The sequence below is a fragment of the Amycolatopsis orientalis DSM 43388 genome (assembly GCF_000411975.1).
Lineage (GTDB): Bacteria > Actinomycetota > Actinomycetes > Mycobacteriales > Pseudonocardiaceae > Amycolatopsis > Amycolatopsis orientalis_D.
Genome location: NZ_ASXG01000148.1, coordinates 113,282 through 154,697 on the forward strand (window position 1 = coordinate 113,282; position 41,416 = coordinate 154,697).

At 71.2% G+C, this 41,416-nt stretch carries 38 protein-coding genes (1 of these 38 only partly in view); 23 read left to right on the forward strand and 15 right to left on the reverse strand.

The window, feature by feature from the left end; translation table 11 throughout:
* Together L942_RS44555 and L942_RS29880 are read left to right on the forward strand one after the other, a co-directional pair.
* Positions 1-91 carry the 3' portion of a hypothetical protein gene (locus L942_RS44555; RefSeq protein WP_037367007.1) on the forward strand. Its footprint begins 380 nt before the window's first position, so the window shows 91 of its 471 coding nt (coding positions 381-471); the start codon falls outside the window, past its left edge; it ends in the stop codon at positions 89-91.
* A gap of 84 nt (positions 92-175) precedes the next feature.
* Entirely contained in the window at positions 176-964 is a 789-nt protein-coding gene (locus L942_RS29880) for an aldo/keto reductase (RefSeq protein WP_037367009.1), read from the forward strand.
* Between the two features lie 274 nt (positions 965-1,238).
* On the opposite strand, the gene L942_RS29885 is transcribed toward L942_RS29880, so the two are convergent.
* The 5 genes from L942_RS29885 to L942_RS29905 all read right to left on the reverse strand — a co-directional run bounded on the left by L942_RS29885 (position 1,239) and on the right by L942_RS29905 (position 6,362).
* Positions 1,239-1,925, reverse strand: coding sequence for a substrate-binding domain-containing protein (locus tag L942_RS29885; protein ID WP_081655288.1), 687 nt, complete (start codon positions 1,923-1,925; stop codon positions 1,239-1,241).
* An 89-nt stretch (positions 1,926-2,014) separates the two neighbouring features.
* Positions 2,015-2,950, reverse strand: coding sequence for a hypothetical protein (locus L942_RS29890; RefSeq protein ID WP_051166343.1), 936 nt, complete (start codon positions 2,948-2,950; stop codon positions 2,015-2,017).
* Between the two features lie 82 nt (positions 2,951-3,032).
* Positions 3,033-4,076: a hemolysin family protein gene (locus L942_RS29895; RefSeq protein ID WP_037367011.1), complete on the reverse strand. Its 1,044-nt coding sequence runs from the start codon at positions 4,074-4,076 to the stop codon at positions 3,033-3,035.
* The gene (locus L942_RS29900) at positions 4,073-5,395 is read right to left on the reverse strand and encodes a hemolysin family protein (RefSeq protein WP_440201346.1); all 1,323 of its coding nucleotides are present in this window, start codon (positions 5,393-5,395) and stop codon (positions 4,073-4,075) included. Before L942_RS29900 ends, L942_RS29895 begins: the two co-directional genes overlap by 4 nt.
* A gap of 379 nt (positions 5,396-5,774) precedes the next feature.
* On the reverse strand, positions 5,775-6,362 hold the full coding sequence (locus L942_RS29905) for a TetR/AcrR family transcriptional regulator (RefSeq protein WP_037367015.1): 588 nt from the start codon (positions 6,360-6,362) through the stop codon (positions 5,775-5,777).
* 169 nt (positions 6,363-6,531) lie between these two features.
* Between L942_RS29905 and L942_RS29910 the strand changes: the two genes are divergently transcribed.
* From L942_RS29910 to pip, 4 genes are read left to right on the forward strand one after another with little or no spacing between them, the layout of a single operon-like run.
* Positions 6,532-6,864: a hypothetical protein gene (locus L942_RS29910; RefSeq protein ID WP_037367018.1), complete on the forward strand. Its 333-nt coding sequence runs from the start codon at positions 6,532-6,534 to the stop codon at positions 6,862-6,864.
* Between the two features lie 33 nt (positions 6,865-6,897).
* On the forward strand, positions 6,898-7,683 hold the full coding sequence (locus tag L942_RS29915) for a PPE domain-containing protein (protein ID WP_051166344.1): 786 nt from the start codon (positions 6,898-6,900) through the stop codon (positions 7,681-7,683).
* Positions 7,684-7,707: 24 nt separating this feature from the next.
* Positions 7,708-8,436: an ESX secretion-associated protein EspG gene (locus L942_RS29920; RefSeq protein ID WP_106965086.1), complete on the forward strand. Its 729-nt coding sequence runs from the start codon at positions 7,708-7,710 to the stop codon at positions 8,434-8,436.
* 9 nt (positions 8,437-8,445) lie between these two features.
* Complete coding sequence (gene pip / locus L942_RS29925; RefSeq protein ID WP_037367022.1) at positions 8,446-9,393, forward strand: prolyl aminopeptidase; 948 nt, start codon at positions 8,446-8,448, stop codon at positions 9,391-9,393.
* 263 nt (positions 9,394-9,656) lie between these two features.
* On the opposite strand, the gene L942_RS29930 is transcribed toward pip, so the two are convergent.
* Positions 9,657-10,850, reverse strand: coding sequence for a Glu/Leu/Phe/Val dehydrogenase dimerization domain-containing protein (locus L942_RS29930; protein ID WP_037367024.1), 1,194 nt, complete (start codon positions 10,848-10,850; stop codon positions 9,657-9,659).
* 120 nt (positions 10,851-10,970) lie between these two features.
* Here L942_RS29930 and L942_RS29935 point away from each other — a divergent pair, with 120 nt between their 5' ends.
* The 10 genes from L942_RS29935 (at position 10,971) to L942_RS29980 (ending at position 23,556) form a co-directional block, all read left to right on the forward strand.
* A complete protein-coding gene (locus tag L942_RS29935) occupies positions 10,971-11,897 on the forward strand; it encodes a LysR family transcriptional regulator (protein ID WP_037367026.1) in 927 nt (308 codons plus the stop codon).
* Positions 11,898-12,429: 532 nt separating this feature from the next.
* A complete protein-coding gene (locus L942_RS29940) occupies positions 12,430-13,692 on the forward strand; it encodes a glutamate-cysteine ligase family protein (protein ID WP_037367028.1) in 1,263 nt (420 codons plus the stop codon).
* 62 nt (positions 13,693-13,754) lie between these two features.
* On the forward strand, positions 13,755-15,104 hold the full coding sequence (gene egtB / locus L942_RS29945) for an ergothioneine biosynthesis protein EgtB (protein ID WP_037367030.1): 1,350 nt from the start codon (positions 13,755-13,757) through the stop codon (positions 15,102-15,104).
* A 4-nt stretch (positions 15,105-15,108) separates the two neighbouring features.
* A complete protein-coding gene (gene egtC / locus L942_RS29950; protein WP_037367032.1) occupies positions 15,109-15,873 on the forward strand; it encodes an ergothioneine biosynthesis protein EgtC in 765 nt (254 codons plus the stop codon).
* Entirely contained in the window at positions 15,870-16,841 is a 972-nt protein-coding gene (gene egtD / locus L942_RS29955) for an L-histidine N(alpha)-methyltransferase (protein WP_037367035.1), read from the forward strand. The genes egtC and egtD overlap by 4 nt, the downstream gene beginning before the upstream one ends.
* A gap of 46 nt (positions 16,842-16,887) precedes the next feature.
* Positions 16,888-17,304: a nitroreductase family deazaflavin-dependent oxidoreductase gene (locus L942_RS29960; RefSeq protein WP_037367036.1), complete on the forward strand. Its 417-nt coding sequence runs from the start codon at positions 16,888-16,890 to the stop codon at positions 17,302-17,304.
* Between the two features lie 587 nt (positions 17,305-17,891).
* Positions 17,892-19,520: an alpha/beta hydrolase gene (locus L942_RS29965; protein WP_037367038.1), complete on the forward strand. Its 1,629-nt coding sequence runs from the start codon at positions 17,892-17,894 to the stop codon at positions 19,518-19,520.
* A 106-nt stretch (positions 19,521-19,626) separates the two neighbouring features.
* Positions 19,627-20,766 carry an EfeM/EfeO family lipoprotein gene (locus L942_RS29970; RefSeq protein ID WP_037367041.1) on the forward strand — a complete coding sequence of 380 codons (1,140 nt, stop codon included), beginning with the start codon at positions 19,627-19,629 and terminating at the stop codon, positions 20,764-20,766.
* Entirely contained in the window at positions 20,763-21,923 is a 1,161-nt protein-coding gene (locus tag L942_RS29975) for a Dyp-type peroxidase (RefSeq protein WP_037367043.1), read from the forward strand. The genes L942_RS29970 and L942_RS29975 overlap by 4 nt, the downstream gene beginning before the upstream one ends.
* A gap of 28 nt (positions 21,924-21,951) precedes the next feature.
* Positions 21,952-23,556, forward strand: coding sequence for a phospholipase C (locus L942_RS29980; protein WP_037367046.1), 1,605 nt, complete (start codon positions 21,952-21,954; stop codon positions 23,554-23,556).
* Between the two features lie 276 nt (positions 23,557-23,832).
* Here the strand turns inward: L942_RS29980 and acnA are convergent, their stop codons facing one another.
* A complete protein-coding gene (gene acnA, locus L942_RS29985) occupies positions 23,833-26,640 on the reverse strand; it encodes an aconitate hydratase AcnA (protein ID WP_037367049.1) in 2,808 nt (935 codons plus the stop codon).
* 360 nt (positions 26,641-27,000) lie between these two features.
* On the opposite strand from acnA, the gene L942_RS29990 reads away from it, so the two are divergent.
* The gene (locus L942_RS29990; RefSeq protein WP_051166345.1) at positions 27,001-28,371 is read left to right on the forward strand and encodes an NlpC/P60 family protein; all 1,371 of its coding nucleotides are present in this window, start codon (positions 27,001-27,003) and stop codon (positions 28,369-28,371) included.
* Here the strand turns inward: L942_RS29990 and L942_RS29995 are convergent.
* Positions 28,361-29,155: a GNAT family N-acetyltransferase gene (locus L942_RS29995; protein WP_037367087.1), complete on the reverse strand. Its 795-nt coding sequence runs from the start codon at positions 29,153-29,155 to the stop codon at positions 28,361-28,363. The genes L942_RS29990 and L942_RS29995 overlap by 11 nt on opposite strands.
* A gap of 94 nt (positions 29,156-29,249) precedes the next feature.
* Between L942_RS29995 and mobA the strand changes: the two genes are divergently transcribed.
* The 4 genes from mobA (at position 29,250) to L942_RS30015 (ending at position 32,972) form a co-directional block, all read left to right on the forward strand.
* Positions 29,250-29,807, forward strand: coding sequence for a molybdenum cofactor guanylyltransferase (gene mobA, locus L942_RS30000; RefSeq protein WP_037367050.1), 558 nt, complete (start codon positions 29,250-29,252; stop codon positions 29,805-29,807).
* 112 nt (positions 29,808-29,919) lie between these two features.
* Positions 29,920-30,984 (forward strand): AAA family ATPase, encoded by a 1,065-nt coding sequence (locus L942_RS30005; RefSeq protein WP_037367051.1) that lies wholly within the window; start codon positions 29,920-29,922, stop codon positions 30,982-30,984.
* Between the two features lie 76 nt (positions 30,985-31,060).
* The gene (locus L942_RS30010) at positions 31,061-31,942 is read left to right on the forward strand and encodes a DUF58 domain-containing protein (RefSeq protein WP_235079494.1); all 882 of its coding nucleotides are present in this window, start codon (positions 31,061-31,063) and stop codon (positions 31,940-31,942) included.
* Positions 31,943-31,991: 49 nt separating this feature from the next.
* Positions 31,992-32,972: a VWA domain-containing protein gene (locus tag L942_RS30015; RefSeq protein ID WP_037367053.1), complete on the forward strand. Its 981-nt coding sequence runs from the start codon at positions 31,992-31,994 to the stop codon at positions 32,970-32,972.
* A 47-nt stretch (positions 32,973-33,019) separates the two neighbouring features.
* Here L942_RS30015 and L942_RS30020 read toward each other — a convergent pair whose 3' ends face one another.
* From L942_RS30020 to L942_RS30045, 6 genes are read right to left on the reverse strand one after another with little or no spacing between them, the layout of a single operon-like run.
* Positions 33,020-33,481 carry a tRNA (cytidine(34)-2'-O)-methyltransferase gene (locus tag L942_RS30020; RefSeq protein WP_037367054.1) on the reverse strand — a complete coding sequence of 154 codons (462 nt, stop codon included), beginning with the start codon at positions 33,479-33,481 and terminating at the stop codon, positions 33,020-33,022.
* Positions 33,482-33,485: 4 nt separating this feature from the next.
* Positions 33,486-33,911, reverse strand: coding sequence for an acyl-CoA thioesterase (locus tag L942_RS30025; protein WP_051166346.1), 426 nt, complete (start codon positions 33,909-33,911; stop codon positions 33,486-33,488).
* 16 nt (positions 33,912-33,927) lie between these two features.
* Complete coding sequence (locus L942_RS30030) at positions 33,928-34,869, reverse strand: TAXI family TRAP transporter solute-binding subunit (RefSeq protein WP_037367055.1); 942 nt, start codon at positions 34,867-34,869, stop codon at positions 33,928-33,930.
* A complete protein-coding gene (locus tag L942_RS30035; protein ID WP_037367056.1) occupies positions 34,866-36,254 on the reverse strand; it encodes a sensor histidine kinase in 1,389 nt (462 codons plus the stop codon). The genes L942_RS30030 and L942_RS30035 overlap by 4 nt, the downstream gene beginning before the upstream one ends.
* 3 nt (positions 36,255-36,257) lie before the next feature.
* Positions 36,258-36,923 (reverse strand): response regulator transcription factor, encoded by a 666-nt coding sequence (locus L942_RS30040; RefSeq protein WP_037367057.1) that lies wholly within the window; start codon positions 36,921-36,923, stop codon positions 36,258-36,260.
* Between the two features lie 14 nt (positions 36,924-36,937).
* Complete coding sequence (locus L942_RS30045) at positions 36,938-38,260, reverse strand: MFS transporter (protein WP_037367058.1); 1,323 nt, start codon at positions 38,258-38,260, stop codon at positions 36,938-36,940.
* A 168-nt stretch (positions 38,261-38,428) separates the two neighbouring features.
* On the opposite strand from L942_RS30045, the gene fabG reads away from it, so the two are divergent.
* Together fabG and fabI are read left to right on the forward strand one after the other, a co-directional pair.
* Positions 38,429-39,133, forward strand: coding sequence for a beta-ketoacyl-ACP reductase (fabG, locus tag L942_RS30050; protein ID WP_037367059.1), 705 nt, complete (start codon positions 38,429-38,431; stop codon positions 39,131-39,133).
* Between the two features lie 38 nt (positions 39,134-39,171).
* Positions 39,172-39,939 (forward strand): enoyl-ACP reductase FabI, encoded by a 768-nt coding sequence (fabI, locus tag L942_RS30055; RefSeq protein WP_037367089.1) that lies wholly within the window; start codon positions 39,172-39,174, stop codon positions 39,937-39,939.
* A 49-nt stretch (positions 39,940-39,988) separates the two neighbouring features.
* Here fabI and L942_RS30060 read toward each other — a convergent pair whose 3' ends face one another.
* Entirely contained in the window at positions 39,989-41,158 is a 1,170-nt protein-coding gene (locus L942_RS30060; RefSeq protein WP_037367060.1) for a Cmx/CmrA family chloramphenicol efflux MFS transporter, read from the reverse strand.
* Positions 41,159-41,416: the final 258 nt, after the last annotated feature.

Below are 41,416 nucleotides of genomic sequence, written 5' to 3' on the forward strand. Positions count from 1 at the left end.
AAACGGATTCGCGGCGGACGCGGACGCGGTCTCCGAACGGGCGGCCCGGGTGACCGCGACGGTCCGTTCGGGCGTGCGCAGCGGGGGGTGAACGCGGCGGCGACCAGGGAGTGGCAAGATCTGCGGTGTTCGCCAGGAGACCCGTCCCCGAGAACACCGCAGTGAGGATCGCCGCATGGCTGTGCCGCCCCTGCTCACGCTGAACAACTCGGTCACCATCCCGCAGCTCGGACTCGGCCTGTACCAGGTCCGGCCCGACCAGGTCGCGAAGGTCGTCGCGACCGCGTTCGAGGCGGGGTACCGCAGCCTCGACACCGCCGCCATGTACGGCAACGAGGCCGAGGTCGGCGCGGCGGTGCGGGAGTCCGGACTGCCGCGCGAGGACGTCTTCGTCACCACGAAGGTGTGGAACACCGACCACGGCTACGACAACACCCTGCGCGCGTTCGACCGCAGCGCCGAAGCGCTCGGCCTCGGCCCGGTCGACCTGTACCTGATCCATTGGCCGAAACCGGAGCTGGACCGCTACGTGGAGACCTGGCGGGCGCTCGAACGGCTGCTGAACGAGGGCCGCGTGCGGGCGATCGGCGTGTCCAACTTCGGCATCGACCACCTGCGCCGCCTGCTCGACGAGACCGACATCGTCCCGGTGGTCAACCAGGTGGAACTGCATCCGTGGCAGCAGCAGGCCCCGCTGCGCGCGTTCCACGCCGAGCACGGCATCGCGACCGAGGCGTGGAGCCCGCTGGCCCGCGGCAGGCACCTCAACGACCGGGTCGTCACGTCGCTGGCCGCGAAGTACGGGAAAACGCCCGCTCAGCTGGTCCTGCGCTGGCACCTGCAGCTGGGGATCATCGCGATCCCGAAATCGGCCACGCCGTCGCGGATCCGGGAGAACGCGGACGTGTTCGACTTCGAACTCGCCGAGGACGACCTGCTGGCGCTGGCCGAACTCGACTCGTGAGTGTTGGCGCCGGTTCTAACCGGAATCGCCGCTCACGACACCCCAGCCGCTCCGGCCCGCGCTGACAGCGGCGCTGCGGCGGAGCTGTCAGCTCGTGAGTGTTAGTGCCGGTTAGAACCGGCGCCGCCGCTCACGAGGCGGTCCGCTCGGCCGAGGCGTGGTCAGGCAGCCTGCCCGGCCCGGCTAGCGCGGTCGCGGGCAGCCGCACTGCCTCGGATACGCGACACCGCCCCAGCCCGGGTGCGGGGCGGAGGCGGTGCCGGCGGGCCGGGGGTCAGGAAGCGCGGATGCCCGCCGCCGCGAAGTCGGCCAGCTGGGCCGGTTCCTTGAGGAACGCCCGGAAGCTCTGCGTGCCGCGCTGCTGGACCTCGTCGATCGACGTGCCGGACAGGCCGACGAACGGGTAGTCCGCGGGCGGCCCGGAGCCGATCGGCATCGCGGGGGAGCCGATGACGTCCGGCTTGGCCTTCGACAGCTGCGTGATCCAGTACGACGATTCGGGGATCCAGCCGTCGGGCAGTCCGCCGATCGTGCTGAGGGCGGACTTGCCGGTGAGCGCGTTCAGCACGTCGGACGCGGGCTTGCTCTGCACGGCCACGTGCACGCAGCTGCCGTGCACTTGCGTCAGGTCCTGGTTCCACCGCGCCGCCGCGGCCTCGACCGGCTTGGCGATCTGCGGGGTCACCACGATCCGGACGTCGGTGCGGCCGCCGTTGCAGCTCGCGGCCTGCGCCTCGGCGCGGTTGTTGAGCACGCTGTCGGCCCAGTTCCAGCCGACCACGCCGAGCGTGGCCAGCACCACGAGCCCGAGGGCCACGAGAGGCCACTTCGCGATCCGCCGGCGAGGCGCCTTCTTGGCGACGATCCGGTGCGACCCGGTCGTCTCGCTGCGGCCGGCGGGCCGCTTCGGCGGGTCGAGAGGGTGCGGCACCGGCTCCTCGGGCAGGCTGTGACGCCCCATCGTTGTCCTTTCGTGACCTGCACAACACGCTCTGTCATGCAATCGAATCGTTATCACTCTATCAGGCCAGCGACCTGCAGTGAATACCGTTACGCAGAGTTGTCGGCTCCCGGGCTCGCCGGCTCCGGCCCGGGCTCCGGCGGGGTGGCCGGATCGGCGAGCAGGTCGCGGCAGAGGCCGATCAGCCGGGCCCGCAGCGGCGCGGCCCGCTCGGCGAATCCGGCCTGGGCTCGGGCGTAGGCGGCCCGCCCTTCGGCGGTCTCGATCGGCACCGGCCGGTAGCCGTAGCCCGACAGATCGTACGGGCTGGCCCGCATGTCCAGTTCGCGGACGTCCGCGGCGAGCTCGAAACAGTCGCCGACCAGCTCGGCGGGCACGAACGGATCGAGCTTGTACGCCCATTTGAAAAGGTCCATGTTCGCGTGCAGGCAGCCCGGCTGCTCCAGGTCGACCTGCGCCTCCCGGGTCGGCGCGAGCGTGTTCCGCGGCCGCGCCGGGCCGGTGAAGAACCGGAACGCGTCGTAGTGCCCGCACCGGATGTCCAGGGATTCCACGACCCGGTCCGTCCCGGCCGAACCGAGCCGCAGCGGGACTTGCGCGTGCCGCACCGAATCCGCGGGCTCGCGGTAGACCATCGCCCATTCGTGGAGCCCGAAGCAGCTCAGCCGCGGCGACCGGGACGCCGTCGCCGACAGCAGCTTCAGCACGAACTCCGCGGTCCGCGCCCGGCGGCCGGAGAACGCCGCCGGGTCGAGCATCACCCCGGCGTCCGTCTCGACGTAGGCCGGGCGGTCCAGGAACCGCCGCGCGGACGCGCCCGCGAGCACCACGCCCGGACCGGGCTGCCAGCGTTCGAGATGTCCCGGCCGGTGCGAGTAGTAAGTGAACAGGAAGTCGAGCACCGGATGTTTCTCGCCGCGCGCCCGGCGCTCCTGGTGCGGCCCGGTCCACGCGCGCATCCGCTCGACGTGCGCTCGCTGGCGGGCCTCCCAGTCCGCCTCGGCGAGCACGACCGGCGCGCTCATGCCGCCGCCTCCTTGACGCGTTTCACGCTGGTCATCGGGGAGGCGACGGCAGGAGTGCCGATGATTCGCTTGCCAGCCGCGCTCATGCCGCCACGTGGGTGCCGTCGCGCACGGTCCCCACGTATTCCTCGACGAGGTCTTCCAGCGCCACCACGCCGACCGCCGCACCGGACGCGTCGAGCGCCCGCGCGAGGTGGCTGCCTTCCTTGCGCATGGCCGAAAGCGCGACGTCGAGCCGTGCGTCCGACCGCAGTTCGGTGAGCGCCCGCGTCTTGTCGTCCGGGATCACCGTCTCCGGATCCTGTCCGACGAGGTCCAGAACGTCCTTCACGTGGATGTAGCCGGTGAGCGAACCGTCCTCGGTGCACACCGGGAAGCGCGAGAACCCGGTGGTGGACACCGCGCGCTCGACGTCGCCGAGCGTCGGCCCGCAGGGGAGCGTCGTGAGTTCCGAGGTGGGCACCAGCACGTCCGCGACGGTCTTGGCGACCGACGACAGGGTCTGCGAAAGCCGCCGGTGCTCGGACTGGTCCAGCAGCCCCTCCTGGCGCGATTCGCTGAGCAGTTCGGCCAGTTCGTCGGAGCTGTAGGCGGTCTCCAGCTCGTCCTTCGGCTCGACCTTCAGCAGGCGCAGCAAGGAGTTCGCGACGAAGTTGAGGAACGCGATGACCGGGTTCGCCACCTTCACCCACGCCACGTGCACCGGCACGAGCCACAGCGCCAGCCGCTCCGGTTCGGCGATCGCCAGGTTCTTCGGCACCATCTCGCCGATCAGCACGTGGAGCATCGTGATGAACGCCAGCGCGATCGCGAACGAGATCGGGTGCAGCAGCTCGTCGGGCAGGCCGAGCAGGTCGAAGAACCCGGACAGCCGGTGCGCGACCGCGGGCTCGCCCAGGCGGCCGAGCAGCAGCGAGCAGATGGTGATCCCGAGCTGGGCCCCGGCGAGCATCCGCGACACGTGCTTGCTCGCGTTGATGACGATCTGCGCACGCGTCTTTCCCTGCTCCAGCAACGCTTCCAGCCGGTCGCGGCGCGAGGAGATCAGGGTGAATTCCGCGCCCACGAAGAACGCGTTGGCCAGCAGCAGGACCACGACGAGGGCGATGTTCAGCCAGTCGTTCACGCGGGCACCTCGCGTTCGGCCGGGCGCACCTGGACCTCGGCGACGCGGTGCCGGTCCATGCTGGTGACCGCGAGCCGCCAGCCGTCGACCTCGACTTCGTCGCCCTCGGCCGGGATGGCGCCGAGCCGCTCCAGGATCAGCCCGGCGATCGTCTCGTAGTCGCCCTCGGGCATCCGGAAGCCCGTGATCTCGCGGACCTCGTCCGCGCGCAGCTGCCCGGACACGAGCCAGCGGTCCGCGCCGAGCCGCTGCGCGGCCGGGGCCTCGCGTTCGTCGTGCTCGTCGCGGACGTCGCCGATGATCTCCTCGACCACGTCCTCCAGCGTGACCAGCCCGGCGGTGCCGCCGTACTCGTCGACCACGATCGCGAGCTGGTAGCGCGAATCGCGCAGCCGGTTCAGCAGATCGTCGCCGGGCAGCGACTCCGGCACCGTCGGCACCGGCCGCATCGCCGAGCGGATCCGGGTGGTCGCGCGGTCCGCGGCCGGGACGGCGAAGGCCTGTTTGACGTGCACCGCGCCCTGGACGTCGTCGAGATCCTCGGTGTAGACCGGGAACCGCGAGAACCCGGTGCGCCGGGAAATGTCGATGAGGTCGTCGATCGTGTCGTCCACGGTGAGCGATTCGACCTGCACGCGCGGGGTCATCAGCTCGTCCGCGGTGCGGTCGCCGAAGCGCAGCGAGCGGTCCAGCAGCTCCGCGGTGGACGTGTCGAGCTTCCCGCTTTCCGCGCTGGAGCGGACGATCGAGCCCAGCTCCTGCGGCGACCGCGCCGAACGGAGCTCCTCCTGCGGTTCGATGCCGAACTTGCGGACGAGGAAGTTGGCGCTGTTGTTCATCAGCGTGATGAGCCAGCGGAACAGCGCGGAGAACCGGGCGTGGTAGCCGGAAACCGCGCGCGCGGTCGGCAGCGGCCGCGCGATCGCGATGTTCTTCGGCACCATCTCGCCGAGGATCATCGACAGGAACGTGGCCAGCACCAGCGCGACCGCCACCGCGACGCCGGACGCCGCCGGCTCGGGCAGGCCCAGCGCGTCGAGCAGCGGGCGGACCAGGTCGCCGATGAGCGGTTCGGCCAGGAAACCGGTGACCAGCGTGGTGAGCGTGATCGCGACCTGCGCGCCGGACAGCTGGAAGCTCAGCGTGCGGTGCGCCTTCTGCACCGTCCGCGAGCGCTTGTCACCGACCTGCCGGACATCCGCGTCGACGGTGCTGCGCTCGAGCGCGGTCAGCGAGAACTCGGCGGCCACGGCGAGGCCGGTGCCGATCGTGAGAAGAACGAAGAGCAGCACGCCGAGCACGGAAAGCAGGACGTGGATCACAGCGCACCGTCCGGGACGGCGGGACGGACGGCGGGCGGGAAGCCGGGTCGGGCAGGACCCGGCCCGGTACTGTCACCGGGCGATGGCGCGGCGCGCACGGATGGAAGTCACTCCTTGAGCAAGACTGGTTTGTAGTGCGACGATGCCGACAATCGTACCGGGTCCGGACAGCAGTGCCCCGGCAGGACGCGAAGCCGCCTCCGGTTTTTCCTCCCGCCACGGCACGGACCGCGCGTCGACCCGCTGCTCGGCGTGGCGTCCGACGGGCGGAGAGCGCCTCTGTCCACTGTGGCGGTTCGGCGCGGTACCCAGAGTTGTCCGGCGGCCGGATGGTTCACCGGATCGCGTACCGGCGGCGGGGTCGGCCAACGCGGAACTAGCCGTGCGCGCCGGGCCGGTGCCGCCGAACGGTCTCCTCGACGAGGTCCAGCACCGGGCCGAGATCGTCGCCGGGAAGGCCCATCGCGAGGTGCGAAACGAGTCCTTCCAGCACGAGTTCCAGGAACGCGGTCAGCACGCTGACGTCGACGTCGTCGCGCAGGTTGCCCGCCTTGCGCTGCCATTCGAGGCGGTCGCGGGTGGCCTCGGTCAGCTGCTGGGAGCGTTCCGCCCACCGGCCGCGGAACTCCGGGTCGGTGCGCAGCCGCCGCGACACCTCCAGCCGGGTGCCGAGCCAGTCCGCCGGATGCTCGCTGTTGCCGGCCAGCAGATCGCGCATGACCTGGACCAGACCCTGTTCGGCGACGACGTCGGCCATCCGCACCGCGTCGTCCTCGGCCAGGGCGAGGAAAAGCGATTCCTTGTCGCGGAAGTGGTGGAAGATGGCCCCGCGGGACAATCCGGTCGCTTCTTCGAGGCGGCGGACCGTGGCGCCCTCGTAGCCGTAGCGTGCGAAACACACGCGCGAGCCGTCGAGGATCTGCCGGCGGCGTGCGTCGAGGTGATCCTGGCTGACCCGTGGCATCCTGAAATCCTGACATCGAGGACCGGGTTCTCGCAATCCGTACGTACGTACTGTGACGAGACGGCGGAACGCATGCGCGCCGTCACACCGGCGGGTTCTCGGCTGACACGACCGGGCCGGTTGACTACGCTGTGCACATCACGACGGGAGCACCGGAAAGGGAGCGGCCTTGGTCATCGGCGAGTCGGGCCGTGCGCGCGGCGGTTTCGCCATGGACGCGGCGGAGCTGACCGCCGTCATCCGGCTCTGGGAGGACCAGCTCGGCAAGATCGCCGCCGACGCTCGCGCGATCGACGAGATCCGGGAAGTCTTCGCTGCCCCCGGCGCCGACCCGGCGAGCGCGGAGTACGCCGCCGCCGGCGCGGATTCCCTGCGCACGCTGCGCGACCAGAACGAGGCGCTGCGCCGCTACGCCGCCGGATACCTCGACAAGCTGCGCACCGCGCGGGACCGGACGGCCGAGGCGGACCAGGCGGGCGCCGACCTCGGCCGCGGCCGGTAAGCGGACGCCCCGGTCGCGCACGAAGGGAACCAGGTGGACGGGAAGCAGATCTTCGAGAACTTCCGCGGCGGCGACACGTCCGGGTTGCGCGCTGCGGCGGCGAAGGTCCAGGAGCTTTCGGCGGCCTACCTGGAGCGCGCGCGGAGCGTGAAAGACCTGCAGGAGCGGATGGTGCGCTCGTGGACCGGCGATTCCGCGGACGCGGCGAAAGCGGGCGCGGGACCGGTCGAGGCCGGGTTCCGGGAGTCCGCCGATCCGCTCGACCTCACGAGCGCGTCGATGGACACCCAGGCCAGCAGCTTCGAAAGCTCTCGGCACGCGGTGGTCGACGTGCCGCCGCGGCCCGAACAGCCGCAGCCGTGGGCCGGGCCGCTGCAGGCGGTGCTGCCCGCGTCCGCCGCCCCAGCGTCCTTTCAGGACAGAATCGACCGGTTCCACAGCGCGAACGAGAACAATGTGCGGGTGATGGAGCAGTACCACGGCGTCACGGTGAACACGAAACGCGTGCTGCCGAAGCAATACGGCCCGATCGTCCCGGACAGCGCGCCGATCCGCCGGAGAAGCCCGGACAGCACGACCGCGCAGGCGGCCGCGGGCCACGACCGGAACGGCCCCGGTGCCGCGGTCCTGCCCGCTCCGGTCAGCGAACCGTCGCAGCGCCGCTCGGGCCCGGCGGTCGGCGGTGCTCCCGGCGCAGCGGGCGGTCCGGGCGACGGGCTGCACTGGCGGCCGGACTACCTTCTCGAATCCGATCCCGAAGGCGCGTTCGGCATGGACGGTTCGGCGACCCCGCCGGTTCTCGGCGACGAGGAGGAGTAGCCGGTGGCCGATCCGGCGGGACGGGTGGACGTCCCGGTCGAAGCGCTGGCCGCGCTGGCCGAACGCGAACAGGTGGGCCGGTTGCACGTGACGCTGCGGCCGGATCCGGTGTGGCTGTCGGAGACCGAACGCGACGAAGCCGCGAAGCGGGTGGACGACGCGCTGGCGCTGGCAGGCCTGGTCGACTCGCGCGGCCGGCCGACGGTGGACTTCCTCGACTGGCTGCCGCTTCTCGTGCGCCCGGTAATCGAGTACTACGGCTGGGTCGCGACCGGCGATCGCACGTACGGCGTGCTCGCCGCGGCGAGCGGCTTGCAGGCGGTGCTCGCGGTGTCGGACGGCGAACGCGTCGGCGTCCAGGAGATCGACCGCGAACGCGTGCTGGAAACTCTGGTCGAGCAGCTCCCGGCGGTGGGCCCGGGCGGCGGTTACGTGCGCACGGTGCGCGTCGCGGACCTGACCGAAGCCGCCCGGCGCGGCGAGGACGCTTTTCCGTTGGACCCGGTGCTGGCGGACGTGCTAACTCTGGTGCAGCGTCCGGTGCACGGAAGCGGAGAGCTGTACGCGGGACGACGGGACGAAGTCGGCCGGTACGTCCGGTTGGAAGAACCCTTGCACTACGCGGACACCGACTGGGGCCGGTACCTGAGCTACACCGTCGGGACCGGGCCGGACGCGGAAATCCGGATCGGGCCGGCCGGCCCGGCCGAACTGTGCGGTGCGCTGCGGGATCTGGAGCGCACCCTGAACTGAGGGGAACGCGTGCGCTATCCGGAAATCGAGCCGTACGACAGCGGCCTGCTCGACGTCGGCGACGGCCACCAGGTGTACTGGGAGACCTGCGGCAACCCCGACGGAAAACCGGTAGCGGTCCTGCACGGCGGCCCGGGTACCGGGTGCAGCGAAGGAATGCGCCAGTTCTTCGACCCGGCGCGCTACCGAATCGTCCTGCTGGACCAGCGCGGGAGCGGCCGCAGCATCCCGCACGCGGGCGACACCGTCGAGGCGCTGAAGGCGAACACCGCTGCCCACCTGATCAGCGACTTCGAATTGCTGCGGGAAAAACTGGAAATCGACCGCTGGCAACTCTTCGGCGGCTCCTGGGGCTGTGTCCTCGGCCTGGCTTATGCGGAAAAGCATCCCGAACGCGTGACGGAAATCGTCATGATGGGCCTGGCCACCGACCGCCAGGCCGAAATCGACTTGCTCACCGGCGGCCTGGGCGGAATGTTCCCGGAGGAATATGCGCGATTCCGCGAAGCCGTACCGGAAAACGACCGGGACGGCGACCTCGCCGCGGCCTATTACCGTTTGCTCACCGACCCCGACCCTGCAGTCCACGAGGCCGCCGCACAAGCCTGGTGCACCTGGGAATCCGCCATGCAGCCCGGCGTCCCGCCCTCCCCGAAATTCGACGACCCCCGCTTCCGCCTAGGCTTCGCCCGCCTGGTCACCCATTATTTCTCGCAAGGCTGCTTCCTGGAAGACGGCGCAATCCTACGCGACGCCGCAAAACTAGACGGAATCCCCGTAGTCCTGGTACAAGGCGTCCTGGACCTGAGCAGCCTGGTCGGCACCCCCTGGCTCCTGGAACGGGCAATCCCCGCCGCCGAACTCATCCTGGTCGACGACGCAGGCCACACCACCGCAGTAGCGTCAATGGAAGAAGCCCTCATCGCCGCCACCGACAAATTCGCCACCCTCCCGTGAGGGGAACCCGGCCCGCCCGCAAACAGCAGCCGCCGCACCCAACGATCGAGACCCCCACCCCACCGGCGGCCACTGCACCCCAACTCATCGAGGCACCCAGCCCAGGCCCTGCACCCCGATACGAAGCCTCTCTGCGGTCTGAGGGTGGTTGTCAAGGCACGCTTTCCCGCCTTGACAACCACCCTCAGACCGTCAGCACAATCAAGCTTCGGGGTGCCCCACGCCACTCACCGAGCTGCAATGTCGCCGCCAGGCGACGAGCATCAGGGAATCATCAAGACCGGCACCCCGCGAACCGCCTCCTCCGCCCGAGCCTGCTGGACCGCCTCCGCCTGCCGCAACGCGGTCACCCGGGGCGGAACCCGGTCCAGATGCCACTCCGCCAGCACCAGCGCGACCTTGGCCTGCATCTCCGTCCGCAGCCGCAGGAACGAATCCGCCGGATCCGCCCCGACCTCCCCGAGCAGCAGCCACCAAGCCCAAGCCGCGGCCCCGGCATTGGCGATGAAGTCCGGGATCACCGCGACCCCGCGAGCCGACAACGCCGCCTCCGCCTCCGGAGTAGTCGCCGCGTTGGCCGCCTCGACCACGACCTTGGCCTTCACGAGGTTCTCGTTGTCCACCCGCAGCGCGTAGGAAATAGCCGCGGGCACGAAAATGTCGGCGTCGACCGCCACTACGGCCTCCCGCGGCAACGCCTGGACCGCCTCCGGCAGCCGTTCCCGGTCGACCTCCCCGAACCGATCGCGCAACTCGAGCAACGCCGGCACATCCAACCCCTCGGGGTCGTACAACGTCCCGGCCGCGTCGGCGACCGCGACGACCTTCATCCCCGCCTCGTGCAGGTACCAGGCCGCCCCGCCGCCCATCGTCCCGATTCCCTGGATCGCGACGGTCGTCTCGGCAACTTCCCAGCCCCAGGTGTTCGCCGCGCCGAGGCACGCCTGCGCCACGCCGTACCCGCCGATCACGTCGCCGAGCAGCTGCCCGCCCGGGACCGGCGCGTTGAGCCCGGCCTGCACCCGGCGGAGCGTGCGCGCCGGATCGGCCGACCGGCGGATCGCGGCGTGGTACGACTGCTCCAACCCCAGGTTCGCGAAGACCTCGTCGATGAGGTGCTGCGGCACGCCGAGGTCCTCGGCGGTCACCCAGTGCGCGTCGAGCCAGGGCCGCAGGAACTCGCAGAACCGGGTGAGGACGCCGGTCGCCCGCGGGTCCTTGGGGTCGAAGTCGATCCCGCCTTTCGCCCCGCCGACCGGGAGGTTGAACGCGGCTGTCTTGTTCGCCATGCCGCGCGCGAGGTCGGCCACCTCGTCGACCGTGCAGCCGGCGCGCATCCGCGTGCCGCCCGTGGCGACGCCGGAGACCAGGCTGTGCACGACCAGGTAGCCGTGCGCGCCCGTGACCGGGTCGGTCCACGTGAGCTTCATCAGCGGTTCGGCGATCCGCGGGTCCATCGAGCCACTCACCTCCTCGGGTCCTCGGCGGCGCGTTTCGCCGCCTGCTTCCGAGGGTGGGGCCGGGGCCGGGCCCGCGTCCATTTACCGAATGTGGACGAAGTTGTTTAGGGTTCGTACATGGAGCTTTCGTTGCACCGCTTGAGGATGCTCCGCGAACTGCACCGCAGGGGCACGGTCACCGCGGCCGCGGCGGCCTTGCATTACACCGCTTCGGCGGTATCCCAGCAACTCGCGCAGCTCGAACGCGACGTCGGCGCGAAGCTGTTCGAACGGCTCGGCCGCCGGGTGCAGCTGACCGAACTCGGCATTCTGCTCACCGAGCACGCCGAGGAGATCCTGGGCTCGGTCGAACGCGCGACGCTCGCGCTGGAAGAAGCGCAAGGCACCATGTCCGCACGGCTGACGGCCGGAGTCTGGGCGTCCGTCGCGTCCGGTTTGCTGCCGACCGCGCTCACCGCGCTGGCCGCGGACTACCCGGGAATCCAAGTCCGGACGAAGGAACTGGCCCCGGAGGCGACCGCGGACGCGGTGCGCGACGGCAGCCTGGACCTGTCGTTCGTGATCGACTACTCGGACGCGCCGATGGAGTGGAGCGACGGGCTGGAACGCGCGGTCGTGGCGGTGGAACGGCTGCACGCGGCGGTACCGGCGGGCGCGCTGCCGGCCGCGACGGTGCCCCTCGACGCGCTGGCGGAACACCCGTGGATCCTGGCGAGCGCGAAGTCCCATTTCGGCCGGGCGATCCGGATCGCCTGCCAGCGGCACGGTTTCCAGCCCAAAATCAACCACGAGGTCGAGGAGCAGTCGACCGCGATGGCGATGGTGGGCGCCGGGCTCGGCGTGACGCTGGTGTCCGATCTGGGCCTCCGCTTGCTGCGCCCGCCCGGGATCGACGTCGTCGCGCTGGCCCCGCCCCTGCTGCGGACGGTGTCGATCGCCTACCGGCGCACCGAGATCCGCCGCCCGGCGCTGCACCTGGTGATCGGTGCGGTCCAGGAGGCGGCGGCCGAGCTGGGGCTGGGCACGGAACCCGCTCTGCCGTGAGGCGCGACCGGTTGCGTTGTGGTGCTGGCCGGGCGGTATCGGTCTGCGGTGCTCGGCGCCGTGGCGAAACGGGGGGCTGGACGCGGAACCTGTTCTTGCCTGAGGCGGGCGGGGGTTCGCCGCGGTGTCCGGGATCGGCGTTTCGGTACTGGCCCGGCGGTATCGAGTTGCGGTGCGCGGCGCCGTGCAGGAGGCCGCCGCTGCACCGGGGGCTGGGCGCGGAACCTGTTCTGGCGTGAGGTGGGCGGGGTTTCGCTCTGGTGTCCGGTTGGTCCCGCGGCCGTCGCGCCCGCCCGGGATCGACGCTGCGCTGGCCGGGCGCCGAACCCGCTGTTCAGTCCGGCCGGGGTGCCCCGGATGGAGCAGTGCGGCCGACGTGATCTTTTCAGTGAACTCCCAGGTCAACGCAGATTACGAAGGGATTATCGATCGCCGCGGAGGCTGCGCGGCCCTGTTTTTGTCGTACCCCGCGTGTAGCGTCGCGAAGCGACGAGGTCCGGCCCCGCGGACCTCCTGAGGTGGACGGCGACAGATGACTGCAGTGCACGATTTTCCGGACAGATCCGGGAGTGCGGCGAACCTCACCGCGCGGGTGCTTGCCGACCGTGCGGAAGGGGAGCGGTACGTCGCGTCGGTGTGTTTCAAGCACGGCCCGCCGAGACTGCTCGGGGTGGAGCTCGAGTTCACCGTGCACCACGCCGGCGACCCGGCCCGCCCGCTCGACCCCGATGTCCTCGCCACGGCGCTCGGCCCGCACACCCCGCGGACGCTGCGCCCCGACAGTCCGGCGATCCCGCTCCCGGCCGGTGCGCCGGTGAGCCTGGAACCCGGGTGCCAGGTGGAGCTTTCCGCTCCGCCGCAGGCCTCGCTGCGTGCGCTGCACGCGGCTGTGGAGGCCGACCTCGCTCATCTCACCGGTCTTCTCGCCCGCCACGGCCTCGAACTCGGGGCCGCGGGCATCGACGAACACCGTCCGCCCCGGCGCGTTCTGCGCACGCCCCGCTACGCCGCCATGGAACGCCGGTTCGCCCCGATCGGGGCGGGCGGCATCACCATGATGTGCAGCACCGCGGGCCTGCAGATCTGCGTCGACGCGGGCGAAGCCCACGAGGTCGCCGCGCGCTGGGCGGCCGCGCACGCGATGGGTCCGCCGCTGCTGGCGCTCTTCGCGAATTCGCGCGTGCACGCCGGAGCCGACACCGGATTCGCGTCGGCGCGCTGGCTCGCGGTTATGGAAACCGAACCGGTCCGCACGCAGTCGCCCGAGCCGGGCGTGGACCCGGCGCGCGAATGGGCCCGCCGGATGATGGACACGCCGCTGATGGTGTTCCCGCGCGGAGAACGGCCGTGGGACGCGCCGGAGGGGCTGACCTTCGCCGAGTGGATCAGCGGCCGGGGCGCGGCCGCCGTGCTGCGCCGCCCGACGGCCGCGGACCTCGACTACCACCTCACCACGATGTTCACCCCGGTGCGGCCGCAGGGCTACCTCGAACTGAGGTACCTGGACGGACAGCCGCCCGGCGACTGGCTGCCGCCGGTGGCGCTGGTCTCCGCGCTGCTGGCCAGCCAGTCCACAGTGGACAAAGTGCGCGAGGTGTGCGCGCCGGCCGCCGGCCGGTGGGCCGACGCCGCCCGGTGCGGGATGGCCGACGCGCAGCTGGCGGCGGTCGCGAGGGAGCTGGTGGAGCTGGGCGTCGCCGAACTCCCGGCCACCGGCCTTCCCGAGGACACCGTCGCCGGGCTCGCCGCCGGGCTGCGGGCCCGGGCCGCCGGCGTGCCGCGCCAGGACCGATGAGCAGGACCGAGAACACCGCCGGGCCGGGCGCCCGGCGAACCGGACTCGAGGAGTCAGGAGCCATGAGCACCATCCCCGAACAGAACCCGTTGCGGGAGCTGAGCCCGCAGGACCTGCGGGCGCACGCGGCCGCCGCCCTCACCCGGGCGCGCGAGCGCAGCGTGGCCCTCACCGACGCCGTCGACGACGAAGACCTCGTGCGGCAGCACTCGAAACTGATGTCGCCGCTCGTGTGGGACCTCGCGCACATCGGCAGCCAGGAAGAACTGTGGCTGGTCCGCGACGTCGGCGGCCGGGAGCCGCTGCGGCCGGACATCGACGACCTCTACGACGCCTTCCAGCATCCCCGCGCCGACCGTCCGGCACTGCCGCTGCTCGGCCCGGCCGAGGCCCGGGCGTATGTGAAGGAAGTTCGCGAAAAGGCGTTCGACGTCTTGGAAACCGCCCCGCTGGAAGGCCGGCGGCTCACCGAGAGCGCGTTCGCGTTCGGCATGATCACCCAGCACGAGCAGCAGCACGACGAGACGATGCTGGCCACCCACCAGCTGCGCAAGGGCGAACCGGTGCTGCACGCTCCGGAGCCGCCGCGCGCGCCCGCCCGGAAGCTGCCCGCCGAGGTCCTCGTGCCCGGCGGCCGGTTCACCATGGGCACCACCGCCGAACCGTGGGCGCTGGACAACGAACGCCCGGCGCACGAGGTCGACGTGCCCGCCTTCGTCCTCGACACCACCCCGGTCACCTGCGGCGCGTACGTCGAGTTCCTGGAATCCGGCGGCTACCACGACCGGCGGTTCTGGAGCGAGCCCGGCTGGGCGTACCGGCAGGAGCACGACATCATCGCGCCCCGGTTCTGGCGTCGCGAACCGGACGGCTGGTGGCGCACCCGCTTCGGCGTGCGCGAACGCGTCCCGGCCGACGAGCCGGTCGTGCACGTCTCGTACTACGAGGCGGACGCGTACGCGCGCTGGGCGGGCAAGCGGCTGCCCACCGAGGCGGAATGGGAGAAGGCCGCCCGGTACGACCCGGCGAGCGGGCGGTCGCGGCGATTCCCCTGGGGCGACGAGGAACCGACGGCCGAGCACGCCAACCTCGGGCAGCGCCACCTGCGCCCGGCCGAGGCGGGCGCGTATCCGGCTGGGGCGTCGCCGCTCGGAGTGCACCAGCTGATCGGCGACGTCTGGGAGTGGACGAGCACCGATTTCCACGGCTACCCGGGCTTCGCGGCCTTCCCGTACCGGGAATACTCGGAGGTGTTCTTCGGCCCGGAGTACAAGGTCCTGCGCGGCGGGTCGTTCGGCACCGACGCGGCGGCGATCCGGGGCACCTTCCGCAACTGGGACTACCCGATCCGGCGGCAGATCTTCTCCGGTTTCCGGTGCGCGCGCGATCCGCGCCCGGGCGAGGCGGGCTAGCCGGATGTGCCGTCATCTCGCCTATCTCGGCGCGCCGGCGTCCCCGGCGGAGCTGATGTTCGCCGCGCCGCACGCGCTGCTCGTGCAGTCCTACGCGCCGCTCGACATGCGCGGCGGCGGTTCGGTGAACGCCGACGGCTTCGGCCTCGGCTGGTACCCGGAGCCGGGCGCGCCGCCGCAGCGCTACCGCCGCCGCGAACCGCTGTGGACCGACCAGACGCTGCCGGCGCTGGCCGCGTCGGTGCGCGCCACGGCGTTCGTCGCGGCGGTGCGCAACGGCACCACCGGAATGCCGGTCACCGAAGCGGCCGCCGCGCCGTTCATGGAAGACCGCTGGCTGTTCAGCCACAACGGAGTGGTGCGCGGATGGCCCGGTTCGATGCGCGGGCTGGCCGGGCAGCTGGACGTCACCGAGCTGTTCACGCTCGAAGCGCCGACGGATTCCGCATTGCTGTGGGCGCTGCTGCGCGCCCGGCTGCGCGCGGGGGAGGAGCCGCTCGAAGCGGTGACCGGCCTCGTTCGCGAGGTCGAGGCGGTCGCCCCGGGCTCCCGGCTGAACCTGCTGCTGACCGACGGCGAACTGCTCGTCGGCACCGCCTGGACACATGCGTTGTCCGTGCGCCGCACCGAAACCGGCGTGGTGCTGGCGTCCGAGCCGTGCGATCCGGATCCGGCCTGGACCGCCGTGCCCGACCGCCACGCCGTGCGCGCCACCGCCGCCGGCGTCGACGTCCTTCCCCTGACTCTGGAACGGAGCACCGCCCGATGACCGAAGCGGACCTGGAGAGCCATCGCCGCGTCGTGACCGCCGAACTGCGCGCGGACGTGCGCGAGGGGCTCACCGCGGACCAGAAGTGGTTGCCGCCCAAGTGGTTCTACGACGCCGAAGGCAGCAAGCTGTTCGAGAAGATCACCGCGCTGCCGGAGTACTACCCGACGCGCAGCGAGCGCGAGGTGCTCGCCGACCGGGCGGCAGAGATCGCCGAACGCACCGGCGCGCACACGCTCGTCGAGCTGGGGTCCGGGTCGAGCGAGAAGACCCGGCTGCTGCTGGACGCGCTCACCGCGCACGGCACGCTGGAGGCGTTCGTGCCGATGGACGTGTCGGAAACCGCGCTCGCCGAAGCCGCCGCCGCGATCACGGCGGACTACCCGAAGCTCGAGGTGCGCGGGGTGGTCGGCGACTTCACCCAGCACCTGCAGCTGCTGCCCGGCACCGCGCCGCGGGTCGTCGCCTTTCTCGGCGGCACGATCGGCAATTTCCTGCCCGGCGAACGCACGGAATTCCTGCACTCGGTACGGGACGTGCTCGGCGAAGGGGAGTGGCTGCTGCTCGGCACCGACCTGGTGAAGGACCGCGAAACGCTGGAACGCGCCTACGACGACGCGGCGGGCGTCACCGCGGCGTTCAACCGCAACGTGCTGCGCGTGATCAACGCCGAACTGGGCGCGGACTTCGACCCGGACGAATTCGACCACGTCGCGTACTGGGACTCCGACCACGAGTGGATCGAAATGCGGCTGCGCGCCCGGCGCCGCACCGAGGTCCGCATCCCCGGCGCGGACCTGATCGTGCCGTTCGCCGAGGGCGAGCACATCCGCACCGAGGTGTCGGCGAAGTTCCGGCCGGACGGCGTCGAGGCGGAGCTGAACGCCGCGGGATTCGCCCTGGAGCGATGGTGGACAGACTCACAGCAGCGGTTCGGGGTGAGTTTGGCAAGATCAGTGCGTGCGTAACCCTCTCGCGGCACTCGCCCGCAAGCTCGGCACCCAGCCCCGGCTGATGGGTGCCTCGCGTGCCGTCGTCGCCACCGACCGGCAGCTGCACCGGTGGTTCGGCGGCCGGATCAGCCTGGTCGGCCTGGCCGGGCTGCCGTCGCTGCGGCTCACCACCACCGGACGGCGCAGCGGCCTGCCGCGGAGCACGAACTTGCTGTACTACCCGCACGGCAGCGAGTTCGTGCTCACCGGCTCCAACTGGGGCCGCCCGAAGAACCCGGCGTGGACCCACAACCTGCGCGACAACCCGAAGGCGACGGTCGCACTGCGCGGCCGCGAGATCGAGGTGAAGGCGCGCGAGCTGGAGGGCGCGGAGTACGACCGGATGTGGGCGGAACTGCTCGAATTCTGGCCGGGCTACGAAATGGAACGCGACATCGCGGGGCGGGAGCTGCCGATCTTCGTCCTGACCCGCTGCTGAGCGGGCCGAACGGCGGAATCCGGTGCCGCGCGGTCCCGCGTCCGGTTCGATCGGGCGGAACCCCGGCAGGGTCGGAGAGAGCTGACGGGACCCTCGGGTACGTCGCCCGGCTGGTTCGCCGCTCTCGTACCGCGTCGCGAGCGGGGCGGCGAGCCGAGCGGGTCGGAGAACCGAGCGGGACGACGAGCCCAGGGGGCGGAGAGCCGAGCGGTGTGGCGAGCCCATCGGGGCGTCGAGCCGAGCGGGGTGGAGAGCCGAGCGGTGTGGCGAGCCCATCGGGGTGGAGAGCCGAGCGGTGTGGCGAGCCCATCGGGGTGGCGAGCCGAGCGGGGTGGAGAGCCGAGGGGCCGGCGAGCCGAGCGGGACGAAGAGCCGAGCAGGCACGGCCTCTGGTTGCGGGCGGAGAACTCGCATTCGGCTTGCTCCGTTTCTCCTCGATCCGCCCCGCGCCGCGGCATCCCCAAGCCTCGGCGTCGCTCGTCCGAACCCGCACTTCCTCCTTTTGGCCGGTGCCCGGCTTGGCCGGATTATGCCAGTCTCGGTGACGCCCCGTAATCAGACGGGTGCGCAACCAGGGGAGATTCCACGTGCGCGGAACGCAAAGAGCACGAACCGGAGCACTGATCGCGGCGGTCGCGGCCGCGTTGACCGGGCTGGCGGGCACTGCCGTCGCGGCGCCCGCCGATCCGGCGGCGCAGCAGGCCAAACCCGCGGAGATCGCGCGCACCGCGCCGGTCCAGTGGGAGGACTGCACCAAAGACCAGCTGCGCGGAGTCCCGGAAGACCAGGTCAAGCTGTACAGCTGCGCGCGCTACCGGGTCCCGGTCGACCACGACGACGCGTCGCTCGGCAGCATCGATCTCGCGCTGATGAAGCGCGCCGCCAAGGTTCCCGGCCAGCGGATCGGGTCGCTGTTCCTGAATCCGGGCGGTCCGGGCGGGTCGGGGCTGCGGATGCCGATCGCGGGCGAGCGCTACTTCCGCCCGCAGGTGCTCGACCGGTTCGACCTCGTCGGGTTCGACCCGCGCGGCGTCGGGGCCAGCAATCCGCTGCGCTGCTTCACCACCGCCGAGGACGCCGCGGACGTGCAGGGCCAGATGGTCCCGGTTCCCTTGTCGCGCAAGGAAATCTCCGGCACGCTCGCCGCGTACCGCGACTACGGCCAGTTCTGCCGCCGCAACGCGGGCGCGCTGCTCGATCACATGTCCACCCGCGACGTCGTGCGGGACCTCGACCAGCTGCGCGCCGCGGTCGGCGACAATCAGCTGACCTACACCGGGTTCTCCTACGGCACCCTCATCGGGTCCACCTACGCGGCGATGTTCCCGAAGCAGACGCGGGCGATCGTGATCGACGGGAACGTCGATCCGCCGCTGCGCACCAACGACGGCGTCAGCTACGACCTCGCGCGGGCGCAGGGCTTCGAGATCGCCCTCGACGGCTTCCTCAAGCGCTGTGCCCAGGCGGGCGACAAATGCGCGTTCAGCGCGGGCGATCCGCGGGCGAAGTTCGACGAACTGCGCGACCACGTGCGGACCGACCCGATCACGCTGCCCGACGGCACGAAGCTCGACCTCGGCACGCTGACCGGCGCGGTGTCGAGCGCGCTGTACTCGCCGGCGCAGTTCGGCGAACTGGCGGAGGGCTTGCAGCAGGCGTACTCGGTGCTGCACCCGTCGCTGCAGGCGCAGTCCGCGCGCAAGGGCGCGCTTTCGGTGGGCCGAGGCGGTCTGCTCGACCTCGCCCCGGACAGCCCGTACACCGGCGACGACTCGTATTTCGCGGTGAACTGCGCGGACAAGCCGATGCGGATCCGGCAGGAGCAGGTGCCGGGCATTGCGGCCAAGGCGGACCGGGAATCGCCGACGTTCGGCCGCTACCAGGTGTTCTCCGACATCGCCGCGTGCCCGGTGTGGCCCGCCGCGAAGACGTCCGACCCGTACCGCGGGCCGTGGCGCGCGAACACCGCGACGCCGGTGCTCGTGGTCAGCAACTTCTACGACCCGGCCACCCGGTACCGGTTCGGCCAGCGGATGGCCGAGGAGCTGGGCAACTCGCGGCTGCTGTCGGTCGACGCGTTCGGCCACTGCATCCTCGGCAGCGCGCGGGGCGTGGACGACGCGACGGCCGCGTACCTCATCGACCTGAAGGCGCCCGCCGACGGTCAGGTGTTCCAGCCGGACCGGCAGCCCTTCACGACGCCCGCGAAGGGCTGATCGGTTGATCTTCGGCCCGGAACCGGGCATAACGGCACAACCCTCTTGTCAGTGCCCGGCGGATCGGTGAAAGTGTCCGCCAGAAGTTCACCTGAGGGGAGTTGACGTGCGGCGCTGGGCGGGCGGGTTCGGCGCGGCGGCGGTCCTTGCCGGGACCGCGGTGCTCGCGAGCTGTTCCGGCTCGCCCGCCCAGCCCGGCCCAATCCAGGTTTCGCGCTCGGCCTGCGGCGACGGCTGGACCGCGCCGCCGGCCGGGCCGCAGACCCTGCAGGTCCGCAACAACGCCGCCGTCACCATGGAAATCGACCTCGTCGACCCGGCCACCGGCACGGTCTTCGGGGAACTGGAAGGCGTCGGCCCGGGCACGACGCGCGCGCTGCCGGTCAACTTCGGCAACGGCGCGTACGCCCTGCGTTGCGCACCCGAAGACGGCACGCCGTTCGTCGGCCCGACCGTGCACGTCACCGGCGGCGCGGACCGTCCGGGCCCGGCCGTGGTGCCGGTGACCAACGCGGATCTGCTCGGTCCGCTGAAGCAGTACCACGCCTATGTCGCCGACGGGCTCGGCACGCTCACCGGCCAGACCGCGGCGCTGGCACGAGCCGTCCGTTCGGGCGATCGCGGGGCCGCGCAGCAAGCTTGGCTCACCGCGCATCTCACCTACGAGCGCCTCGGCGCCGCCTACCACGCCTTCGGCGATTCGGACGGGGCGATCAACGGCACCACCGCCGGGTTGCCCGCCGGCACCGCCGATCCGGGGTTCACCGGCTTCCATCGCCTGGAAAACGGCTTGTGGCACAACGAAGCGATGCCCGCGCTGAGCCCGATCGCCGATCAGCTCGACCAGGCGGTCCAGAAGCTGCGCACCTCGTTCGCCGACGCGCAGATCGACCAGAACGACCTCGGCCTGCGCGCCCACGAAATCATGGAAAACACCCTGCAGTTCGAGCTGACCGGCCGTACCGACTACGGCAGCGGCTCCACCTTGGCGACTGCGCGCGCGAACCTCGCCGGGACGCGCGCGGTGCTCGAGGTGCTGCGCCCGCTGCTGGCCACGCGCTTTCCCGGTCTGAAGGACCTGGACGGGTGGATCGCCCGCACCGAGCACGACCTCGAAGCGGTCTCGGGGAAGCCATTGTCCGCTTTGGACCGCAAGCAGCGGCAGCGGATCAACGCCGACGTCTCGGAGCTGACCGAGCGGCTGGCCCCGGTCGCGGCGATCGCCGAGCCGAGGAGGGTCTCGTGACTCTGGGACGCCGCGCCTTCCTCCGCGGAGCCGCGGCCGCCGGCGCCGGCGCGGGTTTGACCGGTCTGGCCGGAAGCGCGACGGCGGCCGGGGGAGCGGTGCCGTTCCACGGTCCCCGGCAGACGGCCGTCCTGGCGGAACCCGCGAGGCATTCGGTCGTCGCCGCGTTCGACGTCGTCGCGGAAAACCGCGCCGAACTCGCCGAACTGCTCAAGGAACTCACCGCCCGCGCGCGGTTCCTCACCAGCGGCGGCGCCCCCGCGTCGGTCGGGATCACCGGGCCGCCCGCGGACTCCGGCGTGCTCGGTCCGGAAGTCCCGAAAGGCGAGCTTTCGGTGCTCGTGGGCGCGGGCGCGTCGTTGTTCGACGACCGGTACGGGCTCGCCGCGCGCAAACCGCCGAAGCTCAAGCAGATGCCGATGTTCCCGGACGACGCTCTCGATCCGCAGTGGTGCCACGGCGACCTCAGCCTCGTCCTCAACGCCGCCGAACCGGACACCGTGCTCCACGCGTTGCGCGACATCGCCCGCGCAACGCGCGGCGGGATGCAGCTGCGCTGGAAGATCGACGGGTTCAGCTCGCCGCCGCGCCCGTCCGGGACACCGCGCAACCTGCTCGGGTTCAAGGACGGCACCTCGAATCCCGGACCGTCCGAAGCGGACAGTCTCGTGTGGACGGATGACGGCGGCAGCTACCAGGTGATCCGGCTGATCCGGATGCTGGTCGAGTTCTGGGACCGGGTGTCGCTGTCGGAGCAGGAGAACATGATCGGCCGCCGCCGCGACACCGGCGCGCCGCTCGACGGCGCGGCCGAACAGGACGTCCCGCGCTACGCCGAGGACCCGATCGGCACGGTCATCCCGCTGACCAGCCACATCCGGCTCGCGAACCCGCGCACCCCGCAGACCGACGGGCAGCGGATCCTGCGCCGCGCGGTCAACTACGACCGCGGCGTGGATTCGAACGGCAACCTCGACCTGGGTCTTGTTTTCACCTGCTACCAGCGCGACCTCGAGCAGCAGTTCGAGGCCGTGCAGAAGCGGCTCGCCGGGGAGCCGCTCACCGACTACGTCTCGCCGTTCGGGGGCGGGTATTTCCACCTGTTCCCGGGCGTAACGGATCCGGCCGACCACTACGGCCGGGCACTGCTGGGTTGATGCTGGGCTGAGCGGAAGGAGTTCTGCAGTGAAGCGGACCAGGAAGCGGGCCGCCGCGGCGGCCGCGCTGGCGGCGACCGCGGCGCTGGCCGCGGCGTGCGCGAGCAGTTCGGCGTCGACCCCGGCCCCGGCGCACGCGATACCCGCCGAGACGTTCGCGACGGCGACGCCGATCAAGCACGTCGTGGTGATCTTCGGCGAGAACATCTCCTTCGACCACTACTTCGGCGCCTATCCGAACGCCACCAACGAAAACGGCACCCCGTTCCACGCCGCGCCCGGCACCCCGAAGGTCAACGGCCTCACCCCGGACCTGCTGCGGCACAACCCGAACGCCTACAACCCGAAGCGGCTGAGCCCGGACCACGCGCTCACCTGCGACCAGGCGCACGACTACAACAAGGAACAGGCCGCCGTCAACGGCGGCAAGATGGACAAGTTCGTCGAGTACACCGAGAAGGACAAGTGCACCGGACAGCCCGTGCTGTTCGGGGAGCCCGGCCTGGTGATGGACTACTTCGACGGCAACACCGTCACCGCGATGTGGAACTACGCCCAGCATTACGCGCTGAACGACAATTCCTTCGACACTGTTTTCGGCCCGTCCAGCCCCGGCGCGGTCAACCTGGTCTCCGGCCAGACGCACGGCCTGCAGCCGGTCGATTCGGTCACCGGCGAGCCGAAGGTCGACCCGCGCACGGCGGCCTCGCCGGACGCGCACGGCGTCGGCACCATGATCACCGACCCGGACCCGGCCTTCGACGACTGCTCGGACAAGAACCACACCGCGACCGACAACCTCGGCGCGTTCCAGGGGCGCAACGTCGGCGACCTGCTGAACGCGCGCGGCGTCACCTGGGGCTGGTTCGAGGGCGGATTCCGGCCGACCGGGGAGGCGAACGGGTACGCGGTGTGCGGGACCAAGCACGCGAATGTGGGCGGCCAGGCGTCGGTCGACTACAGCCCGCACCACGAACCGTTCCAGTACTACCAGTCGACTGCGAACCGGAAGCATCTGCCGCCGTCGTCGTTGTCCGCGGTGGGGCAGCAGGACCAGGCGAACCATCAGTACGACGTCCGGGACTTCAACGACGCGCTCGCGGCCGGGACGATGCCGGCGGTGAGTTTCTTGAAGGCTCCGGAGTACCAGGACGGGCACGCGGGTTACTCGGATCCGTTGGACGAACAGGCTTTCGTGGCCGACGAGATCAACCGGATCCAGGCTTCGCCGCAGTGGAAGAACACGGCGATCGTGCTGGCGTACGACGATTCGGACGGGTGGTACGACCATGTCGCGCCGAAGATCGTCAACGGCTCGCACGACGCGGCGCAGGACAGTTCGGTGTGCACCTCGAAGCCGGTGAAGCTGGGCGGATTCGCGGATCGGTGCGGGTACGGTCCGCGGCTGCCGCTGCTGGTGATTTCGCCGTACAGCAAGGTGAATCATGTCGACCACACGATGACGGATCAGACTTCGGTGCTGCGGTTCATCGAGGACAACTGGCATCTGGGGCGGATCGGCGGCGGGTCGTTCGACGTGCTGGCGGCTCCGCTGACCGGGATGTTCGACTTCGCGCATCCGGACGCGAAGCCGCTGAAGCTGGATCCGAAGACGGGCGCGGTGGTTGGTTGAGGGGGCGGCTCGTCGCCTGGCGGCGACATTGCGCCTCGTCCGGCGTGGGGCACCCCGAAGCTGGATTGTGCTGACGGACGGCGGGTGCTTGTCAAGGCGGGAAAGATGCCTTGACAAGCACCCGCCGTCCGCAGTCTGGCTTCGTATCGGGGTGCGGGGGAGGGCTGGGTGCCTCGCTGGTTGGGTGCGCGGGCTGCGGTTGGGTGGTCGTGAGGGGCGGAAACCAGCGTGGCCCGCCCGGGGAGAACCCGGGCGGGCCACGACTTGGTCAGACCGTCAGGACTGGGTCATCTTCCGCAGCACGTACTGCAGGATGCCGCCGTTGCGGTAGTAGTCCGCCTCGCCCGGGGTGTCGATGCGGACGACCGCGTCGAACTCCACCTTCGAGCCGTCTTCCTTCGTGGCCGTCACGTGCACCGTGCGCGGGGTTTCGCCCTCGTTCAGCTTCGTGATGCCCTCGATGTCGAACGTCTCGGTGCCGTCCAGCTTCAGCGACGACGCCGACTCGCCCTCCGGGAACTGCAGCGGGATGACGCCCATGCCGATCAGGTTCGAGCGGTGGATGCGCTCGAACGACTCGGTGATCACCGCGCGCACGCCCAGCAGGCTGGTGCCCTTGGCCGCCCAGTCGCGGGACGAACCGGAGCCGTACTCCTTGCCGCCCAGCACGACCAGCGGGGTGCCCGCCGCCGCGTAGTTCTGGGCCGCGTCGTAGATGAACGCCTGCGGGCCGCCCTCCTGGGTGAAGTCGCGGGTGTAGCCGCCCTGCACGTCGTCCAGCAGCTGGTTGCGCAGCCGGATGTTCGCGAAGGTGCCGCGGATCATGACCTCGTGGTTGCCGCGGCGCGAGCCGTAGGAGTTGAAGTCCTTGCGCTCGATGCCGTGCTCGGTCAGGTAGCGGCCGGCCGGGCTGTCGGCCTTGATCGCGCCGGCGGGGGAGATGTGGTCGGTCGTGACCGAGTCGCCCAGCTTCGCCAGCACCCGCGCGCCGGAGATGTCCTGCACCGGGGCCGGTTCGGCGGTCATGCCGTCGAAGTACGGGGGCTTCCGGACGTAGGTGGACTCGGCGTCCCATTCGAAGGTCTTGCCGGTCGGCGTCGGCAGCGACTTCCAGCGCTCGCCGCCGTCGAAGACGTCCGCGTAGTCCTTCGAGAACATCTCCTGCGTGATCGCCGAGTCGATGGTCTCCTGGATCTCCTGCGGCGACGGCCAGATGTCCTTCAGGAACACGTCGTTGCCGTCGGAGTCCTGGCCCAGCGGCTGGGTCTCGAAGTCGAAGTCCATCGTCCCGGCCAGCGCGTACGCGATGACCAGCGGCGGGGACGCCAGGTAGTTCATCTTGACGTCCGGGTTGATCCGGCCCTCGAAGTTCCGGTTGCCCGACAGGACCGAGACGACGGTGAGGTCGTTCTCCTGCACCGCGGCCGAGACCTCCTCGGGCAGCGGGCCCGAGTTGCCGATGCAGGTGGTGCAGCCGTAGCCGACCAGGTGGTAGCCGAGCTTCTCGAGGTACGGCCAGAGGCCGGCCTTCTCGTAGTAGTCGGTGACGACCTGCGAACCCGGGGCCATCGACGTCTTGACCCACGGCTTGACCGACAGGCCCTTTTCGACCGCGTTGCGCGCGAGCAGCGCCGCGCCCAGCATGACCGACGGGTTGGAGGTGTTGGTGCACGAGGTGATCGAGGCGATCACGACGGCGCCGTGGTCGAGCACGAACTCGCCGCGGTCGGCGCTGGTCACCTTGACCGGCTTGCTCGGCCGCCCGGTGGCCCCGTTGGCCGCGGACTGCACCGGCGCGGCGGTCTCGTCCTGGAACGACAGCGCCGGCGCGTCGGAGGCCGGGAAGCTCTCCTCGACCTTCTCGTCGACGTTGGTGTGCGGCGTGGGCTGCTCGTCCTCGGCGTAGTCGTGCACCGACTTGCGGAACGAGGACTTCGCGTCGGACAGCTCGATGCGGTCCTGCGGGCGCTTCGGGCCGGCGATCGACGGGACGACCGTCGACAGGTCCAGCTCGAGGTACTCGGAGTACTGCGCCTCGTGGGACGGGTCGTGCCAGAGGCCCTGCTCCTTGGCGTACGCCTCGACCAGCGCGACCTGCTCGGCCGAGCGGCCGGTCAGCTTGAGGTAGCGCACGGTCTCCTCGTCGATCGGGAAGATCGCCGCGGTGGAGCCGAACTCCGGGCTCATGTTGCCGATGGTGGCGCGGTTGGCCAGCGGCACCTGCGCGACGCTCTCGCCGTAGAACTCGACGAACTTGCCGACCACGCCGTGCCGGCGCAGCATCTCGGTGATCGTGAGCACGACGTCGGTCGCGGTCACGCCGGCCGGGATCTCGCCGGTCAGCTTGAAGCCGACGACGCGCGGGATGAGCATCGACACCGGCTGGCCCAGCATGGCCGCCTCGGCCTCGATGCCGCCGACGCCCCAGCCCAGCACGCCCAGGCCGTTGACCATGGTGGTGTGCGAGTCGGTGCCGACGCAGGAGTCGGGGTAGGCCTGCCCGTTCCGGGCCATCACCGTGCGCGCGAGGTGCTCGATGTTGACCTGGTGCACGATGCCGGTGCCCGGCGGGACGACCTTGAACTCGTCGAAGGCGCCCTGGCCCCAGCGCAGGAACTGGTAGCGCTCGCGGTTGCGCTCGTACTCGATCTCCACGTTGCGCTCGAAGGCGTCCGCGCGGCCGAACACGTCGATGATCACCGAGTGGTCGATGACCATCTCGGCCGGGGCCAGCGGGTTCACCTTGTCCGGGTCGCCGCCGAGCGCGGTCACGGCCTCGCGCATGGTGGCCAGGTCGACCACGCAGGGCACGCCGGTGAAGTCCTGCATGATCACCCGGGCGGGCGTGAACTGGATCTCGATCGACGGGTCCGCGTTCGGATCCCAGCCGCCGAGCGCGCGGATGTGGTCGGCGGTGATGTTCGCGCCGTCCTCGGTGCGCAGCAGGTTCTCGAGGAGGATCTTCAGGCTGTAGGGCAGCCGGGCGGAGCCTTCGACCTTGTCCAGGCGGAAGATCTCGTACGAGTTCTCTTCCACCCGCAAGGTGTCCTTGGCGCCGAAGCTGTCCTTGCTAGGTGCAGTCACGTCTAACTCCAGTGGCATGGATTCCACGCCGCAGCCGGCGTTTCCTCCCGGGTCAGTTCGGTGTCGTATCCGGGTCGTCGGGTCGACCCTGGCGAGTCTTGCGCACCCCCACCGTAGGACCGGAACCGGGAGGGCACACCTCGTCTTCTCGCCGCAAACAGTACGCGTGTCCTGTATTTCGTTCAAGACGACACGCGGAGTGACGTGCGCCATCCGGACACGCCGTCCCGCCGCGTCCCCCGAACAGGGGAAATGATCTCCGCGGTGTGTAAGTTCTTCCTGAGGCTTGTGATAGTGGTGTGACTGCAGTGGTACGCGGTGTGCCCGCGGGACGGCGGCGGGCGAGCGGAGGTGGCGGGCGTGAGGGTCCGGCGGGGACGGTCCGGGACGGCGGGCGCGCTGGCGCGCGGCGCGGGAGCCCGGCGCGGCCTGACGGTCGCCGCAGTCGCCCTGACGGCGCTGCTCGGCGCGACGGGGACCGGGCTCGCGGTGCCTCCGCCGCCGCCCAACCCGAGCGATTCGGCGATCGATTCGGCCAAGGGCGACGCCAACGCGAAAGCGGGCGAGGTCGGCCGGCTCACCAATCAGCTCGCCCAGGCCGAGCAGAAGCTCAGCGCGCTGCAGGATGACGTCGAGCTGAAGCAGGAACAGGCCATGAAGGCCCTGGTCGACCTGCAGACCGCGCAGGACGAGGCGGCACAGGCGCGCAACGACGCGAAGTCCGCGCGCCAGGAGGCGGACGCCGCGGCCGGCGCGATCGAGAAGGCCCGCGAGGACGCGAAGAAGTTCGCCGCCGCCAGCTTCGAGCAGGGCAGCACGATCGGGTCGATCTCGGCGTACCTGACCTCGGAGAGTCCGAAGGACCTGCTCGCTCGCGCCCAGCTGCTCGACGCCATCGGCGGCTCGCGGCTCAACGCGATGGACCGGCTCCAGCAGGCGCAGACCGAGAAGGCCAACAAGGACTCCGCCGCGCGCAAGGCGGTCGAGCTCGCGCAGCAGAAGCAGGACGCGGCCGACCGGGCGAAGGGCGCCGCGGACGCCGCGCAGTCCGCCGCCGTGGCCGCGCAGCAGGCCCAGGCCGCGCAGAACACGCAGCTGGAAGCCAACAAGGCCTCCGTCGAGCAGCAGCTGTACGCCGCGCAGGCGAAGGTCAACGGCCTGCAGGGGCAGCGCCAGCGGTACCAGGACTGGCTCGCGCAGAAACAGCGCGAGGACGAGGAGCGCGCGCGGCAGGCGGCGCTGCGGGCGGCCGCGGCGAACAACGACGACAACGGCGGAGGGAGCGGCGGGAGCCCGTCCCCGGCGGCGGGCAGCTCGATCGAAGCGGTGATCGCGCGGGCGCTGTCCAAGGTGGGCATGCCGTATGCGTGGGGCGGCGGCAACGGCAGCGGCCCGACCCGCGGCATCCGCGACGGCGGCGTGGCCGACAGTTACGGCGACTACCGCAAGATCGGCTTCGACTGCTCCGGCCTGATGATCTACGCCTTCGCCGGCGTGCAGGGCCTGCCGCACTACAGCGGCTACCAGTACACCTCGGGCCGCCGGGTGCCGCTTTCGCAGATGCGCCGCGGCGACATGCTGTTCTGGGGCAACTCGGGCAACATCCACCACGTCGCGCTGTACCTGGGCAACGGCCAGATGGTCGAGGCCCCGGAGTCGGGTTCGTACGTGCGCGTGGTGCCGGTCCGCTACGGCGGCATCATGCCGTACGCGACGCGGCTCATCGGCTGAACGGGCTCCACACGTACGGCGTCGTTTCGGTGACCGCGGTGAAGCCGAGCCGTTCCAGGATCGGACGGCTCGTCGGCAGCGCGTCGACCTGCAGGTACCTGACCCCGCGAGCGCGCGCCGCGCCGACCCGGCGCGCCACCAGCGCCCGGTAGAGGCCGCGCCCGCGCCATTCGGGCAGCGTCGCGCCGCCCCACAGGCCGGCGAACCCGGTGCCGGGCACCAGCTCCAGCCGGGACGCGGCGACGAACCGCCCGTCCGCTTCGGCCACGACGTGCGTGGTGGTTCCGGCGTCGGCGCGAGCCCGGGCGAGCAGATCCGCGGCGACGGCGGCTTCGTCATGGCCGAACACCGACGCCGACAGCGTCGCGATGCGCAGCAGATCGTCGGGGCTGCCGGCTTCTCGCACGACGACGTCGGCCGACGGCGGCGCCGAGGCGGCGACCGCGTCCAGCGGCGCGATCAGGACGGTTTCGGTTTCCTCCGGGGCGAATCCGGCGGCGAGCAACCGCTCCGGCAGTTCCGCGGGACGGTCGTGGCCGCGGGTCTTCCATTCGAACTCCTCGCCGCGGGCGGCGAAGAACGCGATCTGGCGGGCGATCAGCTCGTCGAGCGCCTCGCCGGTCACGCCCAGGTCGGGCGGGCCCGAGACGAACCCGCGCCGGCCGCCGGTGAGGCGGGCGAGCGGGCCGTCGACGGTGAGCTGCTGCCCGGGTTCGGCCTGGGTCAGTTCGGCTCGGCGGACTTCGCGGTCGTAAGCGGCGAGCAGCCGCGCGGCGTCGGGCACGCCCGGCAACCTAACGCGCGCGGTCCCGGGAGCGCGCGCGGGTTTCCCGGCGCCCCTGCTGCGCGGCGCTTCCCGCACCAGGCACCCTGGACCCATGACTCAGCCTTCCCGGTTCGCCGGGATCGTCCTGGCCGGCGGCTCCGCGCGCCGATTGTCCGGAGTGGACAAGCCGGAGCTGCGGGTCGGCGGGATCTCCTTGCTGGGCCGGGCGGTCGAGGCGCTGGCCGGCGCGGACCCGGTCGTGGTGTGCGGCCCGCGGCGGCCGGGATACGACACGGTCGTCTGGACGCGCGAAGCCGTTCCCGGCGCCGGGCCGGTCGCGGCCCTGGCCGCGGGGCTGGAGTCCGTGGGGGACGCGGAGCTCGTCGTGCTGCTCGCCGCTGATCTCCCCGGGATCCGGCGCTCCACTGTGGACCGGCTGCGGTCCGCAGTGGCCGGCGCGGACGGCGCGGTGCTCGTCGATGCGGCGGGGGAGCGGCAATGGCTGGTGAGCGCTTGGCGCGCCGCGGCATTGCGGCAGGCGATGCCGGAGCGCCCGGAAAACGCGTCGCTGCGCCGGACGCTGCGCGGGATGCGGCTGGCGGAGGTCGCTGCCGAACCCGGCGAGAGCGACGACATCGACACGCCGGAGGACCTGGAAAAGCACCGCTGACCCGGGCTTCACAGCTGTCACACCGGCGATGCGATTGGCTGCCGTCGCGGGAAGTCCGTGACCCAGTAGGGTCGCGGGCGAGCACGCGGACGTGGAAACCCCTGGAGGAAGAGTGACCGAGCCCGGCTTCGCCGAGGGAGCGAACGGGCAGCAGCCCGGCACCCCGGCGCGGGACGCCCAGCTGCTGGAACGCACCGTGTTCGAGGTGAAGCGCGTCATCGTCGGACAGGACCGGCTGGTGGAGCGCATGCTCGTCGGGCTGCTGGCGAAGGGGCACCTGCTGCTGGAGGGCGTGCCCGGGGTCGCGAAGACGCTGGCGGTCGAGACGTTCGCGCGCGTGGTGGGCGGGTCGTTCTCCCGCGTGCAGTTCACCCCCGACCTGGTGCCCGCCGACATTCTCGGCACGCGCATCTACCGCCAGGGCGCCGAGCGCTTCGACGTCGAACTGGGCCCGGTCGTGGCGAACTTCGTGCTCGCCGACGAGATCAACCGCGCCCCGGCGAAGGTGCAGTCGGCGATGCTGGAGGTGATGGCCGAGCGGCATGTGTCGATCGGCGGCAAGACCTTCCCGATGCCCGATCCGTTCCTGGTGCTGGCCACGCAGAACCCGATCGAGAACGAGGGCGTGTACCCGCTGCCGGAAGCCCAGCGCGACCGGTTCCTGTTCAAGATCCTGGTCGAGTACCCCTCCGCGGAGGAGGAGCGCGAGATCATCTACCGGATGGGCGTCACGCCGCCGGAGCCGCACGAGGTGCTGAGCCCGGCGGAGCTGGTGCGGCTGCAGGGCGTCGCGTCGCAGGTGTTCGTGCACCACGCGCTGGTCGACTACGTCGTGCGGCTCGTGCTGACCACGCGCACGCCGAACGACCACGGGCTTTCCGACGTCGCGGGCTGGGTGTCCTACGGCGCCTCGCCGCGCGCGAGCCTCGGCATCATCGCCGCGGCGCGGGCTTTGGCGCTCGTGCGCGGCCGGGACTACGTGCTGCCGCAGGACGTCGTCGACGTCGTGCCGGATGTGCTGCGGCACCGGCTCGTGCTGTCCTACGACGCGCTGGCCGACGGCGTTCCGGTCGACCACATCGTCACCCGCGTGCTGCAGACCGTGCCGCTGCCGCAGGTTTCCGCCCGGCCGCAGGGCGGCGTCGGCCCGGTGCCCGCGGGCGCCCCCGTCAGGTAACGGCGTGGCTGGCACCTCGGCGAAAGAACCGGGCGGCCGCCCCGGCTGGGCCCCGCCGGTCCTGCGCGGCGACCGGATGGAAGCGGGACTGCGCACCCTCGAGCTCGAAGTGCGCCGCCGCCTCGACGGGCTGCTCCAGGGCAACCACCTCGGCCTCGTGCCGGGGCCGGGTTCGGAGCCCGGCGAGGCGCGGCCGTACCAGCCCGGCGACGACGTGCGCCGGATGGACTGGGCGGTCACCGCGCGCACGACGACGCCGCACATCCGGGAGACGGTCGCGGACCGCGAGCTGGAGACGTGGGTCGTCGCGGACATGTCGGCGAGCCTCGACTTCGGCACCGCGCTGTGCGAGAAGCGGGACCTGGTGGTGTGCGCGACCGCGGCGGTCGCGCACCTGACCGGCGGCGGGGGAAACCGGATCGGCGCGCTCGTCTCGAACGGCGAAGGCACCACCCGGATCCCGGCGCGCGGGGGGCTTCCGCACGCCCGCGGACTCGTCCGCCGCCTGGCGGAAACGCCCCGGGCGGCCGAGGGCGTCCGCGGTGATTTCGCCGGTGCGCTCGAGCAGTTGCGCCGCCCGCCGCGGCGGCGCGGTTTGGCGGTGGCGATCTCGGACTTCCTCGGCCCGCTCGACTGGGAGCGCCCGTTGCGCGCGCTCGGCGGCAGGCACGAGCTGATCGCGATCGAGATCGTCGACCCGCGCGACGTGGACCTGCCGGACGTCGGCACCGTCGTGCTGGCCGACCCGGAGACCGGACGGCAGCGCGAGGTGCACGCTTCGGCGTTGCTGCGCAAGGAATTCGGCGCGGCGGCGAACGCGCACCGGCAGGCGGTCGCGGCCGGTCTCCGCCGGGCCGGGGCGGCGCATCTGGTGCTGCGCACCGATTCCGACTGGATCGCGGACATGGTGCGGTTCGTGGTCGCCCGCAAGCGCCGCTGGTCGGGAGGGGCCGCATGAGCGGCGTTCCCGCGCCCGCCGCCCGGACGACCGGTAAGGAGGCGGCGGCATGAGCCTCGCCGGATTCAGTTCGCCGTGGTGGTTCCTGCTGTTGATCGCGGTCGCCGCGGTGGCGGCCGCGTACGTGCTGGCGCAGCGGCAGCGCCGCCGCCGGGTGCTGCGGTTCGCGAATCTGGAGCTGCTGGAGAAGGTCGCGCCCAAGGCGCAGGGCTGGATCCGGCACGTGCCCGCGGTGCTGATCGTGCTGTCGCTGCTGTTCCTGACGGTCTCGCTGGCCGGCCCGACGGCGGAGCAGAAAGTGCCGCGCAACCGGGCGACGGTGATGCTGGTGATCGACGTGTCGCTGTCCATGGAAGCCACCGACGTCGCCCCGACGCGGCTGAAGGCGGCGCAGGATGCGGCGAAGCAGTTCGCGCAGAACATGACGCCGGGCATCAACCTCGGCCTGATCTCGTTCGCCGGAACCGCGACGGTGCTCGTCAACCCGACGACAGACCGCGCGGGCGTGACGAAGGCGATCGACAACCTGAAGCTCGCGCAGTCCACCGCCACCGGCGAGGGCATTTACGCGGCGATGCAGTCGATCCAGAGCTTCTCCGCGGTGGTCGGCGGCGCGGACGGCCCTCCCCCCGCCCGGATCGTGCTGATGAGCGACGGCAAGCAGACGGTGCCGGAAGACCTGTACGCCCCGCGCGGCGCGTACACCGCGGCGCAGGCGGCGAAGCAGGCACACATGCCGATCTCGTCGATCTCGTTCGGCACCGAGCACGGGTCGGTCGACATCGAGGGCAAACAGCAGGATGTCCGCGTGGACGACGAATCCCTGCGGGAGATCGCCCGGCTGTCCGGAGGAGAGTTCTACAAGGCGGCGAGCGCGGACGAGCTGAAACGCGTGTACGCCGACCTGGGAGAGCAGATCGGGTACGAGCTGAAGAACGCGGACGCGAGCAAGCCGTGGGTGGTGCTGGGCACGATCGTCCTGATGGCCGGAGCCGCGACCGCGCTGCTGTTCGGGCAGAGACTTCCGTAGGTCCGTGAAGGGCTCCTTGAGGGAATCAGATTCTCTCAAGGAGCCCTTCACGGAGTAGCGAAGCCGTTCTGCCGCCACCCTTCGTAGACGGCGATAGCCGCTGTGTTGGCGAGGTTCAGCGACCGGTTGTTCGGCAGCATCGGCAACCGCAGCCGGTCGGTGACCTCCGTCGCGTGCTGGACCTCGTCTGGGAGCCCGGCGGACTCCGGCCCGAACATCAGCACGTCGCCGGGTGCGTAGGAGACCTCGGTGTACAGCCGGGTCGCGTGCGCGGTGAACGCGTATACCTTCGCCGGCAGCAAGGCCTCCCACGCCGCGGCCAGATCAGCGTGCACGTGGACGCGCGCGAGGTCGTGGTAGTCGAGCCCGGCCCGGCGGAGCTGCTTGTCCTCCAAGGTGAATCCGAGCGGCTCGACCAGGTGCAGCTCGCAGCCGGTGTTCGCGGCCAGCCGGATCGCGTTGCCGGTGTTGGGCGGGATTTCGGGGCGGTAGAACAGGACGCGGAACACAGCCTCACGCCGCCTCGGGGAGGTACTTCGCGTAGGCCGCGCGCACGTCCGGCGGCGGTTCGGCCTTGCGATGGTGCTCGGTGTCGACGAAGACGTACCGCAGCCGGATCTCGGTCGTCACCGTGTCGCCGCGGCGGATCTCCACCTCGAACTGCATCGAGGTGGTGCCCAGGTGCGCCACGTACACCGCGACCACCAGCTCGTCGTCGAACCGGCACGGCGCGAAGTACCGCAGGTTCGACTCGGCGACGACCAGGTCGACTCCGGTGGCGAGCAGCGCGTCGTGCGAGCCGAAGAGGGTTCTCTCGACCTCGAACGCCGCCATGTCCGCGTAGGCCAGGTAATGCGCGTTGAAGACGATCCCCTGGCCGTCGCATTCGTGGTAGCGCACACGCAGGGGCATTTCGACGATGGGGCGGCGTTCGGTCACCCGACCAATCTAGCGATCAGCCGTGCAGCGCGTGGTAGGTGTCCGCCGCCCCGGGGTGGAGCGGGACGGGCTGGGTGCCGATGAGCGTCCGCACGTCCAGGAACTGCGTTCCGACGGCTTGTGCGGGCACGAGTTCCGCGGCTCGTTCGACGAGCACCCGCACCACCGCCGCCGCGACGTCGAAGGGCAGCTTGGGCGAACAGACGAGCAAATTCGCGACGCCGATCGTGCCCAGCGCGCCGACCCCGCGGTAGGCCCCGGCCGGCACCTGCACCTGTTCGTACAGCGGCCCGTACGCCTTGCGGAGCTGGGGGAGCACCGACGTGAGCGGGATGAGCGACAGCGGCGTCGTGCGGTTGAGGTCGGCGAGGGCGGGCGTCGGGATCCCGCCGGACCAGAGGAACGCGTCGATCCGGCGGTCGTGCAGCGCGGCGACCGCGTCGTTCAACGGCAGGTGCTGCGCTTGGACCGGGACGCCGCTCGCCGCGAAGACCCGTTCGCCCAGCTGCGCGGCGCCGGACCGGCTCGCCCCGACCGAGATCGGCCGACCGGCCAGAGAGCGCAGGTCGGTGAGGTGGTCCTCGGCGCGCACGACGAGCTGCAGGTAGTTCTCGTAGACCCGGCCGAGTGCTTGCAGCGGAACAGGTTTGCCGAACGGCGCGCCGCCGGTGCTGGCCGACTGCGCCACGTCGGCGAGGGCGAGGCCGAAGTCGGCCGTGCCGTCTTGGACGCGTTGCACGTTCTCGACGCTTGCCTCGGTCGGGAGCGCACTGCAGTGCAAACGAGGTTCGGCACGCGACAGCTCGGCCGCCAACACCTCGGCGAAGGCCAGGTAGAAGCCGCCGGGTTCGCCGGACGCGATGGTGATCTTCCGCTCCGGGCCGCGGTAGGCGTCGTCGCAGGCGGCGAGCGTGAGGGCGAGGCCGCCGAGTAGTGCGGCGCGACGGGTGATTCTCATGGCGTCCCCGCCGCGGGCAGCGTGATCCGGACTTGCAGACCGTGCGGTTCGACCGCGCGCAGCTCCAGCACCCCGCCCCGGGCGCGGGTTTGCTCCCGGGCGATGGCCAGGCCGAGGCCGGTCCCGCGGGGTGCCCCGTCGCCGCCCGCGCGCCAGAATCGTTCGGTGGCGCGGGCCAGATCCTCGCGCGGCAAGCCGGGGCCGTCGTCGGCGACGATCAGCGTGACACTGTCCGAAGTGGACTCCCACGTGGCGGTGATGGTCGCTCCCTGACCGGCGTAGTGGACGGCGTTGTCCAGCAGCACATCGAGAATCTGCGCCAGTTCGCTCTCCGGCGTGCGCACCAGCACCGGCTCGGTATGCCCCTCGCAGGGCACCAGCGTCGCGCCGGCTTCGTCGGCGGACAACCGCCAGGCGTCGACCCGTTCCGCCACGACAGCGGCGAGGTCCGCGGGCTCGTCGTCGGCGCGCGCGGCGAGCCGGGTCGCGGTGCTTTCCGCGGTGGCCAGCGCGAGCAGGCCGTCGAGGATCCGTTCCAGCCGTTCGACTTCCGCCACCGTGGCCTCGTACGCGGGGCGGTTTTCGACTTCGGTGCCGAGCAGTTCGAGCCGCAGCCGCAGCGCGGCCATCGGGTTCCGCAGCTGGTGCGAGGTGTCCGCGACGAGCCGCTGCTGCTGGTTCGCCGACTCGACGACCGCGTCGGACATCCGGTTCACCGACGCCGCGAGCGAGCGCAGTTCGCGCGGACCGGACCGTTCCGGCACCTGCGCCCGGCGCCCGGCCGCCACCGCCAGCACGCCGGTTTCCAGCTCCACCAGCGGCCGCACCATCCACCGCGACAGCAGCACCGCCAGCAGCACGAACAGCGCCGCGACGACCATCGCCCCGGCCGCGATCGCGCTCCACGCCGCTGCCACGTCGGCCGCCGCGGCGGTCACCGAAGCACGCAGCAGGACCACGCCGGACACGCGCGTCCCGGTGCCGACCGGGCGGGTGAACAGCACCGGAGTGTCCGACCACGGCCGGACCCGCTCGACCGGCGCTTCCGGCTCGTTCCGCAGCGTCGCCTCGATCAATGTCCGCGTGGCCGGATCGCTGCTGGTCAGACCGCCGGTTTCGACCAGCGGCCGCCGCTGCGCGTCGACGATCAGCACGCCTTCGCCGTATAACGACGAATACTGCCGGGCGTCCGCGCTCAACGCGGTCGCGTCGCCGGAATCGACGGCCTGTTGCGCGAGCACCACGAAGCGGTCGACGTCGCTGCTGCGCGAAATCACCAGCCGCTGGGTCCGCTGGTCGGCGGTCGCGGACAGCAGCGGGACGGCGAACGCCGCGACGACCGCGAGCGCGAGCGTGACCAGGACGGCCAGCAGGCGAGTGCGCACCGCTCAGCTCCGGCCGAGCCGGTAGCCGAAGCCGCGGATTGTGGTGAGCAGGCCGGGCCGGTCGAGCTTCGCGCGCAGCTGGGTCATGTGGACGTCGAGCGAGCGCGACACGGCGAGGTAGGCGTCGCCCCACACCTCGTCCATCAGCTGCTGGCGGCTCACCGCGGTGCCGGGCCGCGCGGCGAGCACCGCCAGCACGGCGAATTCCTTCGTGGTCAGCCCGACGTCGCGCCCGCCGACGACGACCTGGCGCGCGCCCAGGTCGATCTCGACGTCCTCGATCCGCACCACCGGGTCTTTCGGAGCCGGCGAGGAGTTGCCTGCCCGCCGCGTCACCGCGTCCATCCGGGCCAGCAGCTCGGCCATCCGGACCGGTTTCGCCAGGTAGTCGTCCGCGCCGAAGCGCAGCGCGCGGACGACGGAGCGCTCGTCGTCGCGCGCGGTCAGCACGATCACCGGCACCGGCGACACCTGACGGATCTTGCGCAGCACGTCGAGCCCGTCGAGATCCGGCAGGCCGAGATCGAGCAGCAGCAGGTCGGCGTCCCGGTGCCGGGTGAGGGCATCGGAGCCGCGGCCGACCGCGGTGACGGAGTGGCCGTGCGCCTGCAGCGTTTCGGCGAGTGCCCGGGCGACCCCGGTGTCGTCCTCCACGAGCAGCACGCGCACGGCCGTCCTCCCGGTCAGTCCTCGCCGCGTTCGAGAGCGGACGAACGCGAAGTTTCCCGCATTGTCGCGTACACGACGAGCGACACGAGAACGCAACCCGCGACGTACCAGAAGAAGAGCGATTCGTGTCCCGCCTTCTTCAGCGCCTGGGCGATCAGCTCGGCGGTCCCGCCGAAGATCGCGACGGTGAGCGCATACGGCAGGCCGACGCCGATCGCGCGGATGCGCGTCGGGAACAGCTCCGCCTTCACGATCGCGTTGATCGAGGTGTAGCCGGTCACGATCACCAGCGCGCCGAGCAGCAGCAGGAACGCGAGGAACGGCTGGCTGGTGTGCGCCATCAGGGTCATGATCGGCACGGTCAGCAGGGTGCCGGCGACGCCGAAGAACATCAGCAGCTTCCGGCGGCCGATCTTGTCCGACAGCCGTCCGGCCAGCGGCTGCAGGATCGCGAAGACCAGCAGCGCGACGAACATGATCACGGTGACCGTGCGCCGCGGGATGTGCGCGGTGTTCTCCAGGAACTTCTGCGTGTAGGTGGCGTAGGTGTAGAACGCGACCGTTCCGCCGAGCGTCAGGCCGACGACCAGCAGGATCTCCCGCGGGTACTTCACGAGCTGGCGCAGCGTGCCGCGCTCGGCCTTGCCGGTCTCCCCGTTTTCGGTGACGCGCTCGTAGCTTTCCGACTCGTCCATCGACCGCCGCAGCGCCATCACGATCACCGCGGCGAGCGCGCCGACCACGAACGCGATCCGCCAGCCCCAGTCGCCCATCTGCTTGTCGGTGAGCACGCTCTGCAGGATCAGCTGCAGCCCCAGCGCGAGCAGCTGCCCGCCGACGAGCGTCACGTACTGGAAGCTGGAGTAGAACCCGCGCTTGCCCGGAGTGGCCACTTCGGACAGATACGTCGCCGAGGTGGAGTACTCGCCGCCGACCGAAAGCCCTTGCAGCAGCCGGGAGAACACCAGCAGGATCGGCGCCGCGATGCCGATCGTCGAGTAGCCCGGCGTCACCGCGATGAGCAGCGACCCGGCTGCCATCATCGAGACCGAGAGCACGAGCGCGGAACGCCGTCCGTAGCGGTCGGCGAACCGGCCGAGCAGCCAGCCGCCGAGCGGGCGCATGAGGAATCCGACCGCGAACACCGCCGCAGTGTTGAGGAACTGTGCCGTGGCGTCGCCGCCGGGGAAGAACGCCTTCGCGAAATAGACGGTGAACGCGGAATAGGCGTACCAGTCGTACCACTCGACGAGATTGCCGATCGAGCCGCGCAGCACGTTGCCGACCACGCGCCGCTCGTCCCGCGCCGAGCCGGCGTCCTGGATCCGGGTAGTCATCCTTGACCTCCTGTGTCGCGACTCACGGTGACCAACCGGGCAGTAACCATCAAGGTCGAGACGCGGTTCCTTACCGTCGCTTAGGACGGGAGTGCCGGGTGCGCCGCCGGTCAGCGCAGCAGATAGCCTCACCGCGGGCGCAACCGCGAAGACGACGAGGAGAACTCAGTGGGACGGTCGGTCTTGGTCACCGGCGGCAACCGGGGCATCGGGCTGGCGATCGCCCGCGACCTCGCCGAGCAGGGCCACCGGGTCGCGGTCACGCACCGCGGGTCCGGCGCGCCGGAGGGGCTGTACGGGGTGCGGGCGGACGTCACCGACGCCGAGCAGGTGGACGCGGCGTTCAAGCTCGTGGAGGAGCACCAGGGGCCGGTCGAGGTCCTGGTGTCCAACGCCGGGCTCACCGACGACACCCTGCTCATGCGGATGTCGGAGGAGCAGTTCGAGCGCGTGCTGAACGCGAACCTCACCGGGGCGTTCCGCGTCGCGAAGCGGGCGTCGCGCGGCATGCTGCGCGCCCGCTGGGGCCGGTTCGTGTTCATCTCGTCCGTCGTGGGCCTTTCCGGCTCGGCCGGGCAGGCGAACTACGCCGCGTCGAAGGCCGGCCTGGTCGGCTTCGCGCGTTCGCTCGCGCGGGAGCTGGGCTCGCGCAACATCACCGCGAACGTGGTGGCGCCCGGTTTCGTGCACACCGACATGACCGACGCGCTGAGCGAGGAACGGCGCAAGGAGATCCTCGCCAACGTCCCGTCCGGCCGCTACGCCGAACCGGCCGAGATCGCCGCCGCGGTGCGGTACCTGTCCTCGGACGAGGCGGGCTACGTCAACGGCGCGGTGCTGCCCGTCGACGGCGGCCTCGGCCTCGGCCACTGACCTTTCCCGAGAAGACCATCCACGACCTGGAGGACGTGTTGCCCGGATTGCTCGAAGGCAAGCGGCTGCTGATCACCGGCGTCATCACCGACGCCTCGCTCGCGTTCCACGCGGCCCGCATCGCCCAGCAGGAGGGCGCGAAGGTCGTGCTCACCGGCTTCGGACGGCTGTCGCTGGTGGAGCGCATCGCCAAGCGGCTGCCCGAGCCGGCCCCGGTGCTGGAACTGGACGTCACGAACCAGGAGCACCTCGACTCGCTCGCCGACCGCGTCCGCGAGCACGTCGACGGCCTCGACGGCGTGCTGCACTCGATCGGCTTCGCGCCGCAGAGCTGCCTCGGCGCGCCGTTCCTGGACGCACCGAGCGAAGACGTCAAGGTCGCGGTGGACGTCTCCGCGTTCTCGTTCAAGTCGCTCGCGGTCGCGACGCTGCCGCTGCTCGGCCGCGGCGCCTCGATCGTCGGCATGGACTTCGACGCGCGCGTCGCGTGGCCGGTCTACAACTGGATGGGCGTCGCGAAGGCCGCGCTGGAGTCGGTGAACCGGTACCTGGCCAAGGAACTCGGCCCGAAGGGCATCCGGGTCAACCTGGTCAGCGCCGGCCCGATGAAGACCATGGCCGCCAAGTCCATCCCCGGATTCGGCGAACTCGAAGGCGGCTGGGACGGCCGCGCGCCGCTCGGCTGGGACTCCGCGGACCCGGAGCCGACCGCCAAGACGGTGTGCGCCGTGCTGTCCGACTGGCTGCCCGCGACCACCGGGTCGATGATCATGGTCGACGGCGGAGTGCACGCGCTCGGCATCTGAGCCGGTTTTCGACGGCCCCGCGGGAACGTTCCCGCGGGGCCGTTCTCTTTTAGACAGTCGCCAGTTCAGGGGCGGTGTCGCGCTGGTGCAGGCGCAGCGCGAACGTCAACGCCGCGAGTGCGAGCGCTCCGAGCGCGACGCTCACCCACGCCACGCTGGAGAAACCCAGCCCCGCGCTGATGGTCGTCCCGCCGAGCCACGGGCCAACGGTGTTCCCGACATTGAACGCGGACGTCGTGCTCGCGCCGACGAGCGTGGAGGTGCCGCCCGCCTCGGCGTACGCCCGCACGTTGAGCGCCGGGTTCGCCGCGAATCCCGCCGCGCCGAGGATCAGCACCGCAGTCACCGCGACGACCGGGTTGGTGGCGAAGGCAAGCGCGACCAAAGCGGCGACGGCGAGGCCGAGGCTGCCGTAAAGGGTCGCGAACGGATAGGCGTCGGCGAGCTTGCCGCCAGCGAAAATCCCGATTACCGCGCCGCCGCCGAACAGCGCGAGCACCACCGGCACTCCGGATTCGGGCAGCCCCGCGACGGAGACCAGCAGGGGAGCGAGGTAGCTGAACGTCGCGAACACCATGGCCTGCAGCAACGCGATCACCCCGAGCGCGAGCCACAACCGGCTGCGGCGGAACACGCGCAGCTCTTCGGCGATCCGCGGTGCTTCGGTTTCTTTTGTGGTGCGCGGGACTGACAGCAGGACGGCGGCGGCGGCGACGGCGGTCAGCGCGGCGACTGCCCAGAACGCGCTTCGCCAGCCTGCGTGCTGGCCGAGCAGCGTGCCCGCTGGGACGCCGACGACGTTTGCCACGGTGAGACCGCCGACCAGCACCGCGAGCGCCTGGCCGCGGCGGGCTTCCGGGACGAGGTTGACGGTGGTCGCGGCGGCAACGGCCCAGAATCCGGCGCAGGCGACTGCGCTGATGACGCGGGTGGCGAAGAGGACGGCGTAACCGTCGGCGAGCGCGCCGATGACGTGGGCTGCGCTGAAGACGGTGAGCAGTCCGAGGAGGGTGGTTCGGCGGGGGAGGCGGATGGTGCCGACGGCGAGCAGCGGTGCGCCGACGACCATGCCGATCGCGAAGGCGGAGATCAGGAGGCCTGCGTCCGGGATGCTGACGCCCAGGTCGGAGGCCATTCCGGGGAGGAGGCCGGTGATCATGAACTCGGAGGTGCCCAGCGCGAAGATGCTGAGGCCGAGCACGAAGACGGCTAGGGGCACGGCGGGGGCTCTCTTTCTGGAATCGGTGGTACAGAATGTGGGCGGGGCGGCGTTGTCTCGTGGGTTGGGCTGGTTGGGGCCTGCTCGTCGCCTGGCGGCGACGTTGCAGTTCGGTGAGTGGCGTGGGGCACCCCGAAGCCTGAGTGTGCTGACGGCCTTGGGGTGCTTGTCAAGGCGGGAAAGCGTGCCTTGACAAGCACCCCAAGACCGCAGGGCGGCTTCGTATCGGGGTGCAGGGCGGGGGCTGGGTGCCTCGAT

What these genes read in the sequence shown, in the direction of transcription:
- L942_RS30030 (WP_037367055.1), bottom strand. Translation starts at nt 34,869, where the DNA reads ATGAGAATCACCCGTCGCGCCGCACTACTCGGCGGCCTCGCCCTCACG.
- L942_RS29930 (WP_037367024.1), bottom strand. Translation starts at nt 10,850, where the DNA reads ATGGACCCGCGGATCGCCGAACCGCTGATGAAGCTCACGTGGACCGAC.
- L942_RS30045 (WP_037367058.1), bottom strand. Translation starts at nt 38,260, where the DNA reads ATGACTACCCGGATCCAGGACGCCGGCTCGGCGCGGGACGAGCGGCGC.
- L942_RS29940 (WP_037367028.1), top strand. Translation starts at nt 12,430, where the DNA reads ATGACTGCAGTGCACGATTTTCCGGACAGATCCGGGAGTGCGGCGAAC.
- L942_RS29905 (WP_037367015.1), bottom strand. Translation starts at nt 6,362, where the DNA reads ATGCCACGGGTCAGCCAGGATCACCTCGACGCACGCCGCCGGCAGATC.
- egtC (WP_037367032.1), top strand. Translation starts at nt 15,109, where the DNA reads ATGTGCCGTCATCTCGCCTATCTCGGCGCGCCGGCGTCCCCGGCGGAG.
- L942_RS29885 (WP_081655288.1), bottom strand. Translation starts at nt 1,925, where the DNA reads ATGGGGCGTCACAGCCTGCCCGAGGAGCCGGTGCCGCACCCTCTCGAC.
- L942_RS29890 (WP_051166343.1), bottom strand. Translation starts at nt 2,950, where the DNA reads ATGAGCGCGCCGGTCGTGCTCGCCGAGGCGGACTGGGAGGCCCGCCAG.
- egtD (WP_037367035.1), top strand. Translation starts at nt 15,870, where the DNA reads ATGACCGAAGCGGACCTGGAGAGCCATCGCCGCGTCGTGACCGCCGAA.
- L942_RS30010 (WP_235079494.1), top strand. Translation starts at nt 31,061, where the DNA reads ATGGAAGCGGGACTGCGCACCCTCGAGCTCGAAGTGCGCCGCCGCCTC.
- L942_RS29880 (WP_037367009.1), top strand. Translation starts at nt 176, where the DNA reads ATGGCTGTGCCGCCCCTGCTCACGCTGAACAACTCGGTCACCATCCCG.
- egtB (WP_037367030.1), top strand. Translation starts at nt 13,755, where the DNA reads ATGAGCACCATCCCCGAACAGAACCCGTTGCGGGAGCTGAGCCCGCAG.
- L942_RS29960 (WP_037367036.1), top strand. Translation starts at nt 16,888, where the DNA reads ATGGGTGCCTCGCGTGCCGTCGTCGCCACCGACCGGCAGCTGCACCGG.
- L942_RS29935 (WP_037367026.1), top strand. Translation starts at nt 10,971, where the DNA reads ATGGAGCTTTCGTTGCACCGCTTGAGGATGCTCCGCGAACTGCACCGC.
- mobA (WP_037367050.1), top strand. Translation starts at nt 29,250, where the DNA reads ATGACTCAGCCTTCCCGGTTCGCCGGGATCGTCCTGGCCGGCGGCTCC.
- L942_RS30015 (WP_037367053.1), top strand. Translation starts at nt 31,992, where the DNA reads ATGAGCCTCGCCGGATTCAGTTCGCCGTGGTGGTTCCTGCTGTTGATC.